This is a genomic window from Deminuibacter soli (genome assembly GCF_003412455.1).
GTDB classification, from domain to species: domain Bacteria; phylum Bacteroidota; class Bacteroidia; order Chitinophagales; family Chitinophagaceae; genus Deminuibacter; species Deminuibacter soli.
Genome location: NZ_QTJU01000005.1, coordinates 288,358 through 346,028, shown reverse-complemented (window position 1 = coordinate 346,028; position 57,671 = coordinate 288,358). Strand labels below are relative to the sequence as shown.

General features: G+C 48.2%; 48 protein-coding genes and 1 tRNA gene (2 of these 49 only partly in view). 38 read left to right on the top strand and 11 right to left on the bottom strand.

What is annotated here, in order from left to right:
• From DXN05_RS15875 to DXN05_RS15835, 9 genes are all read left to right on the top strand, one after another.
• Positions 1-490, top strand: partial view of a Gfo/Idh/MocA family protein gene (locus tag DXN05_RS15875; protein ID WP_116848284.1) — the 3' end only. 839 nt of this gene lie to the left of the window's left edge; the window shows 490 of its 1,329 coding nt (coding positions 840-1,329); the start codon falls outside the window, past its left edge; its stop codon occupies positions 488-490.
• Between the two features lie 160 nt (positions 491-650).
• Positions 651-1,490 (top strand): sugar phosphate isomerase/epimerase family protein, encoded by an 840-nt coding sequence (locus DXN05_RS15870; RefSeq protein WP_116848248.1) that lies wholly within the window; start codon positions 651-653, stop codon positions 1,488-1,490.
• Positions 1,491-1,702: 212 nt separating this feature from the next.
• Positions 1,703-2,113 (top strand): HYC_CC_PP family protein, encoded by a 411-nt coding sequence (locus DXN05_RS15865; protein ID WP_116848247.1) that lies wholly within the window; start codon positions 1,703-1,705, stop codon positions 2,111-2,113.
• A 288-nt stretch (positions 2,114-2,401) separates the two neighbouring features.
• Positions 2,402-2,743 carry a heavy-metal-associated domain-containing protein gene (locus DXN05_RS15860; protein WP_116848246.1) on the top strand — a complete coding sequence of 114 codons (342 nt, stop codon included), beginning with the start codon at positions 2,402-2,404 and terminating at the stop codon, positions 2,741-2,743.
• A gap of 90 nt (positions 2,744-2,833) precedes the next feature.
• On the top strand, positions 2,834-3,370 hold the full coding sequence (locus tag DXN05_RS15855; RefSeq protein ID WP_116848245.1) for a heavy-metal-associated domain-containing protein: 537 nt from the start codon (positions 2,834-2,836) through the stop codon (positions 3,368-3,370).
• A 3-nt stretch (positions 3,371-3,373) separates the two neighbouring features.
• Positions 3,374-4,192: a hypothetical protein gene (locus DXN05_RS15850; protein ID WP_211330072.1), complete on the top strand. Its 819-nt coding sequence runs from the start codon at positions 3,374-3,376 to the stop codon at positions 4,190-4,192.
• An 8-nt stretch (positions 4,193-4,200) separates the two neighbouring features.
• The gene (locus DXN05_RS15845) at positions 4,201-5,553 is read left to right on the top strand and encodes a TonB-dependent receptor (protein WP_116848244.1); all 1,353 of its coding nucleotides are present in this window, start codon (positions 4,201-4,203) and stop codon (positions 5,551-5,553) included.
• A gap of 71 nt (positions 5,554-5,624) precedes the next feature.
• The gene (locus DXN05_RS15840) at positions 5,625-6,374 is read left to right on the top strand and encodes an SDR family NAD(P)-dependent oxidoreductase (RefSeq protein WP_116848243.1); all 750 of its coding nucleotides are present in this window, start codon (positions 5,625-5,627) and stop codon (positions 6,372-6,374) included.
• Between the two features lie 45 nt (positions 6,375-6,419).
• Positions 6,420-6,492: transfer RNA gene (locus DXN05_RS15835), tRNA-Lys, on the top strand.
• Positions 6,493-6,984: 492 nt separating this feature from the next.
• Here DXN05_RS15835 and DXN05_RS15830 read toward each other — a convergent pair.
• Positions 6,985-7,191, bottom strand: coding sequence for a hypothetical protein (locus tag DXN05_RS15830; protein WP_116848242.1), 207 nt, complete (start codon positions 7,189-7,191; stop codon positions 6,985-6,987).
• Positions 7,192-7,388: 197 nt separating this feature from the next.
• On the opposite strand from DXN05_RS15830, the gene DXN05_RS15825 reads away from it, so the two are divergent.
• Both DXN05_RS15825 and DXN05_RS15820 read left to right on the top strand, forming a co-directional pair.
• Positions 7,389-8,018 (top strand): hypothetical protein, encoded by a 630-nt coding sequence (locus DXN05_RS15825; RefSeq protein ID WP_116848241.1) that lies wholly within the window; start codon positions 7,389-7,391, stop codon positions 8,016-8,018.
• A 210-nt stretch (positions 8,019-8,228) separates the two neighbouring features.
• Positions 8,229-8,735: a hypothetical protein gene (locus DXN05_RS15820; protein WP_116848240.1), complete on the top strand. Its 507-nt coding sequence runs from the start codon at positions 8,229-8,231 to the stop codon at positions 8,733-8,735.
• 76 nt (positions 8,736-8,811) lie between these two features.
• On the opposite strand, the gene DXN05_RS15815 is transcribed toward DXN05_RS15820, so the two are convergent.
• Complete coding sequence (locus DXN05_RS15815; RefSeq protein WP_116848239.1) at positions 8,812-9,342, bottom strand: cysteine hydrolase family protein; 531 nt, start codon at positions 9,340-9,342, stop codon at positions 8,812-8,814.
• 55 nt (positions 9,343-9,397) lie between these two features.
• A complete protein-coding gene (locus tag DXN05_RS15810; RefSeq protein ID WP_116848238.1) occupies positions 9,398-10,240 on the bottom strand; it encodes a methylated-DNA--[protein]-cysteine S-methyltransferase in 843 nt (280 codons plus the stop codon).
• Positions 10,241-10,532: 292 nt separating this feature from the next.
• Here DXN05_RS15810 and DXN05_RS15805 point away from each other — a divergent pair, with 292 nt between their 5' ends.
• From DXN05_RS15805 to DXN05_RS15765, 9 genes are all read left to right on the top strand, one after another.
• Complete coding sequence (locus DXN05_RS15805; protein WP_116848237.1) at positions 10,533-11,225, top strand: FadR/GntR family transcriptional regulator; 693 nt, start codon at positions 10,533-10,535, stop codon at positions 11,223-11,225.
• A 296-nt stretch (positions 11,226-11,521) separates the two neighbouring features.
• Complete coding sequence (locus DXN05_RS15800) at positions 11,522-12,787, top strand: sialidase family protein (RefSeq protein WP_211330071.1); 1,266 nt, start codon at positions 11,522-11,524, stop codon at positions 12,785-12,787.
• Between the two features lie 64 nt (positions 12,788-12,851).
• The gene (locus DXN05_RS15795) at positions 12,852-16,211 is read left to right on the top strand and encodes a SusC/RagA family TonB-linked outer membrane protein (protein ID WP_211330070.1); all 3,360 of its coding nucleotides are present in this window, start codon (positions 12,852-12,854) and stop codon (positions 16,209-16,211) included.
• A gap of 19 nt (positions 16,212-16,230) precedes the next feature.
• Complete coding sequence (locus DXN05_RS15790) at positions 16,231-17,700, top strand: RagB/SusD family nutrient uptake outer membrane protein (RefSeq protein WP_116848235.1); 1,470 nt, start codon at positions 16,231-16,233, stop codon at positions 17,698-17,700.
• A 29-nt stretch (positions 17,701-17,729) separates the two neighbouring features.
• Entirely contained in the window at positions 17,730-18,659 is a 930-nt protein-coding gene (locus DXN05_RS15785) for a dihydrodipicolinate synthase family protein (protein WP_116848234.1), read from the top strand.
• Between the two features lie 41 nt (positions 18,660-18,700).
• Positions 18,701-21,301, top strand: coding sequence for a sodium:solute symporter family transporter (locus DXN05_RS15780; RefSeq protein WP_116848233.1), 2,601 nt, complete (start codon positions 18,701-18,703; stop codon positions 21,299-21,301).
• Positions 21,302-21,331: 30 nt separating this feature from the next.
• The gene (locus tag DXN05_RS15775) at positions 21,332-22,486 is read left to right on the top strand and encodes a sialidase family protein (protein WP_116848232.1); all 1,155 of its coding nucleotides are present in this window, start codon (positions 21,332-21,334) and stop codon (positions 22,484-22,486) included.
• The gene (locus DXN05_RS15770) at positions 22,473-23,423 is read left to right on the top strand and encodes a dihydrodipicolinate synthase family protein (protein WP_116848231.1); all 951 of its coding nucleotides are present in this window, start codon (positions 22,473-22,475) and stop codon (positions 23,421-23,423) included. The genes DXN05_RS15775 and DXN05_RS15770 overlap by 14 nt, the downstream gene beginning before the upstream one ends.
• A 184-nt stretch (positions 23,424-23,607) precedes the next feature.
• Positions 23,608-24,795 carry a DUF3179 domain-containing (seleno)protein gene (locus tag DXN05_RS15765; RefSeq protein WP_116848230.1) on the top strand — a complete coding sequence of 396 codons (1,188 nt, stop codon included), beginning with the start codon at positions 23,608-23,610 and terminating at the stop codon, positions 24,793-24,795.
• 203 nt (positions 24,796-24,998) lie between these two features.
• Here DXN05_RS15765 and DXN05_RS15760 read toward each other — a convergent pair whose 3' ends face one another.
• On the bottom strand, positions 24,999-26,006 hold the full coding sequence (locus DXN05_RS15760; protein ID WP_116848229.1) for a transglutaminase domain-containing protein: 1,008 nt from the start codon (positions 26,004-26,006) through the stop codon (positions 24,999-25,001).
• A gap of 229 nt (positions 26,007-26,235) precedes the next feature.
• Between DXN05_RS15760 and DXN05_RS15755 the strand changes: the two genes are divergently transcribed.
• Together DXN05_RS15755 and DXN05_RS15750 are read left to right on the top strand one after the other, a co-directional pair.
• Positions 26,236-27,189 (top strand): heme-binding domain-containing protein, encoded by a 954-nt coding sequence (locus tag DXN05_RS15755; protein WP_116848228.1) that lies wholly within the window; start codon positions 26,236-26,238, stop codon positions 27,187-27,189.
• Between the two features lie 3 nt (positions 27,190-27,192).
• Positions 27,193-27,666, top strand: a complete 474-nt coding sequence (locus tag DXN05_RS15750; RefSeq protein WP_116848227.1) for a hypothetical protein — start codon at positions 27,193-27,195, stop codon at positions 27,664-27,666.
• A gap of 586 nt (positions 27,667-28,252) precedes the next feature.
• Here DXN05_RS15750 and DXN05_RS24720 read toward each other — a convergent pair.
• On the bottom strand, positions 28,253-28,411 hold the full coding sequence (locus DXN05_RS24720) for a hypothetical protein (RefSeq protein WP_158559274.1): 159 nt from the start codon (positions 28,409-28,411) through the stop codon (positions 28,253-28,255).
• 424 nt (positions 28,412-28,835) lie between these two features.
• Between DXN05_RS24720 and DXN05_RS15745 the strand changes: the two genes are divergently transcribed.
• Positions 28,836-29,753: a hypothetical protein gene (locus DXN05_RS15745; protein ID WP_116848226.1), complete on the top strand. Its 918-nt coding sequence runs from the start codon at positions 28,836-28,838 to the stop codon at positions 29,751-29,753.
• A 598-nt stretch (positions 29,754-30,351) separates the two neighbouring features.
• Positions 30,352-31,851 (top strand): sensor histidine kinase, encoded by a 1,500-nt coding sequence (locus tag DXN05_RS15740; RefSeq protein ID WP_116848225.1) that lies wholly within the window; start codon positions 30,352-30,354, stop codon positions 31,849-31,851.
• A gap of 248 nt (positions 31,852-32,099) precedes the next feature.
• Here the strand turns inward: DXN05_RS15740 and DXN05_RS15735 are convergent, their stop codons facing one another.
• Positions 32,100-33,080 carry a glycosyltransferase family 9 protein gene (locus DXN05_RS15735; protein WP_116848224.1) on the bottom strand — a complete coding sequence of 327 codons (981 nt, stop codon included), beginning with the start codon at positions 33,078-33,080 and terminating at the stop codon, positions 32,100-32,102.
• Positions 33,081-33,471: 391 nt separating this feature from the next.
• Between DXN05_RS15735 and DXN05_RS15725 the strand changes: the two genes are divergently transcribed.
• Positions 33,472-33,897, top strand: a complete 426-nt coding sequence (locus DXN05_RS15725) for a hypothetical protein (protein WP_116848222.1) — start codon at positions 33,472-33,474, stop codon at positions 33,895-33,897.
• Between the two features lie 65 nt (positions 33,898-33,962).
• Here the strand turns inward: DXN05_RS15725 and DXN05_RS15720 are convergent, their stop codons facing one another.
• A complete protein-coding gene (locus tag DXN05_RS15720) occupies positions 33,963-34,811 on the bottom strand; it encodes an aldo/keto reductase (RefSeq protein WP_116848221.1) in 849 nt (282 codons plus the stop codon).
• Positions 34,812-35,134: 323 nt separating this feature from the next.
• On the opposite strand from DXN05_RS15720, the gene DXN05_RS15715 reads away from it, so the two are divergent.
• From DXN05_RS15715 to DXN05_RS15700, 4 genes are all read left to right on the top strand, one after another.
• Positions 35,135-38,197, top strand: coding sequence for a SusC/RagA family TonB-linked outer membrane protein (locus DXN05_RS15715; protein ID WP_116848220.1), 3,063 nt, complete (start codon positions 35,135-35,137; stop codon positions 38,195-38,197).
• 17 nt (positions 38,198-38,214) lie between these two features.
• Positions 38,215-39,735, top strand: coding sequence for a RagB/SusD family nutrient uptake outer membrane protein (locus tag DXN05_RS15710; RefSeq protein ID WP_211330069.1), 1,521 nt, complete (start codon positions 38,215-38,217; stop codon positions 39,733-39,735).
• An 85-nt stretch (positions 39,736-39,820) separates the two neighbouring features.
• The gene (locus DXN05_RS15705) at positions 39,821-41,251 is read left to right on the top strand and encodes an aryl-sulfate sulfotransferase (protein WP_116848218.1); all 1,431 of its coding nucleotides are present in this window, start codon (positions 39,821-39,823) and stop codon (positions 41,249-41,251) included.
• Positions 41,252-41,278: 27 nt separating this feature from the next.
• Positions 41,279-42,289 carry a c-type cytochrome gene (locus DXN05_RS15700; RefSeq protein WP_211330068.1) on the top strand — a complete coding sequence of 337 codons (1,011 nt, stop codon included), beginning with the start codon at positions 41,279-41,281 and terminating at the stop codon, positions 42,287-42,289.
• 24 nt (positions 42,290-42,313) lie between these two features.
• Here the strand turns inward: DXN05_RS15700 and DXN05_RS15695 are convergent, their stop codons facing one another.
• Complete coding sequence (locus DXN05_RS15695) at positions 42,314-42,727, bottom strand: ribosomal maturation YjgA family protein (protein ID WP_158559273.1); 414 nt, start codon at positions 42,725-42,727, stop codon at positions 42,314-42,316.
• 227 nt (positions 42,728-42,954) lie between these two features.
• Positions 42,955-44,355, bottom strand: coding sequence for an aminopeptidase P family protein (locus DXN05_RS15690; RefSeq protein ID WP_116848280.1), 1,401 nt, complete (start codon positions 44,353-44,355; stop codon positions 42,955-42,957).
• A gap of 293 nt (positions 44,356-44,648) precedes the next feature.
• On the opposite strand from DXN05_RS15690, the gene DXN05_RS15680 reads away from it, so the two are divergent.
• The 3 genes from DXN05_RS15680 to DXN05_RS15670 all read left to right on the top strand — a co-directional run bounded on the left by DXN05_RS15680 (position 44,649) and on the right by DXN05_RS15670 (position 47,280).
• The gene (locus tag DXN05_RS15680; protein WP_116848215.1) at positions 44,649-45,215 is read left to right on the top strand and encodes a hypothetical protein; all 567 of its coding nucleotides are present in this window, start codon (positions 44,649-44,651) and stop codon (positions 45,213-45,215) included.
• A 350-nt stretch (positions 45,216-45,565) separates the two neighbouring features.
• Positions 45,566-46,153: an HD domain-containing protein gene (locus DXN05_RS15675; RefSeq protein WP_116848214.1), complete on the top strand. Its 588-nt coding sequence runs from the start codon at positions 45,566-45,568 to the stop codon at positions 46,151-46,153.
• A gap of 170 nt (positions 46,154-46,323) precedes the next feature.
• Positions 46,324-47,280 (top strand): VOC family protein, encoded by a 957-nt coding sequence (locus DXN05_RS15670; protein WP_116848213.1) that lies wholly within the window; start codon positions 46,324-46,326, stop codon positions 47,278-47,280.
• A 101-nt stretch (positions 47,281-47,381) separates the two neighbouring features.
• Here the strand turns inward: DXN05_RS15670 and DXN05_RS15665 are convergent, their stop codons facing one another.
• Positions 47,382-51,143 carry a gliding motility-associated C-terminal domain-containing protein gene (locus DXN05_RS15665; protein WP_147313940.1) on the bottom strand — a complete coding sequence of 1,254 codons (3,762 nt, stop codon included), beginning with the start codon at positions 51,141-51,143 and terminating at the stop codon, positions 47,382-47,384.
• 237 nt (positions 51,144-51,380) lie between these two features.
• Between DXN05_RS15665 and DXN05_RS15660 the strand changes: the two genes are divergently transcribed.
• From DXN05_RS15660 to DXN05_RS15650, 3 genes are all read left to right on the top strand, one after another.
• Positions 51,381-51,755, top strand: a complete 375-nt coding sequence (locus tag DXN05_RS15660) for a hypothetical protein (RefSeq protein ID WP_116848211.1) — start codon at positions 51,381-51,383, stop codon at positions 51,753-51,755.
• Positions 51,756-51,918: 163 nt separating this feature from the next.
• Positions 51,919-52,413 (top strand): glucosaminidase domain-containing protein, encoded by a 495-nt coding sequence (locus DXN05_RS15655; RefSeq protein WP_147313939.1) that lies wholly within the window; start codon positions 51,919-51,921, stop codon positions 52,411-52,413.
• Positions 52,414-52,461: 48 nt separating this feature from the next.
• Positions 52,462-53,070, top strand: coding sequence for a pseudouridine synthase (locus tag DXN05_RS15650; protein ID WP_116848209.1), 609 nt, complete (start codon positions 52,462-52,464; stop codon positions 53,068-53,070).
• Positions 53,071-53,322: 252 nt separating this feature from the next.
• Here DXN05_RS15650 and DXN05_RS15645 read toward each other — a convergent pair whose 3' ends face one another.
• On the bottom strand, positions 53,323-54,759 hold the full coding sequence (locus tag DXN05_RS15645; RefSeq protein ID WP_147313938.1) for a hypothetical protein: 1,437 nt from the start codon (positions 54,757-54,759) through the stop codon (positions 53,323-53,325).
• A 45-nt stretch (positions 54,760-54,804) separates the two neighbouring features.
• On the opposite strand from DXN05_RS15645, the gene DXN05_RS15640 reads away from it, so the two are divergent.
• The 3 genes in view from DXN05_RS15640 to proB are tightly spaced (at most 55 nt apart) and all read left to right on the top strand, a layout consistent with a single transcriptional unit that may run on beyond the window.
• Positions 54,805-56,793 (top strand): phosphatidylinositol-specific phospholipase C domain-containing protein, encoded by a 1,989-nt coding sequence (locus tag DXN05_RS15640; RefSeq protein WP_116848207.1) that lies wholly within the window; start codon positions 54,805-54,807, stop codon positions 56,791-56,793.
• 55 nt (positions 56,794-56,848) lie between these two features.
• A complete protein-coding gene (locus DXN05_RS15635) occupies positions 56,849-57,583 on the top strand; it encodes a TlpA family protein disulfide reductase (RefSeq protein WP_158559272.1) in 735 nt (244 codons plus the stop codon).
• Positions 57,584-57,636: 53 nt separating this feature from the next.
• Positions 57,637-57,671: the start of a glutamate 5-kinase gene (proB, locus tag DXN05_RS15630; RefSeq protein ID WP_116848205.1), read on the top strand. The gene runs 1,048 nt beyond the window's last position; 35 of the gene's 1,083 nt are visible here — the first part of the coding sequence; its start codon is at positions 57,637-57,639; its stop codon lies off the right edge, out of view.

Below are 57,671 nucleotides of genomic sequence, written 5' to 3'. Positions count from 1 at the left end.
GCAAACACCCGATACGCAGGTGGTGACGTATGAGTTTGGTCCGGGTAAAAGCTTTACCTGGGAAAGCCGCAGCTGCAACAACTACCCGGTTGAAGGCAGTGGCCGTGGCTTTATCATCTATGGTGAAAAAGGAACGCTCGTAAACAACGGTGGTGACGATTACACGATTTATGATGAAAAGAACAAAATGGTAAAGCAGGGTAAAGATGCCGCCGTAACAGACACCATCAATCCCTTAGGCCCAGGCGAAAACCTGGATGGTTATCATTTCCGCAATTTCATTGATGCGGTTCGTAAAGACACCCCGCTGAACGCAGAAATAGCAGAGGGGCATAAAAGTGTGCTGCTCTGTCACCTGGGTAACATATCCCAACGCACAGGCCGCGCCCTTAACTGCGACACGGCCAACGGCGGCAAAATCCTGCACGATAAAGACGCGCAGCATTTATGGTCAAGGGCCTATCAATCAGGCTGGGAACCCAAAGTCTAGTTGCCTGCGGCTGTGTCCCCACAGCCGCACTATATTGGCGTCTTTGTGGTCTTTGCGGGCTTTTTCTTTGTGCCCTCCGTGGTAAAAATCCGGCTTATGCTTAATGAGCGCGCCGGAAAAAAATAACCAAAATAATCAGCAAATAAATCAATAAATTGTGATGAGCTCCAGAAGAAACTTCCTACAAATAACAACACTTGGCATAGCAGGCTCTGCCGCACTTCCACTGGCAGGATGGGCTGCGCAGCCGCAAGTGAATGCGACTGCAGGTGAAAACCCTTTACCGGTGGGTATTGCGGGTTTCACCTTCGCCAAGTTTGATTTAGATGCCTCCATCGCCATGATGAAAAGGCTCGATCTGCACTATCTCTCCGTTAAAGACTTTCACCTCCCGTTAAACAGCGACGCCGCCAAAATAGCCGCCGTACGCGCCAAACTCGATGCGGCAGGCATCCAGCCTTATACAGTGGGTGTTATTTACATGAAAACAAAGCAGGCCGTAGACGATACGTTTGCCTACGCCAAAAGGGTAGGTGTACCGCTGATTATCGGCGTGCCCGATTATGACCTCATCGATTACACTGAGCAGCAGGTGAAAGCGTATGATATAAAAATCGCTATTCACAACCACGGCCCGGAAGACAAGTTGTACCCGGGCCCCAAAGATGTGTACGACCGCATTAAAAACCGCGACCCGCGCATGGGCCTTTGCCTTGATATAGGCCATGCAGAACGCGCAGGCACCCATCTTACCCAGGCCATTCACGACTACCGCGACCGCCTCTTCGATCTGCACATCAAAGATGTTACCGCAGCAGAGAAAGACGGCAAAGCCATAGAAATAGGCCGCGGCGTAATTGACTTCGCCGCAGTGATCAAAGCCCTGGAGAAAATTAACTACAAAGGCGTTTGCAGCATCGAATTTGAAAAAGACATGACCGACCCCCTTCCCGGCATCGCCGAATCAGTAGGATACTTCAAAGGCGTTATGAAAGGTTAGTATTATTGTTTTTTCTTTATAAACTGCCCGGCCCCAAAATCGTCCTCCGAAGAACTCCTTCGGAGGACAATTAACCAATGAAACCTCTTGAACCAATGAAACCCTTTGAACCCTTCTCCCCCCAACTTTAAACTTCAAACGTCAAACCTTCAACAATTCTTTACAAAATCTTAGCTACTTCGCATCTGTAAAAAGTCTTACTTTTGATTCGCATGAAAAAACTCATCGTCGCCATCATTGCTATGCTTTACCTGGGCTCCAGCTCAGGGGCTACGCTGCACCTGCATTATTGCATGGGCGAGCTGGCGCAGGCAACGATTGAGCTGGGCGAAAAAGACGGTCGTGCATGCGAATTCTGCGGTATGCCCAAAAGCAGCAAACAAGCCGGTAAAAAAGGCTGCTGCAAAGATGAACACAAAAGCATACAGCTCTCAAAAGATCAGAAAGCTGCAGGTGCTTACATCAGTTTTCTGCATGCAGCTGCTGCAATAGAACCCGTACAGTACGCCGTTGCGAACATGGTTGCACTGCCTTCCATCGCCCGCAGCTTTCCCGTGGCCAACGCGCCGCCCAGTAGCAGTCAGCCACCAATTTACCTGCGTAACCGCGTTTTCCTGATCTGATTTTTTCCCCGTTATCATGCAATGCCGCAACAAGCCGGCCGCATTTCAACTATTACCGTTATCCGTTATATCTTTTATAACACCGAAATGTGCCCAATTTGTATGATTGTTTAACCGGATTGCCCGGTTTGATTGTTCCACTTATCATTAAATTTATCTTACACAACATTTATAGCCGCAAATCCCCATGCAATGTCGCTTAGTTAATGGCCTATTTGTGAGCTTTGTCCATAGGACTTGTAGCTGTAAACCGTGTATGCATTTCATCAAATAGTAATAATACACTATATGCAATTCATTAAAATCTTCCTCTTAGCCGCCTGCACCCTGTTTTCTGTAAGCATCTTTGCCCAGGGTGTAAAAACCGAAACCTTTAAAGTACAGGGCAACTGCGGCAGCTGCAAAAAGCACATTGAAACAGCCGCAAAAGGCCCCGGTGTAACCAAAGCCGAATGGAACAAAGACACCAAAGTATTCACGCTGGTATACGACCCCGCTAAAACAAACAGCGATGCCGTACAGAAGAAGATCGCAGCGGTAGGTTACGATACAGAAAAATACAAGGGCGATGATAAAGCATACGCAGCACTGGATGAATGCTGCCAGTATGAGCGCAAGGCCAGTCACTAGTTTTTATACCCATAACACAAACCGGTAAGCCGCAAAGCATGTCGCTTTCGTGGATAGGGGAATGCTTTGCCTTATCGCAACAATACTGATATGAAATATATCCTTTTTTCACTGATGCTGTTCATAAGCGTAGCAGCCGGTGCCCAGATACAATCGGTTACTTTAAAAGCCAGCGGACTTACCTGCAGCATGTGCAGCCGCGCCATTTACAAAGCCCTCACTAAAATTGATGCAGTGAGCGAGGTAAAGGCCGATATAGAAACATCCAGCTACGACATACATTTTAAACCCGGCGCAGCCGTTGTACTCGATGATTTAAAAAATGCTGTAAAAGATGCCGGTTTCTCTGTTGCAGCTATGGATGTAAAAGCGCTGTTTAACAATACCGCGGTTCAAAACGACGCCCACATTACGTTAAACAATACGCTCTTTCATTTTATCAGTGTAGCGCCAAAAACGCTGAATGGTGAAGTGGTGCTGCATTTGCTGGACAAGGATTACCTGCCCGAGAAAGAACGCCGCAAATATGCCGCGCAAACCAAACAGGCCTGTTACGAAACTGGCACCATGCAAAGCGCAGCCAATACACCGGAGCGTGTTTATCATGTTACCCTGCAACAATCGTAACATATGGCAGCAACATATAGGCGCCGGCTGCTCACGCTGCTATTGGTATGCAGCGCAGTGGCCGGTAAAACACAGGAGCTGTTTGTATATACCGAGCCTGCAAGCAATATGCCCGCCCATTCACTGGGCGCGCGCTTAACCAACGGTTTTGCAGGCAACAATGCCGCGGGCGGTTCACTCAACTACAGCCTGATACCCGAGCTGATGATAGGCGTTAATAAAAACCTGATGGTACATGCCGAAGGTTTTTTCAACAACAACAATGGCGCCTTTCGTGCGCAGGGAGCAGGGTTGTATGCCAAGTACCGTTTCTTTACCCATGATGCCGTGTACCGCCATTTCAGGATGGCCGCCTATGGCAGGCTGAGTTTTAACAACGGCGCGGTAGTACAGGAAACCATCGATACCTATGGGCAGAACAAGGGCTATGAGCTTGGGTTAATTGCCACGCAGCTGCTGCACAAACAGGCCATCTCCGCATCGGCAGGGTATACGCAGGTATTTGAGCCGGGTAAACAGGGCATTACCAATGATAAGGCCATTAACTACAGTTTGTCAACAGGGCGACTGATATTACCCCATAACTACCATGACTACAAACAGGTGAACTTTAATATCATGGCCGACTTGCTGGGACAGCACCTGCTAAACAGCAATAAAAGTTACCTCGATATAGCGCCTGCCGTACAGTTTATATTCAACAGCCAAACCCGCATTGATCTTGGTTACCGGCAGCAGTTGTACAACAACGGTTTGCTGCGCATGAACACCAATGGGTTTTTGCTGCGTTTTGAACACACATTCTTTAACGCCTGGAAATAACACAACAGATGAAAAAGTTACTGTTACTGGCCGCGCCGCTGCTGTGGCAGGCCACCGCATGGGCACAGGATACGTCCATGATGCACATGCACCACATGGATACAGACACTGGCATGCACATGGATATGCATGGTGAACACAAGGGCAAACCCATGCACCACAGCATGGCCATGAATCATTCCTACTCATTGAACCTGCCCATGTCACGCAACGGCTCCGGTACAGGCTGGCTGCCCGATGCATCGCCCATGTACGGTGCAATGGTGCACACAGGCAAATGGATGCTGATGTTTCATGGCAATGTGTTTTTACGATATACCAGCCAGGATGTATTCAACAAAGGCAGCCGCGGCGGCTCAAAATGGGATGCGCCCAACTGGTTTATGGGCATGGCGCAACGCAGGGTAGGTAAAAACGGGCTGCTGCACATAAGTGCCATGCTTTCGCTCGACAGGTTAACGGAAGGCGGCGCAGGCTATCCATTGTTATACCAGAGCGGCGAAAGCTGGAAAGGCATGCCGCTGGTTGACAAACAGCACCCGCACGATTTGTTTTCTGAACTAAGTGTGGGGTATACGCAGGCCTTGTCAAAGAAATCAGATGTGTTTGTATACCTCGGTTACCCCGGGGAGCCGTCGTTGGGTTCGGTGGCTTTTATGCACCGCCCTTCTGCCATGTATAATCCCGATGCGCCGATCAGTCATCACTGGAATGATGGAACACACATCACCTTCGGCGTAGCCACTATCGGTTACCGGTATGATAAATGGAAGATAGAAGCATCTTCCTTCACCGGTCGCGAGCCAGATGAGAACCGCTACAATTTTGATGAAGCGCGTTTTGATTCATGGTCAGGCAGGTTATCGTACAATCCCACTGCCAACTGGGCTTTCCAGGCATCGCATGGATATGTGAAAAGTCCTGAATTGCTGCATCCCGGTGAAAATGTGCATCGTACCACAGCCGCTGCCATTGCCAGTTACCCGCTGGGGAAAGAACAATCCATTAACGCCACCGCTATCTGGGGGCTCAACAAGAGCAAAGGCCATGATGGTGAAAATGCAGTTTTGCTCGAAGCTGCATTGCGCAGCCGTAAAACAGCCATCTATACCCGGTATGAATGGGTGCAGAAATCAAGCGAGGAGCTGAATCTTGACGAAGCCTTGTACGGCGAAACACTATTCCCCGTGCATGCATTAACTGCGGGCATTAACCACGACCTGCTGCACCTGAGCCCGGTAAACGTGGCCATTGGCGCACAGGTTACCTTTAACCACAGCAGCAAGGCCCTGCAAACGCTATATGGTACCAACCCTATGGCTGGTGAGGTTTTCATGCGCATATACCCGGTTAAAATGTAATGCATACAACCGTTACACGGGCAACAATCCGGAACCCTGCATTGTATTACAGGTAACTAATTCCATATACAATGAAAGATCTTGAAAACAAAGTAGCGATTGTTACCGGTGCCGCATCGGGCATTGGCCGTGAAGTGGCATTTGCCTATGCAACAGAAGGTGCCTCCGTTGTGGTAAGTGATATTTCGGAAAAAGGCGGCAATGAAACGGTTGACCAGATTAAAAAGGAAGGCGGTGAAGCCATTTTTATAAAAGCCGATACTTCCAAAGCCGCAGACAATGAAGCGCTGGTAAAACAAACGGTTGAACATTACGGCGCTTTGCATATTGCCTGCAACAATGCGGGTATTGGCGGCGAATCTTTACCTGCCGGTGAATACAGCATTGAAGGCTGGGACAAAGTGATTGCCATTAACCTGAGCGGTGTGTTTTACGGCATGCGCTACCAGATACCTGCCATGTTGAGTGCAGGTGGCGGCGCTATTGTAAACATGGCATCTATACTGGGTGCAGTAGGTTTCAGGCATGCCTGCGCCTATGTTGCCGCCAAACATGGGGTAGTGGGTGTTACACAAACAGCCGCGCTGGAATATGCCCCGCAGAAGATACGCATCAACGCAGTGGGCCCTGCCTTTATCAGCACACCATTGCTGCAGCACATGGATGAAGAAGCGCTGAATGGCCTGGTGGCATTGCATCCCATGGGCCGCCTGGGTAAACCCGAAGAAGTGGCAGAGCTGGTATTGTGGCTGAGCAGTGACAAGGCTTCCTTTGTCACAGGAGGGTATTACCCGGTAGATGGCGGTTATCTGGCACAATAAAATGTTGGCGTATTTGCGTGCGATCATTAAATTTGCCGGATACCAGTCTCCGTAGCTCAGTTGGTAGAGCAACAGACTCTTAATCTGTGGGTCCACGGTTCGAGGCCGTGCGGGGACACAGGGTAAAAAGCCTCTCAATTTTGAGAGGCTTTTGTTTTATAATGTAATCGTGTAATGTTTCGGTAGACCACCATATTCGAAGGCGGAAGCATCGTGAGAGTTTACGCGATAGCCTGCTGCGATGGTGGCATTGAGGTTATAAAACCGGTATTGCAATTTTACCTTCTGCGGCATTTGTCCGGAATTTCCGGGCAACTGAATCTTTTACGAAGTGCGTTTATCTAGCTTGGCTCCGAATTTTTAGGTCTCATCAATGATGCTATTACATACAACAGGCCAGTGCAAGGGCTAAGAAGGAGCGATACAAAAAGAGCTTCCCAGTAGTTTAATCCTTTTTGACTGGCAATGTTCGCGGCTATATGGCAAAGCACGAAATAAACGAGAAGAATAGAAATGTAGACAAAATAGATAGGTTCCATAGTTTGAGTTTTTAAACAGGTTGATTTAATCGAGATAAAGCCTTCTCATCAGAAGAGAAGAGGATTGTCCTCTAATGACGAATCCATTTAACGGCAGCATGTTCCCCTTTCAATGCATACACAATAACAAAGCCAATGATGGCAAAAGCCAGGCAAATAAAGAAGGCAATCAGCCGGTGTTCCTGCTGTTCTTCCGGTGGGGTGTTTTGGTTATACTGTTCGCGGAGTTTTCTACGTCCGTAGGCCGTATTAGGATTGTAAGGTTTTCTTTGAGCCATATGGCAATTTGCCCAAAAAGTAAAAATCTCCTTTAGTAAATGCAATTTTTTCTCTGTTCGTTTTGTTCAGCGTTGTTTGATCTTACCTGATGGGGGGAGTAATAATCTTATTTATCATTTGCGATATATCGTGTAAATACTGATTTACAGGTATTTTCAGGGGAAGGTAATGGTGTAATTTCAGAAAAATTACCATGATGAGTATCAAAATAACTGCTGTTTGCTGCCTGCTATTATTAGCCGTGGCCTGCAAAAAAGATCTGAATAAGAACAACCTTAATGGAGCCGATATACCAACCACACCGCGTGAGCCTGGCCCCAATCCTGATGATACCCTTATTTGTGGTCCCGGGCCATTGGCTTTCCCCGGCGATACGCTGAGCCATACTCCGTATCCTGAAGAAACTTTATGTTGGCCCGGAAGCAAATCTACGTATTACGGACGCGGGTATTATGTTGGTTACAATGATGGTGTTATGGTGTACAACCTCATCGGGCAGGGGCTTCCGGAACCTTTTTATTTATTTGAATATGATTTAACCTTATCGAAAGACAATACCACTATTACTTTAAAAGCAGATGGAACAGTAGACTATAACTCGGCTGGTTATGCCGGTTGGAAAATAGAATCAGTCAAGTTTACAGTCAAAGATAAATGGACAGAGATACACGCTATTCTGCAGCACTATGTAGATTACCAATGTGAGAAAAGATGGCTGCTGGCCCTGGCTCTTTGGCCTAACCTTACGCCTGAACTGCGTGATTTTCAGCAGGGGCAATATGATGGCTACAGGGCAGCAACAGACAGAGCCCCATACACGCCCTAAACCACTACCTGAAACTGGGTAGTTTTTCCTTTTTCCGCAAAACAGCCGGTCAACTTTTCGGCTATTTATTAAACTGTTTTTATATTCATCAGCAAAGCAGTGAAGGTTATCCGCTTTGATCTTCGATCCGTTAAAAGGGTCGCCCAGATCATTCAGTATTCACTATTGACTATTCACTGAACTAAACCACCTTAACCCAAACACAACGATATGCTACAAAATGTTGCCGAAAACATCATCGACTGGAGCACTAAAACCGGGAGCTCACAAGCCTATTACGCAGACATTGCCGGGAAATTGCGTGTATTCAGTGGGATTGCCAACGTTAGACACTACATCAACGACGATGCTGAAAATTACTGCGATATAACTGCTTATGAAAGCCTGCTGAAGGAAATGGCGGGTATCGCTGCGCCGGATGTTGTTATCAGCAACGTATCATCAGCAAATGATGGTGAAAACTGGCAGTTTTATTTTTCCGTAAACGGCAATGAGTTGCATTGTTCCATCCCCGATCCCGAAACTGACTGGCTGCAACCCGGTTTCCTGGAAAATGTGAATGCATTGCTTGCACCATATACCAACAAACAGTTTAGCATAGTGATGGCAACCAGCATGTCTAACAGCGATCAGTGTTTTGATATGGTGTTTATTACCGCTGATGTGCTGCAAGATTTGATCAATCATCCCGATCAATATGCGCTGGCGCAACCTTAGCGTTGCGTATATCTGTCAAATTATGAAGCCTGCATGCGGTTGTAAACTGCTGCAGGCTTCGTGCTATTAGTCAGTTTTATAGTATAGTTGCGCCCATGTTCATTAACTGTAACAATGCTGAGCGGCGAAGTTCATCTGCCGTAAAGGTGCCCAGTACAGGGTGGCTTATAGCACAGGTGCCGGTTGCTTCAGGATCAAGCAGTACGGTGTAGCCCGCCATAATGGCTTCGCGGCTGGTGGTAGATACACAGCCATGCGTATAAAATCCCATAATCAATACTTCAGTAACGTGTAAGCTTTGCAGCCATTCACCTATGTTGGTTCCGGTAAAAGCTCCGTATACATTTTTCCGGAACGCTTTCTCCTGTGCAGCGCCGGGCTGCACACCAATGCCGGGTGAAAATTCTGCGCCCCAGCTGCCCGGTACAAATGCGGCAGATTCATTGGGTTTATTGTGGTGTCTTACCCATGCAATGGGCTGTTGTTGTTTGCGGGCTTGTGCCACATGCTGCAGAATGGCTGCGAGTGCCTGGGCATGGCCGGGTACCGGTCTTTGTCCTTCAGGGGAAAATTCGTTTTGAACATCAATCACTATTAACGCTTGCATACTTCGGTTATTTATAGCTGCAAGCTAGCAGTACGTGTGCGGCGCTGCAATCCGATTATTGCTGTAGTTGACTTATTTCCCAGCCAATCATAGTGAGCTTGCGTGCCTTGCCGTAATGATAGTTGCCCATACTGCCATCAGCAGCAATAATACGGTGGCAGGGAATAAGGTACAGGATATGATTGGCGCCTATGGCTGCACCAACAGACCGTGCTGCACCGGGTTTACCGATCAAACGTGCAATTTGCTGAAAGGAGCTTACAGATCCGAAAGGAATATTGAGCAATGCTTCCCATACTTTTACCTGGAAATCCGTTCCCTGTACCAGCAACTGGAGATTGGCGGCATCCTTACCGCTGTGCTGGAATATGTTGCGGATATAGGTTTGCGTAAACTCCGGTTTATGTGTTAACCTGGCAAAGGGCCATCGTGCAGAGAACTGCGCAAATTCATTCCTGCTTTTTTCTTCATCAATAAACTTCAGCGTACAAATGCCTTTTTCTGCAACGGCAATAAAACACAAACCGAATGGTGTGGCATGGTAGCCATAACATATCTCCAGCCCTTTACCGGCAGACTTGAATTGCTGCGGGCTCATGCCTTCTATTTTTACAAACAGTTCGTTTACGCGCGACTGGCTGGATAGCCCGGCTTCATCCGCCGCATCCATCATGTTTTCGGTATCGCGTATTTTATGGCGCAGGTAATCGAGTGTGAGGTACTGGGTAAACTTCTTTGGACTGATTCCCACCCAGTCAGTAAAAATGCGTTGAAAATGATAAGGGCTCATGTGCACCTGCGCGGCAATAGCATCCAGGTCTGGCTGCTCCCTGAAATGAGTGGTTAAAAAGCCGATGGCTTTTTCAATCCGGTAATAATTGGCCAGTTTATCGGGCATAGCAGGTATGAGCTTGATTCAAAACTACACCAATCCTGCTATTGCATCAATCCGGATCTTGCGATTTTCCCTGTACTGGATGGTGTAAACAGGGTACATACCGGCGGGCATTTCCCGCAACAGGCCCAGGGTGCGAAGAAGATATTCCAGCGATCTATGCAGCATTACAAAAGTTTATCCGGAACAAGGCTGTCTGTATAAGCACCCGGCTGGCAGCAGGAGACAGAATTGGGTCTGTTTAGCTGCGGATAACATAATGTAGTACATTTAAACAAAATTTACCTGCCGCCGCATGACCAAGAAATTGCCGAATAACGAGCTGGAACGCATTGCTAATACCACTATGGCCGATGTTGTAGAGATCCGTTTGCGTGAATACCTTAAAACAAGCGCCTTTAAACCCGGGGATGCCCTGCCTAAGGAAATAGAGCTGGCCAATTCGCTGGGAGTAAGCCGCAATGTGGTACGCGAAGCGTTGAGCCGGTTGCGGATGCTGGGCATGGTAGAAACAAAAAAGAAACGCGGCATGGTGCTGGCCAGGCCGGATATACTCGGCTCTTTTGAACGCGTGCTCGATCCTGCTATTATAGATGAACATACCCTGCGTGATTTATTTGAACTGCGTTTAACGCTGGAGGTGGGGCTGGCCGATTTACTTTATCTCCGCAAAACAGCAAAGGATATTGCCGAGCTGGAGCAGATTGCCAAATCGCAGAAAGTAACAGGGGATAAACAAACCTTCCGCATACAACACGAGATTGCTTTTCATGGCAAATTATACCAGATGACCGGCAACGATACCATGAGCAGGTTTCAAAGCATGCTGCTGCCGGTATTCGGTTACCTGGTTACCCTGGAGAAAAAGCCCATCATCGGCAAAGTGTCCCATCTTGACCTCGTGAAAATCCTGAAAGAAGGTACCAAAGAAGAATTCAGGCAAGGCATGCTGCAACACCTGGAACATCATTTCAAGAAAATACAATAGCGGTTTAAGTTTCTTGCAATACATCCTGAACAGTTGCTGCGCAGCATACTATTGTTTGCGTAGCATGCGTGTGCACTGGTGTGCGTAATTCCTGTAATGCTTGCTGTTATTGCATTTGCAACTTACCATTGCTAAAAACTGTGTTGCATTTTCAACAGTAAGGCACATGCTTTCGCGTCAGCATCTTCCACTATAAAAAGTAATAAATAACATATCCCGAAAAAAAATATTTGCCTGTAATGGAATTTATCAGCACATTTGATATGTAGTACATAACTACTTATTAACTGCTCCATATGAAACCTCTATACATTATGCTCCGGACAGCAGGCTGCTCCGGGTGCAAGGCAATGCTTTGTGTGCTCGCGATTGCGCTGCTGCATGGTTGCGCCAGCAAAATGAACAACCTTCAAACACCCGCTATAACCAAAACACCGGAGAATGAAGCTGCTGCCAGGGCTGCATTGGCAGCACCCATTCACAACAGTGCACTGTTATTTGATGGTGGCACAGGCATCTATCATTCTTTCCGTATTCCTTCCATCATTAAAACAAACAATGGTACGCTCATTGCTTTCGCAGAAGGACGCAGATGGAGCCCGGCTGATTTTGGTGATATCAATGTTGTGTTTAAACGCTCACTCGACAATGGCAACACCTGGTCTGACCTGGGTGAAGTAGCTGCATCCGGCGCAGGCACCTGGGGTAACCCTACGGCTGTGTACGATTGGCAGGCAGGCCCCAATGGCAGGGTGTGGCTGTTTATGTCGTGGAATGATGAAAACAAAACATCGTTTTCTTCCATCAAAGCCTGGGGCGACAGAAGGGTGTTCTCCTCTTACAGTGATGATCATGGGGAACATTGGTCTGTACCGCAGGATATGACAAGCGCGCTGCTGCCGCCCGGCTATACCTGGGATGCAATGGGGCCTGGCATTGGCATACAAACAGTGGCAAGCCATGCAGGCCGTTTAATCATTCCTGCCTTTGGCCGCAACATTTACAGCGATGATCATGGCGCCAGCTGGCACTACCAGTTATTGCCCGGTGGCACTGATGAAAGCACCATTGTAGAATTGCTCGATGGCAGCCTGCTGCGCAATGACAGGCCAGGTACAACGGAATGGAACACTGCAAAACGCCGCCGCAAATCTGTAGGCTCTATTGAAAATGGTTTTGCCGCATGGGCTGTTGACAATGCTTTGATCGATCCCAAATGTGAGGCATCGGTTATACGCTACAACACCGACGCACCTGCCCGCCTTATTTTTCTGAACCCCAACAACGAAAGCAAGCGTTGCAACATGACAGTGCGCATTAGCTATGATGAAGGCAATACCTGGGCAAGAAGCAGGAGCATTTACGACTGGAACACCTGTGACTATACACCCATCACCATTGCCAAAGGCGGTTATTCCAGCATGATTAAAACTGCTGATTATGCAGTAGCTGCATTGATAGAGATCAATGAAGATGTACACAACAGCAGCACCAGCAACAAGTCTGTCGAGTTTCACAAATTCAATCTCGCCTGGATACTCAACGGCGCAGGGGAACCTTGATTACCAAACAACCACATTCATTATTTCACCGGTTATGTTAGCCGTACCGGTTCAATGATTGCTTATGAAAAAAAATATGCTCTCTAGTTACTGTCAGCAAACAGCCATAGCCCTTGTGCTGCTGTTGCTGTGTCAGGTTTCGTTCGGGCAGCGCTTTACCGTAAAGGGAAAGATCACTGACAGCAGTGGCGCTGCGCTGGAAAAAGTAAGTGTGCAGATCAAAGGTGTGCGGGGCGGTACAGCCACAGCACCGGATGGCAGTTTCACAATCGGATTACCTTCAGAAAACAGTATACTGCTGGTGTCAAGCATAGGCTTTGCACAGCAACAGGTGGCCGTAAATGGCCGCAGCAGTATACAGGTTGTATTGCAGCGTGTAACCGATACCATGGCAGATATTATCGTGGTGGGCTATACGCAGCAAACCAGGGCAAAAACAACGGCTGCTGTAGCCAAGCTCGGTAGCGAAGAACTGAAAAATACCTCCAACCCCAATCCCATACAAGCCTTGCAGGGCAAACTGGCCGGTGTATCGGTACCTGTTACAACCGGCCAGCCCGGCAGTGGCGCCAACAACATTATTATACGCGGCGGTACCAAACTGAATGTGTATGGCTCGGGCGTGGGTAATGGCAATGGCAGCGCTGTGGGCAGTTCTGACGCCAGTGGTCCGCTGGTGATTGTAGACGGTGTATTCCGTTCGCTGGATGATATTAACCCCGACAACATTGAATCGCTCCAGGTAATGAAAGATGCGGCTGCCACTGCTATCTATGGTGCGCGCGGCGCCAACGGCGTAATTGTGGTGAAAACAAAGGGCGGCAAGTTTAACAGCAAAATGAACCTGAGCCTCAATCACCGCACCACCTGGGAAACCAAGGCCCGCGATTATAAATACCTGGATGCAACACAGTATCTTACCCTGGCACGTACTACGGTGAAAAACACCACAGACAAGCTGGATAAGGATAACCTGCTGAACAATGGCGGCTTTTCTGCCGGTACAAAAGTATATACTGCCAAAGGGCAGTATGGCATCAATATCAACCTGACTGCATTGTACGATAACATTGTGTCAGTAGAAGGGCAGGACTATGTGAACAAGCTGCTTGCCAAAGGATGGCAAACCATGGATGATCCTATTAACCCGGGCACCAAACTGTTGTATGCAGATAACCATTACCAGGATATGCTGTGGGTAACCGGTTTAACCAACAACGATAATATCGCCGTAAGTGGCGGTGGCGACAAAGCCAACTATAATGTATCACTCGGTTATACAGACCAGGCTGGCATATTTACCGGCACCAATTACAAGCGCTATGATGCGTTGGGTAATTTCGGGTTCAAGGCAGCAGAAAACTTCCGTATAGATGCCATGATCAATTACCAGTACATACAACCCAATTATGTAGATGCTTACCAGAATGAGCTGGTGCGTGGTACACGCATTACGCCGCTGATCCGCATTTTTAAAGACGATGGTAACCCCATGCCCGGTGAGCTATACACCGTACGCAACCGCTTTCATACGCTGAAGTATGATGATACAAGGGTGTCTACCGAAAGACTGGTATCGAGACTGGCAGGTGATCTCACCATTACCAAAGGGTTGCACTGGAAACCTGCGGTATCATATGTAATGCAGGATTACCGTTACCTGTTTATGCGCAAAGCCACACCTTCCAACGAAATTCAACCGTCTACGCAGCGGCAGAAAAATGAGAACACGAACAACTTCAGGCAGCTGATGGTTGACCAGATCCTGCAGTATGATTTCAACGTACGCAACGATCATCATTTCACATTGCTGGGCGGGTTTAACTACACCCGTTCTACCAACAGCATTATCAATATCGGATCGCAGCGGGGTACCAATGATTATATCTACACCATTAACGAACCTACCACTACGGTAGTGAACGGCGTGGTAATGACGAATGTGACTGATTTTGGTACCAGTTTAACTGAATCACGTTCAGCCAGCTTTTTTGGTCAGCTCAACTACGATTACCAGGGCCGTTACCTGTTAAGCGGTGCATTGCGTGATGATGGCTTTTCTAATTTTGCACCGGAAAACAAATACGCCTTGTTTCCTTCCGCATCTGCCGGCTGGAACATACAACGGGAAAAATTCTGGATACTGAAACCCGTGAGCACGCTGAAACTGCGTGGCAGCTGGGGACAGGCAGGCTCAAGCGACCTGAGCATTACCGATACCTATGGTGGCTATTCCGCAGTGACCTATGCACAGGGATCGGGCATATTGCGCAGCAACTTATCCAATCCCAACCTGCGCTGGGAATTAACACAAACAACCGATCTCGCTGTGGATGCGGGCTTCTTAAAAGACCGTATTACCTTATCGGTTGACTGGTACAACAAACTCACCAAAAACAGGCTGGCTTCCAAACCGCTGCCTTCTGAAGCGCCATTTACTTCTATCACGTACAACAACGGTGTACTGCAAAACAAAGGGGTAGAAATTGAGCTGGGTGCAACACCTGTAAAAACAAAGACATTCACCTGGCGCAGCAATTTCTCTTTTGCATATAACAAAACCCTGATCAAGCAACTGCCTGCCAACGGCCGTGCGAAGAACAGGCAGGGTGGTGACCTGGTATGGGATGCATCCTCCAAACAGCTGGTTGAGGCAGGTGGCTTTGCAGAAGGAGAGCGGCCGTATGGCTTATGGGCCTACCATGCACTCGGCGTATTTGCAACCGATGCGCAGGCCAGTGCCTGGAATGCTACAACAAAAGATAACCTCGCCTCGCCCTCCGGCATCAGCGTAGGCAAACATGCAGGCGATTACATTTTTGAAGATGTAAACAAGGATGGGGTAATTGATACCAAAGACCAGGTGTTTATGGGCTACCGCACACCCAATATTATCGGCGGTATGCAGAATATGTTTACCTATAAAGGTTTTACACTGCGTGTGGCGGTTGACTTTGCCATGGGACATTTAATCAGCAACGGTGCACTGGCGCGTTCGCTGGGACAGGGCCGCGCGTTTAATGAAGGTGCACCCTCACAGGCACTTGGTAATGATATCTGGCAGAAAGAGGGCGATGAAGGAAAGAAATATGCACGCTTTTCTTTTGCTGACTACGATTTTGGTCAGCGCAATTACCTGCGTGGTGCAACGCTGGGTGTTAACCAGTCTTATTCTTCCGATGTATCCACCATGATTGAAAAAGGCGATTTCCTGGCATTCCGCGAAATATCCATCAGTTATAACCTGCCGCAAAGTGTGTTGAAGAAAATCCATTCTACCGGCATGAATGTATTTGCCAGCGTGTACAACCTGGGTTATATCACTGGTTACAAGGGCCTGAACCCGGAGAGCTATACCGGCTTCGATCCCGGTGGTTATCCGCGCCCCAGGCAGTTTTCACTGGGTGCAACATTACAGTTCTAATCATTTTAAAACAGGGTATATGAATAAACGATTTCCCGTGCTGTTGCCGGTTTTGCTGTTGCTGCTGGCAACAGGCTGTAAAAAAATACTAGAGGTTAAACCCTTGTCGAGCATAACAGAGGCGACCTATTTTCAAACCGAAGGTGACTTTGATCCTTACCTTACAGGCATCTATACTTCCATGCGCAGTTTCGCCAACAATGTTACCTATGGCACAGAGCGCAGTGAAGAACTGGTGGCAGCGTCCAACTCGCGTTTCGGGGTGGCGTGGACACAGCTGATTACACCCTCTTCAGGTGCTATCAATTACAACGACTGGTATGCAGCCATCGGCAACTGCAACCTGCTGCTGAGTAAAATACAGGGTTTCGGTTTTGCTGCAAGCCCGGATACCAAAAAACGCATACTGGCTGAAACCTATAGCCTGCGTGCCTTTTTCTATTTTCACCTTACGCGCATTATTGGCGATGCGCCGCTGATGCTGCAGGCAGTAACAGATGAAAATGTGCCGTTGCTGCCACGTTCAAAAGCGGTGGATGTAATGAAACAGATTCAGTCGGATATTGATACGGCGATTGGTTATTTCACTTCCATGACCACCTTTTCTGCCAAAACCTATCCATCCAAATACCGCTTTTCTTACGGTGCCGTGCAGGCTTTAAAAGCAGACAGCCGGTTGTGGAGCGCAAAAGTATTGGGTGGCGGCGAGACTGATTTTACGGCAGCAGTGAACGCGATCAACGAAGTAGAAGCATCCGGTGTAAGCTTAAACGCGGACTATAAAAATGTAACCGGTGTGCGTGCGGCTACCAACCCTGAAGTGATACTCGCAGCCTACTACAACCGTGATGAAACCAGCGCCAACTATGTATTGAACGCACTGCCGTTTTTCACCATTGTACAGGGCGCATTAAACATCGATAGCATTCCCTATGCCCAATCATCCGGTAATGGCCAGGGGGCATACCAGATCAGCCCGTTGTCGCGGTCACTGTTTGCAGCCAATCCATCAGACAAACGCATTCCCTATACCTGGATTACCGAACGGCAGGCCAGTGGTCCGCGCATCAGCTGGATTACCAAATACACAGGTACCAAATACGCGGATGACCGTATTGCAGACAATGACCTGGTACTGTACCGGCTGTCAGACATTTACCTGCTGAAGGCCGAAGCCTATGCCGGTTTAAACGATGTGCCCAATGCCATTGTGTATCTCAACAAAGTACGTGCAAGGGCAGGCAATGGTGCTTACAGTGGAGCAGCAGACAAGGCATCACTGGAAAAAGAAATACTGGATGAACGCGGCAGGGAACTGTTTTTTGAAAACAAGCGCTGGTACGACCTGGTGCGTTTTCACAAAGGCGGCACCATTGACGTGTATGCCTATGTACCCAACCTCAAAGGCAAAACAACACCACTATTCTGGCCGCTGAACACAACTGTGCTGGCCAATAACAAAATGCTGGTACAAACCGAAGGATACTGATAACGGATTTTCTTATATAAAGTAGCATTATGAAAAAAATTGAAGGACTGATAGCAGCTGTATTCACGCCGTTTCATGCGGATGGCAGTTTAAACAAAGACATGATTCCCTCACTGGTAAACAAGCTGGTAAATGATGGTGTAAAGGGCATATTTGTCTGCGGCAGCAATGGTGAAGGCCCCAACATGACCACCGCAGAACGCATGGAAGTAACCGAAGCCTTTATCAGCGCAGTAAACAAACGCATGTTGGTAATAGTGCACGTGGGGCACAGCAGTATAGCTGAATCAAAACAGCTGGCTGCACATGCCGCTGCACAGGGTGCGGATGCATTTGCTTCTGTTGCGGCATTTTATTTTAAACCGCTGCATGTGCAAAACCTGGTTGACTGCATGGCAGCGATCGCATCTGCTGCACCTGCGCTGCCCTTTTATTACTACCATATTCCGCACTTAACGGGTGTGGGTATGGATATGATTGAGTTTCTTACACTGGCAGGTTCGCGCATTCCCAACCTCGCAGGGTTGAAATATACGGCTGCCACTATTTACGAATACCAGTCGTGCCTGAATGCTTTTGAAGGCAAGTTTGATATACTGTACGGTCTTGACGAATTATTGCTGCCTGCCTTGTCGGTAGGGGCACGTGCAGCCATCGGCAGTACCTATACTTTTGCTGCGCCGCTGTACTACAAAGTGATCGCGGCTTTTGACAACGGAGATCTTGTTGCTGCAAGAAAACACCAGGCCTATATGGTAGAAGTGATCCGCGTAATGCTGCGCTTCCCGCCCATACCTGCGCAGAAAGCGATCATGAAAATGCTGGGTTGGGATTTAGGCCCTGCAAGGCTGCCGCTGGTTACCTTAACCGACGCACAGTACAAGGAGTTGTATGATGCATTAAACCGGTTGTCATTTTTTGAGCAACTGCCTGCTGCAAATAAACTACATTCAGTGTAGCGCCTTACAGCGGCTGCATTCCACAATTTAAAAAGCGAATCATGCGCTTATTCAAACGATTGCTGATTCTTATCTCATTTGTAACAGCTATGAAAACACAGGCTCAGGATACTGCTGTAAATACCTGGTTCAACTGGCAGCAAACCACACCACTGCCCGACAGTGACGGCTTTGCGGGCGTTTGTGCCGGGGTAAGCAATGGCGCGCTGCTGGTGGCAGGCGGTTCTAATTTTCCCGGTAATGGCCGGCCATGGAACAACGGGGTTAAAAGCTGGCATAAGACCATTTATGCATTGGACAAGCCGGGTGGCGTATGGAAAGCAGCCGGTGAACTCCCGGTAAGCACGGGATATGGTGTGGCACTTACCTGCAATGAGGGCGTACTGTATATCGGTGGTGCAGATGCAACACAACATTATGCAAGTGCCCTGTTATTGCAATACCGCAATGGTAAGGTGCAGATTGCACACCTGCCAGATATGCCTTCTTCACTGGCGTATGCATGCGGTGCAATTGTGCATAATACGGTATACATAGCAGGTGGTGCGGCTGCGCCCGGTAGTGCAACCGTGAATACTTTGTACAGTATTGATTTATCGCTACCTGCTGCTGAAAGAAAATGGCAGGTGCTGCCTGCATTACCTGCAAGCTCCCGTATGCTGGCCATGGCCGGTACCAGCGAACAGGATTTTTATGTGATGGGCGGTGTGCATCTCAATGCTGCGGGTACACGTGAATACCTGCAGGATGTTTGGCGGTATACACCAGGCAAGGGCTGGCTGCGTATGGCTGATTTGCCGCAGGTGCTGGCTGCCGCACCTTCACCTGCATTTAATGCCGGGCAATCGCACCTGTTACTGTTTGGCGGCGATGATGGGGCCAATGCAGCGAAGGTGGCTGATTTAAAAGACAATCACCCCGGTTTCAGCAACAAAGTAGTTGCTTACAATACACTTACCAATACCTGGTCTGTCACAGGCAACATGCCTGTGCATATACAGGCAGACGCTGCGGTAAACCCGCATGCAAGTACGTATGCGCCGGTAACCACACCATTGGTGGTATGGAACGGCAATGCAGTGATTGCCGGTGGCGAAGCGCGGCCTGCTGTACGTTCGAACAGAGTGCTGGTGGCTGCACCTGCACAACCGCCGGGTAAATTCGGCTGGGCAGACTGGCTGGTGATTGCACTGTATTTTGTGGCAGTGGCGGGCATCAGCTTTTATGTAACAAAGAACACGGGTGGTACAACAGGCGACTTCTTCCTGGGCGGACAAAAAATTCCCTGGTGGGCTGCGGGTCTCAGCATATTCGGATCGAAGCTCAGCGCGCTCACCTTTATCGCCATACCGGCAAAGGCTTACGCAACAGATTGGGTTTACCTGATGAACAATGTAATGATTGTGGCAGTGGCGCCGATTGTTACGTTATTCTATCTGCCGTATTTCCGCAAGCTGAAAATCACCAGCGTGTACCAATACCTGCAGATACGGTTTAACCCAACGGTAAAGCTGCTGGGCAGTTTTACTTTTGTGATCTTCCAGCTGAGCAGGCTGGGGGTGGTGATATACCTGCCTGCACTGGTATTAAGCACGGTAACAGGCGTGCCTATTTTTGCCTGCATACTGGTGACCACGCTCATCACCACAGCCTACAGCATGGCCGGCGGTATTGAAGCCGTGGTGTGGACAGAAGTAATGCAGGTATTCGTACTGCTGGGTGGTGCACTGGTCAGTATCCTGTTTATACACCAGCATACACATGGCGGCCTGCAGGCCATGCTGAAAGAAGCAGGCGAACAGGATAAGTTCCGGGTGGCGAACCTGGGCTGGAGCATGTCGCAACCGGTGCTGTGGGTAGTGATCATCGGTTCGTTCCTTACCAATCTTGTTACCTATACATCAGACCAGGTAGTGGTGCAACGTTATCTTACTACAGCCACCGAGAAAGAAGCACGCCGTTCCATTTATACCAATGCCATCATGGTAATTCCTGCTACCATACTATTCTTTGGTGTGGGCACGGCCCTGTGGTTTTACTTCCGTCACCACCCTGCGCAGCTAAACCCGCATGGGCGAACAGATGATGTATTCCCCTGGTTTATTTCGCAGGAACTGCCGGCCGGCTTATCAGGACTGGTGATTGCGGGATTGTTTGCAGCTACCATGTCAACCATCAGCTCCAGCATGAATGCCATTGCTACCGTGGTAACCACAGACTTTTACAAGCCATTCCGCAAGCAGGCAACAGACAGGCAGTGCCTCTTGTTTGCTAAAAAGCTAACGATGTTCCTGGGTATTATCGGGTGCGGTATTGCCGTGTATCTTGTATACCTGCAGAACACTTCTATCTGGGATCAATACCTGAAGATCATCGGGCTGTTTGGCGGTTGCCTGGCAGGCATGTTTGCTGCGGGTATCTTTTTCCCGCGTATCAACAGCAAGGGTATATTACTGGGCTTTATCACCGGTTGTGCAGGCTTGTATTTTGTACAGCGATCTTCTTCCATTCATTTCTTCCTGTATCCCTTGTTTGCGGTGGCGGGCTGTTTGTTCTGGGGCTATCTGTTCAGCCTGTTGTTCCCGGAGAAAAACAAACAATCGCCAGCAGCAGCTACTGCCGCAACACTGGTTAACCCATAATGATTTAATGTATAGCTATAATTGAAATTTATGCAAATCAGCAAATACACCTATTTTATTTATACCGCATTACTGGTGTTCAGCCTGTCAACGGGGTTGAATGCAACGGCGCAGGATAGCTCAACCGCTGCGTTGCACTACCTGTATCCCAATGGGGAAGCGGGTTATGCATGTTTTCGTATCCCGGCATTGTTAACCACCAATAAGGGTACGCTGCTTGCATTTGCTGAAGCACGCAGAAATGGTTGCGGCGATACAGGCGATATAGACCTGGTGGTAAAGCGCTCACATGATAGTGGTAAAACCTGGAGCGCCCTGCAGGTGGTATGGAGCGATTCTGCCAATACCTGCGGTAATCCTGTTCCCATTATGGATGAACAAACAGGCCGCATCATCCTGCTTGCTACCTGGAACCTCGGCACTGATCATGAAAAGGAAATCATCAATCAAACCAGCCGTGATTCAAGACGGGCCTTTGTGTTGTCTTCTGCCGATGACGGCAACAGCTGGTCTGCAGCAAAGGAAATTACTGCTTCGGTAAAACATGCAGACTGGACCTGGTTTGCCACTGGTCCATGTGCAGGCATACAGTTGCAGCAGCATAAATACAAGGGGCGCCTGGTGGTACCGGGTAATTTCCTGGAAGCGGTGAGCAGGAAGAATTATTCACTGGTTATTTATTCCGATGATCATGGCGATACCTGGCATACGGGCGGCATTACTCCGCAGGATGGGGTAAACGAAAGCACGGTTGCCGAATTAAAGAACGGCAGCCTGCTGCTGAATATGCGCAATACACAACACAAAGGTTACCGGCAGGTAGCGTACAGCCATGACGGCGGTATGAGCTGGGGCAATGTGCAGGGAGATACGGTGCTGAAAGAGCCGATGTGCCAGGGTAGTTTGATTACCCTGAAAGCGGGCAGCAGTAAGGGATCGCTGCTTTTTGCCAACCCGGCCAATGCAACAGAGCGAAAAGGGCTTACCGTGCGTTTGGGTAACAACAAAGGCAACAGCTGGGTGCATCAGCAATTGTTGTATCCTGGCCCTTCTGCTTATTCTGCTTTATCTGTAATACCCGGCGGTGATATTGCCTGTTTGTTTGAAGCGGGCTACAAAAAGCCATATGAGGGCATTGTGTACCAGGCATTGCCGTTGAAACAACTGGAACATGCGCAACAGTGAAACAACACAGCTGCCATTAACTGCACATAACCTGAAAGGCAATTGGGCTACGCTATTGCTACCGGTGAATGCGGATGAAAGTATAGACTATAACAGGCTGGCGGCTGAGATCGATTACCTTATTGCTGTACAGCCCGATGGCATTTACTCCAACGGTACGGCGGGAGAGTGGCATAACCAGACAGAAGAGGAGTTTGATAAAATACAGCAGCTGCTGGCGCACCGGTGCAGGAAAGCAGGCGTGCGCTTCCAGGTTGGGGCAGCACATGCATCATCCATTGTTGCGTTGCAAAGAATACAACGTTCGGTACCGTTGTTGCCGGATGCCTTCCAGGTAATATTGCCCGATTGGGTGGTTACTACAACAGAAGAAAGCATTGTTTACCTGCAGCGGCTTGCAGTGGCGGCAGGTAATATACCGCTGGTGTTGTATAACCCGCCGCACGCCAAGCAAGTGTTATCTCCTGCTGCGTTGCGGCAGTTGCAGCAGGCTGTGCCGCAGCTGATCGGTATAAAAACAGCCGGTGGTAACAGTGAATGGTATGATGTTATGCGGCCTTATGCAAATGACCTGTCGGTATTTGTTCCCGGGCATTTGCTGGCGAGTGGTGTGCGGCAACAGGTGGCGTCAGGGTCTTATTCCAATGTGGCGTGCTTAAGTCCGGCAGGGGCACAATACTGGTGGCAGCTGATGCAAACCGATTTGCCGGCAGCACTGCATATAGAGCAACGCTTGCACCTGTGGATGGATTTATTTATACGCCCGTTGCAGGCTGCAGGTTACAGCAACCCTGCGCTGGATAAGTTTATGGCTGCTGTTGGCGGATGGAGTGTGGTGGGTACACGCCTGCGCTGGCCCTACAGGTGGGTGCCTGCAGATGTTATTCCCGAAGCTGCGTTAATGGCCAGGCAGCTGCTGCCGGAGCTGTTTTCCTGAAGCCCGTAAAAAATCCCGGGCAAGACTGCCCGGGATTAACCAATCTATGTATGATGCATAGGAGAACGTTATTGCATGTTGCTTTTCCTGGCTGCGGGCTTCAGTTATCCGGTACCGGGATGGCGGATTGTGCGAAAAATCCTATATTTAAATCATTCTAACATTATTGCCATATACTACTGCTATGAAAGTATTCCTGTTATTTGCCAGTCTTATACTGCTGCTTGCGTTTGAGATATTGCGCGTGTATTTTATTATGCCATTTCCCGGCAGCCAGCAACACCAAACCATTGGCTTCGCCTATTGGCTGGGGCGCAATATTTTCTGGGTAAGGGGTGTGCTGCTTGCTGTGGCCGCTTACGCATTGCTTACCATATCGTATGGTGTTGCTATGTGGAAGAAACTGGTGCTGGGTGTTATCGTGGCGTTTTACGCGGTGGTATTTTATTTCTTCAATTTCCGCTTTGAAGCAGATAAGATGTTCTATCAGCCCACGCATGCTTTTTTTGCACCTGCTGCTGCAAATACTATTGCTCCGGAAAAACTGGTGATTGGTGTGAGTATTAACGGTGAAGCAAAAGCCTATCCCATTCAGCTGATCGGTTATCACCACCAGGTGCGTGATACGGTTGGACATACACCTGTAATGATCACTTATTGTACAGTATGCAGAACAGGCAGGGTGTACAGTCCTGTTGTAAATGGCAAGGCAGAAGATTTCAGGCTGGTGGGTATGGATCATTTTAACGCGATGTTTGAAGACCATACTACCAAAAGCTGGTGGCAGCAGGCTACGGGTGTGGCCGTTGCAGGTCCGCTGAAAGGTGTATCGTTACAGGAATTGCCTGCGCAGCAATTAACCTTGTCTGCCTGGCTGCGCGAACATCCCAACAGCACCATATTGCAGCCCGATACGGTATTCAATGCCAAATACAAACAGCTGAAAGATTATGATCTCGGCACCATCGACGGGCATCTCGAAAAAAGGGATTCCGGCTCATGGAAAATGAAATCGTGGGTGGTGGGTGTAATACAAGGCACAACAGCCAAAGCATATGATTGGAATACACTGGTGCAGCAACAAATAATACAGGATTCATTGCCGGGCCTGCCGGTATTGCTGCTGCTGGAAAAAGACGGCAGTTCTTTCCACGTATATAACCGCCGGGTAAACGGGCAGTCATTGCAATTCACTGCGCCTGATAATACCGGTATGTTTACTGATGTTAACACGCACTCAACCTGGAACAGCAATGGCGTTTGCACTGCAGGAACATTGCAGGGGCAGCAACTGCAACCCGTGCAGAGTTACCAGGAGTTCTGGCATTCCTGGCAGAATTTTCATCCTGCTACTATGCGTTACCCGGGGTAGGGAACAGTTGCGAGCTTGTTGGGTGTAATACTAAGTTTCAAAGATCGCAAGGGCGCAAAGTCGCAAAGGCTACGATCACTCACGACTGACGATTCAATGTCATTTAGTTAAGGGCTTCTTTGTGAACTTTGTGGGTGTTCCCTTTGTGTTCTTTGCGGTAAAAATATAAAGCACGCTTAACTAAACGACTTTGATTCGCGATGCTACTGCCGGACGGCTGATTGATCAGCCAGGGTGGCTGCCGGTTTTATGCGCAGCCTGTAACGCAATACAACCGCGTCTCTGAATATAAGGTTCAGCCATTGTGCATCACCGCTGGTAGGTACTACATAACTGGTGTGTAAAATATTGGTGCCTGTTGCAAGGGTAGTAGTATGAATACTGCTGTCGGTGTTGGCAATACTGTCAGGCAGCAGCAATACACGGTCTGTTGCATACAAACTGCCATGCAGGGTATCCAGTGTATGAATATTGAAATAGAGGGTATCGCCCGGCCTGGCATACAAAGTGCCTGTTGAAGGAAAAACAGATTGCACGTGCATTTGCACAAAAGCAGTGGTGCAAAACGGGCTCCGGTCAAATTCCTTTAAGGCAGGCGGTTCTGCAAGCAGTGTCCAGCGCAGGTCTTCAGGGTAATGATCCATTAAAAACGCACGTGGTGAGGCAAGGAAATACGTATCGTCAAAATGCGGCTCAAATTCATTGCGGTAATTGATATAACCACTTGCCCAGGTAGGATCCAGCAGGTACCAGCTGCTGTCTATCAGCACAGCATTCCAGGTATGGTTGGAGCGGAAGAAGCGGTTGCGGCCTGTTTTGGCATAACCGCGCACCAGTTCACTCTGCACACCTGCATAGTTGCAGAGGGAAGCAAACAGGCGTGCATAACCTTCACACACTGCCATGCCGCGCTGCAGCACCATTTCAGCCACACGGTCGTTCAATGGTTTCAGGCTGCCGGTATCTGCTGGTGTTTCCTTGTTATCTGTATAAGTGGCGCGTAAGTTGGTGCGCAGGTTATAGGCAATATTGGCTGCAATCCACTGCATAATTGAATTTACCTTCTGCCTGTCTGTAGAATCGCCCGCGGTAACTTCTGCAGCCAGCAGGGCCGGGGTAAGTGCCACGGCAGCATCGTGTTTATGCGTATGCCGCTGCGCATGCACAGTAAGGCAGGTTAAGCAAAGCAATACAGGCAAACTCCATTTCATACACACAGTTTCTGAATGATACACCGGTTGAGCGGGTATTATACCCGCCCGGCAGCAGCCGGCTTGTTACCAGTAATGTAAGCATTTTTTGCCGAAACAGGCAATCCGTTCGATCACCACTCACGGGAAGTACTCCATTTATGTATAAAAGTGCTTAGAAAAGCCGGTACTGCTGAGTAACTTTATTGCTGCTTACACGCATTGTTTTCCATCACGTAAACCTAAGTATATGCCCCAACCAACCAAAAGGCGGTACAGCAAAAAAACGATAGTTGCAGTGCTGATTGCGGCGGGTGCGCTGGCCATGCAATTTGTGCGGCCCGGTATTGAAGCGCCGCCTGCCAATGGCGAGCTGGAGGTGCCGCCCGAAGTAAAAGTCATTATTGTAAAAGGCTGTTACGATTGCCATTCAAACAAGGCCAACCTGCGCTGGTACGATCAGGTAGCGCCTGCTTACTGGCTGGTAGCCGGGCATATTAAAGACGGCCGCAAAGCATTGAATTTTTCACAGTGGCAAAACCTTACTGTGCCTGAGCAAAATGCCAAACTGTGGGAATGCGTGAACCAGGTAATCAGTGGTGATATGCCGCTGCCCGGCTATACTGCTGTACATGGCAGTGCGAAAATTTCACCCAGGGAATTGCAGGTGCTGAAAAGTTATGTAACCTCACTTGCACCGCATATACATGTTGATTCAGCTAAAACGCACGATGCAGATACGCAGCTGCAGCAATGGTATAAAGATTCAGCAGGCGTGCAGCAGGCACCGGTTGCTGCCAATGGGGTCGCTTTTATACCTGACTATAAAAACTGGCAGGCAGTAAGCACCACCGAGCGTTTTGATAATGGCACCATGCGCGTAATACTCGGCAATGATGTGGCCATACAAGCACTGCACAGCAATGTGCGCCCCTGGCCTGATGGTACCGTGTTTGCCAAAGTGGCCTGGGATCAGCTGAACGATAGGGACAGCAGCATACACACCGGTGCTTTTAAGCAGGTAGAGTTTATGATAAAGGATGCAAAGAAATACGCCGGTACGAAGGGGTGGGGCTGGGCGCGTTTCAGAACCATGAAGCTGGTGCCTTACGGTAAAGATGCCCTGTTTACCACCGAATGTGTGAATTGCCACCGCCCGGTAAAGGACAATGATTTTGTATTTACACTTCCCGTTAAACACTGATGTATGAAAGCAAAAATACTCACCGCTGCCGTGTTGCTGTTGCTGGCATCGTGCAGGGGCCACAACAATACGGTAGATGGCTTTAATGAAAAAGCATCGCTTGCACCGGAGCTGAATATAAATGCCATGCACCTGAAAGTGCTCACGACTTCTGTTGATAAAATAAAAGGCACCATGAGTACGTTATATGGTAACGATACTGCGGTAAACAATGCACGGCGCGGCAGGCCACATATTGCCGGTGAAACACTGGCTTTGGTTACCTGGCAGCAAACGGATGATCCCAACTGGTTTGGCGGTCGTATACCAGACAGTGTGCGGCAGGTGGAAATAATTCATGTGGCAGCAGGCAATGCAGGAATTGCATACAATTATGCCAGTTATGCAGGAAAAAGCCTGACGCCGGAAAAAGATACGGCATCCCGTCAGGTAAGGATTGAACGCATTTTGTCAATGCGCCCGGCCGTAATGCCATGATAACAGCCGTATTCGCTTGTTCTTTGCTGAAACAGATCTGAATAAGAATGAATTGCAAAAGAAAGTATAACGAATGCGTTTGCGGAGCCAGTTGGCCTGGTCTTTGCAAACAATGAAACGTTTTTTAAGGGTTTAGGGTTGAAAAAAGCCTTTCCATTCCTGGAAGGGCTTATTTTTTTGCACCAGGTGAGGCGTGAGTGAGAAGGCAGCGAGAATCGAGAATCGACAGTCGAGACTGTCTTAGCGAGCGTTATTCGTGAATCGTCAGTCGTCAGTCGTGAGGGAACTAAGCGCGTATTATAACTGTCGCCTTCGGGGACTTAAACCCAACAGGCCAGCAGCTTGGATGCTTGCAGCTGTTTTAGGGCTTGCAGTGCGTGACCATCTTCAAATTGTAGAAATGTGGAATATGTGGGATACGTTGATCCCCATTTACGCATGTTGAGAAGCTCATGAGATGCGCATGAATAACCCGCGGGAGTTTTGGGAATAGAAGTGGCTTGTCAATATAAATACGCGTATTGACAGTTCAATAAACCAATCTCAGGCAGTAAACAGCCTGGCGTTAGAATAATGCGATCAGCGCCTAGTTATAGTTTTCGTCCGGGAAAACATCAAACTCAGCGGTTTGGGAGAAAGATTTCAGTTTCTTGTTCATCTTCCAGGTGCGAAAAGCATAGGAAGCTACCAGGTAATACGTGAAAATGATCACGGCAATAGCAAGTGATTGCAGAATAAAAGACATGTTTAAAAGTTTAGGTATATCTAATATAGTAAATTTATCAAAGTGCGAACACTAAGTCTTGTTCATTTTGTTCCCTGGCAGTGTTTTTAGGGCAAAGAATCGGTCATTGGGTGGTTTATTTAGGTGATTGACAGGTAAATGGGGTGTTAATTACGTTACATGATGGATGTTTGAAGTTCAATGTTTAAAGTTTGAAGTTTGAAGTTTGAGGTGAAACCTGGCGGAGACCGGTGCGGAGGTTTATTTCAGGGAGCGGTAGGCTTTTTTGCAGGGAGGAGGGCTGGCAGCTGTGCTATTGATGGCGGGTGCAAAATTTAGGTTGATTGTGCGGGAGATATATGCTTGTCTTTTTTTAGATTTGCCCGTGCTGGTTTTGCAATCGTTGCCATTGCGTACGAACAATCCAAATCTTTAAAAAAATCAAATGAAACTGTTTCTGCAGAGAATCCTCCTGTTTTCGGTGATTGTGTGTGTAGTTGCTGTTGCCTGCAGCAAAGAACATAGTGTAGATACCGGGAAACGCCCGCCTGCCCACGGCACCCTGAAAGATGCGAATGGCAATTGCCTCAACCAGGCAGTATACGGCACTTTTTACAACGGGGTTAAGGCAAAAGATTCCAACTATGTTGAAATTGCGGTGAATGTTACGGTGGCGGGTTCCTATACGGTTGCCACGGATGTGAACAATGGCGTATCCTTCAGCGCCAGCGGTATTTTCTCTGATACAGGTATTCATATTATCCGCTTAATTCCTACCGGTGTTTTCAGCACCCACGAATCAACTTTGTTTAATGTGAGCTTTGATACAGCCGCGCCCTGTGTATTTGATATTGATGTACAGGACAGTACGGGTAAAAACCTGGGCGGGGATAATGGTACTACCAACCCTGTTGGCGCCAACCAGTACCAGTTTACGCTGAATAACAAGGTGTATAGCGGCAGTATTAATGTGGCCACTATAGAAGATGTAACTTACCCGGGTGCAACAGCGCAGAAGGGACTGGTGATTACGGGCATCAACGCTGCAATGGATTCTGCTTTTATTATCACTATCGCTACTCCGGGCAGTAAAATTACCAGCGGCACCTATACAACAGCAGATGCCAGTAAAATAAACCTGTTTAGCATTGGCAAGGGCGATGCGTCTAACCCGACCAATGGCTCAGGATATATAGCTGCCTTTTCAACCAAAGGTGTTATCAGTACCATACTTACCTACAACAGTACAACCAGGATAGTGAGCGGAACATTTTCCGGAACGGCAGTGCCGGTTAACGGGGGAACAGCGGGTTCAACAACAGTAGCTGTAACCAATGGGTCGTTCAGTGCAACGGTGCAATAGGAGATTATTTTCAGGGGTATATAAAAAAGAAAAGCCTTTCCAGGAATGGACAGGCTTTTTTTCAACCCTAAACCCTTAAAAAACAGTTTTAATGTTGCAACAATCATACCAGACTGTTGGAACATTGAAGTTATTTGGGTGAATAGTTGAAGGTTTAATGTTGGATGTTCAAAGTTGGAAAAACAAGGTTCAAATGAGTTTTATTGTTTCAGTGTTCAAGCTGGCCAGGACAAAATAATACCGGATGGTGGGGAAGATATGGCTGTAAGTGCCGGGTGGGGGTGAAGAAATATTGGGACTTATATAAAAAAGAAAAGCCTTTCCAGGAATGGATAGGCTTTTTTTCAACCCTAAACCCTTAAAAAACATTTTATATGTTGCAATTACTGTGCCGGATTACCTGGAATGATTGATTTTTTACAAAATAGTTCAAGCCATAGCAATATTCACCAGTCCCAGCTGCTGTCAACAAAATGCGCCGGCGGCTGTTGCTGTAACCGGTACATTTGACAAACGGTGTTTGAACAGGCAATGCAATGAATTATATTTGCTAAGGTGCCCGCCACCTTGCTGCGCCTGATTGCCCAAAAGACTAACGATGAATGATGATTTTCTCTTCCGGAATAACCCGAATCCAATGTGGATTTATGATTACCAATCGCTACGTTTTCTTGCGGTAAACAATGCTGCCATTGAAAAATACAAATACACGGAAGCGCAGTTCCTGCAAATGTCACTGTACGATATACGTCCCACAGATACGTATGATCAGCTCAACGAAAAAATAAAAGAGATTAAATATTCCGGCACCACAAAGCCTTCGTTGTGGCTGCACCGCGATGCCACAGGCAATGTGTTTCATGTTAAAATAAGTTCTACCCGGCTTGACTATGAAGGCACAGATGCACGTTTGGTGGTAATTACCGATGTGGAAGACCTGATTGAGCAGCAAAAACAGATTGATGCACTGAATGCACAACTGCGCGAGCATGCCATGTACACAGAAGAAACCTTTCGCAGCGCATTGAAACATTCAGCCATCGGTATGGCATTGGTGCTGCCCAATGGCCGGTTTTTGCTGGTGAACGATTCGCTCTGCGATATGCTCGGGTATACGCGCGAAGAGCTGTCTGATATGAGTTTCCAGCAGATCAGCTATCCTGAAGACCTGCCACGCGATCTCGCGATGTTTGAAACCCTGCAGCTGGGAAAAATTGATACCTACCAGATAGAAAAAAGATATATCCATAAAAACGGCAGCCTGGTATGGGCTATTTTAACCGTTTCCCTGTCGCAAACCATCAGGCCGCACCCCGACTGCTATGTATCGCAGGTGATTGACATTACACGCACCAAGGAAAAGAAACAGCAGCTGCAGGATAGCCTGGATATCATCAGCAAACAGAACAAACGCCTGTACAATTTTGCGAACATTGTATCGCATAACCTGCGTGCGCATTCCAACCATTTAAACATGCTGCTGGAACTCATCGGGCAAACCAATAAAGAGGAAAAGAAAGAAGCATTGCTGCTGCGGTTGAAACGTATTTCTGCACAGCTCACCGAAACCATTAACAATCTCGCAGATATTGTAGCCATTCAAAACCAGGAAGACAAGCTGCGTTACATGCTGCCGCTGCGCGCCTATGCGCAAAAGACCATCGAGCTGCTGCAACCGGAAATAGACAGCGATCACGCGCAGGTGATATTGCGCATTGCACCGGATGTGGAGATTTATTACAACCCCGCGTACCTCGAGAGTATTCTGCTGAACCTGTTGTCTAACGCGCTGAAGTACCGCCGGCTGCAGGTGCCGCTGGTCATTGATGTATCCGCGCGCCGTTTCGGCGGTGAGGTGCTGCTTGATGTTAGTGACAACGGGCAGGGCTTTGATATGAACGCGGTGGGTGACCGCATTTTCGGCATGTACCAGACGTTTCATGGCAATGCTGATGCAAAGGGCCTGGGCCTCTTTATTACCAAGAGCCAGGTGGAAGCGATGGGTGGCAGCATTAGTGTTACCAGCAAACCCAACCAGGGCAGCACTTTCAGCATCCGTTTTGCGGCAGAGGTGCCGGCGCCGGTGTTGGTGAATTGAATTGTGAATCGTCAGTCGGAGGGAGTGTTATTCGAGAATCGAGAATCGACAGTCGAGACTATCTTAGCGAATCCGTGATCGGAGCAAAGAACGATAGTGGAGAACTGAGCGAAGATCTAAGCGGAGATTAAAGAGACCACTTTTTTCGCCCGCGGCTGTGGGGACACAGCCACGGGCAGGGGCATTCAACCAGCAGGCTATTGTATTCCCATTTTCAAATCAGCACACTTTCAAATTTTCAAATTGTATTATCCTGTTTTTCTCAGCAACGATTGCTGTTGTTGCATAAGGCTTACTGCCAGGGTGAATACGGTTTCTATGTGTGTGTCGTTATTCCAGTCGATGGTTTTGTGCAGCTTACGGTTAAGCGGTGCCCATTTATAAGTATCGTGGCGCAGGGAAATGGTGAGCGATGGGGTGGCTGTTGCTGCGGCCAATTGTGTGATGTCGGTACTGTTGGTTATGAAGAGAAAGGCATTGCGTATCAGCCAGCCCAGTGCGCCAGTGCTTAGCTGTCCGGTAAGGTCAATCACGGGGTGATGAATACATTTGCGTATTTCACGTATCAGCGGCTGATCGTCTTTGGCACCGGTAATAATCAGCGTGTAACCCTGTTCAATACAGTAATCGGCCAGCATCCCGAAATAGGCGGGCGGCCATTGATCGGCAGACGGGTGTATCACTACATAGCTTTTTTCATACACAGGTAACAGCAACCGGTTTACTTCCTGTTTATCGCCGGGTAGTACGGGGAATTCCATGCTGCTGCCTTGTGTATCTATACCAAGCGCGTTTACCAATGCCAGTTGCCGCAGTATTTCCGGGGCATGATCGGGGTAGTTGATGAACATGCCGGAATCAACCAGGCCCTCGTCGTGCGAAAAACCGGCTACATGCCTGGCACCCAGCTGAAACATGAGGGTATTGATGATAGCGCTGTTGTCCTGCAATTGCAGTAACAGGTCGAAGTTTTCGAACCGCATGTGTGCAGCAAAATCTTCAAAATTTTCTTTGTTCATGGGAATGCCGGGCAAGGCAATAAAATCGTCAAAATATTCGGGGAAGCGCTGTAATAAAGTGGCAGCCCAGGGCATGGATACCAGGGTAATGTGCGCCTGCGGGTAAGTATTGCGTAACGCACGCACGGCAGGTATGCTGCAAAGCATGGCGCCAGGCTGCACTGCCCTGAAAACCGCAATCTTCCGGATATCTGGTAACACGGGTTTCATAAGTTACTACTTTAAGCTTTGTGTGTTGGCAATTGCATTATTGCAACAGCCCTGTGTTTCTATCAATTGGCATAGTTCAAATACTGTGCAGGGCGCCGTTACAGGCGTACCGGGCATTAAAGCCAGTTGTACTGGGGAAAACTTACACTGCTGCGCAGTAAAAAAATCAACACTACGGCTTGTAACCCTTCCAGGCTTTTTAACACAGCCTTCTTGCGCTGCCGGTAAACTTTTAAACAATCAACGTAATTTTTTGTACATTTAGGATGCAGAGAATGTTCATCGATTGCAGCAACAATAATAGTTCTTTACGGAATTGATTTTTAGCCTGGTTTACAAGGTATTTGCCTGCATAGGTATTTCAACCGATTCAATTGTAAATCTAGCTCATATGAAATACGAATATGTTCAAAGCGATTTGTCGAGAAGCCTGCTCGGCGGTTTGTTTGCGGGAATTATAGCCGCATTTTCCAATCTTATCTTTGTATTTATTTACCGCGCCATTACCAAGTTCTATAATTTTAATGTGATAGATGCAACTGTTATCTCATTCGGTTCCATACTATTGTGTATTGCCTGCGGTATAGTGTTTTACTGGCTGGCGCACAACATGAAAAGCGGCATCACCCTGTACCGGATACTGGTGCTTATTGTAACCATTGTTATTATATACTTTGGCATTGCGCTGCGCCGTTCAGTAGAAGCCGATATTCCCGCTGAATTCAGGGTACTGGTTATTGGCACACAAACCATTATCGGCGGGTTGGCGATGTTCCTTATTCCATACCTGTTCAGGCACGACAAACTGATTAGTTAGTCAATCAAGTGTTGTATAAAAAAGGCCGTCCAAAAGACGGCCTTTTACTATTTCTTGCAGCTTAACTACTGCGATAACGCATCAAACTCTTCGTCAGTTAATTCAATTCCCGCGGCGTCCATATTTTCCTGCAGGTGTTTTACCGAGCTGGTGCCGGGTATCAGCAGGATATTGGCAGACCGTTTCAGCAGCCAGGCCAGTGCAATTTGTGCTGTTGTTGCATTGTGGGCTTTGGCAATAGCGCCTATTTTACCGGCCATGCTCTCTGGCCCGGACGCCAGCGGAAACCAGGGAATAAAGGCCATACCTTTTGAAGCGGTGTAGTCTACAATGTTTTCCCATTGCCTATTGCCCAGGTTATACAGGTTTTGCACGGAAACAATGGGGACTATTTTAGCTGCCTGCTCAATTTGTTCAATGGTTACTTCAGACAGGCCTACGTAACGTATTTTGCCTGCTTTTACAGCCGCTGTTACGGGGGCCAGTGTTTCTTCCACAGGTACATTGGGGTCGAACCGGTGCAGTTGCCACAGGTCAATGCGGTCTGTTTTCAGTCTTTGCAAACTGCCTTCAATGTTTTCGGTAATGAAGGCGGGGTTTCCGTTGGGTGTCCATTTATTGGGACCTGATCTGCCAAAGCCGCCCTTTGTGGCAATGACCAGGTCTTCTTTATACGGGTACAATGCTTCGGCAATCAGTGCTTCATTAAATTTCGGTCCGTATGCTTCTGCCGTATCAATAAAATTTACGCCCGCTGCCACGGCTGCCTGCAACACTTTTTTCGCATTGTCGCGGTCAGCCACATCACCCCATACACCCGGACCAGTCAATTGCATGCCACCGTACCCGAGCCGGTTAACGGCGAGGTCACCGTTGATTTTGTAAATATGCTGCTGTTGAATAGTTGCTGCCATATCATTTGTTTTGTTGAAATAACAACGTGCGGGAGAGGATGGTTCGGCGATGGTTCAATAGTTCAAGCCATCAAATCATCGAACCATCCGGCAAGTTTTCCTGCTCCCAGGTATTCTTCATGAAAATTTACACAAACGTTTGCCTTGTTCTACGCAAACGTTTGTGTAATGGCTTTCTGTTATAGGTAAGCCTGGCGCGAAATTTTATCTCGGCAAAGCCCTCTATTTTTATAGCACACACAACACAGATAAGAAAACCTGCTTCCTTGCTATGAACCCGGGTTGCTGCTGTGGCGTGTTTTCTACCAGCCAAAACTAGTACGATGAAAAAAGCCAACCTTGCTGTTCTGTTGTTCACTTGCGTGCTGTTGCTGCTGCATATAGTAGTACAGGCCCAGACAAATGCTGCGCAAATAAGCGGTACCGTTAAAGATGCAAAGGGTGCAGGTGTACCCAACGCTTCCGTTCATGTAAAAGGTTCACGTGCAGTAGCCGTGACCGATGCGGAAGGTCATTTCGTAATTAAATCCATTAACCAGAAAAAGGCTGTGCTGCAGATCAGCTCCGTTGGTTTTGCAGACCAGGAAGTGAGCGCCACAGCCGGTGAAGATGTTGCTGTTACCCTGCAGGACAATGCGAAAAAACTTGATGAAGTAGTGGTGGTGGGTTATGGTACGGCCAAAAAGAAAGACCTCTCCAGCTCCATCAGTTCCATCTCGAGCGACCAGATGAATCTTGGCGGTGTTACCTCCAACGCCGCACAGGCCATACAGGGCCGCGCTGCAGGTGTACAGGTAAGTCAAACCAATTCAGCACCGGGTGGCGAAACCGTTATCCGCATCAGGGGAGGTAACTCCATTAAATCAACCAACGAACCGCTGTACGTGGTAGATGGTTTCATCTCTTCTTCAGGAAAAGACATCAACCCCAACGATATTGATGATATCCAGATTCTGAAAGATGCGTCTGCCACCGCTATTTATGGTGCAAGAGGCGCCAATGGTGTTGTGCTGATTACCACCAAACGCGGTAAAACAGGCAAGCCCGTAGTGCAGTACGATGGTTACTATGGTGTACAGAAAGTGTACAACAAACCGACGCTGATGAATGCGCAGGATTACATGAAAACCACCAATGCCAAAGCAGTGGAGAATGGCAACCCGCCCGAGTTTTCTGCTACAGAGCTGGCAAGCAATACCAATACGGACTGGTTTGCACTGGCCACGCGCGATGCAAAAGTGCAGGATCACAACATCAGCTTAAGCGGCGGCAGTGAAGACAGTCATATCGCTTTATCCGGCAACTACTTTTCGCAGGATGGTGCATTGAAAAAAACAGACTTCACGCGTTACTCGGGCCGTTTGAACTTTGATAAATCGTACGGTAAAAAATTCAAGATCGGCGGCAACGTATATGGCGCACATACTTACTCACAGTATAAAACCTACGATGGCAACATTGTTCCGAGCAACGCGCTGTATGGCATTTACTTTACCTCGCCTTCTATACCGGTATACAATGCAGATGGCACCTATGCTACCCGCAAAGGCCGCGACAACCCGATTGCCTGGTTGCTGGCGCCTACCAACGACCGTTTTATCAACAGGATTACCGCAAGCTTTTTTGCAGACTATGAAGTGTTACCCGGTTTAAACCTGCACCTCAATGCAGGCGCTGAAAACACGGCTACCAAAGAAGGCACGTATTTGCCTACCACACTTATCTCGGGTTCAAAAGTAAAAGGCCAGGCAAGTGTAAACGATGTATCGGGCACCACTACGCTGTGGGAAGCTTACGCAAACTATAAAGCAAAATTCGCCGGCAAACATTCACTGAGCATACTGGCCGGTGTATCGCGTCAGAAAGATATTACACAGATACACTATACACAGGTACAGAAATTTCCTACGGATGAATACCTGTACAACAGGCTGGATGCTGCTGCAGAACGCATTGGCGCCAGCAGCTCAAGGGTAGAAGTGCCGGTAGCTTCTTTCTACGGGCGTTTGAACTATTCGTTTGCAGATAAATACCTGGCCACCTTCTCACTGCGTGCTGACGGCTCTTCTAAATTCGGTGCCAATAACCGCTATGGTTATTTTCCCGCGGGTTCACTGGCATGGCGTATGAGTGATGAGGACTTTATCAAGCACCTGAACCTGTTCTCTACCCTTAAAGTAAGAGGCAGTTATGGCATTACCGGTAACGACCGCATTCCTACGTATATCTACATGGCCACCTTTGGTCCGTCGAACGTATCGCTGGGCCAGGGATCAGATGCGTACAACGGAACGGTAATTACCCGTGCAGCCAATCCTGATCTGCAGTGGGAAAGCACTTCACAGCTCGACCTTGGTGTAGACATGGGTTTTGCGAAAAACAAGATCAACGTAACGGTTGACTACTACCGCAAGAAAACATCGAAGCTGCTGATGGATCTGCCGATTGGTCAATGGTGGGGTTTCAGCACACAAACAGCCAATGCAGGCGCTATCGAGAACAAGGGCCTGGAGCTGTATGTGAACAGCGAAAACATCAGCAACAAAAACTTCCGCTGGAATACCACATTCAACATTGCGTGGAACAAACAGCGTGCGTTAAACCTCGCAGCCAGCAAAAGCATCATCACCCAAACAGCCAACCCGGATGGTTCTGTACCCGCAGCCGATTTCACCAAGCTGGAAGTGGGACAGGAGCTGAGCATGCTGTATGGTTATGTGTATGATGGTGTAATAAAATCAGGTGAAAAGTATACGGCGCAGCCTGATTCAAAACCAGGTGATCCCAAATACCGCGACCTGGATGGTGACGGTTTAATTACCGCGAAAGACCGCCAGTACCTGGGTAATGCCAACCCGCATTATGTGTATGGCCTCAGCAACGATTTCAGTTACAAAGGCATTGAGCTGAGCATCTTCTTCCAGGGGGCGTTGGATTATAACCTGTACAACATGAACCGCCTGCTGCTGGAAACCTATACCGGTACAGATGCGCTGAAACGCTGGACACCACAAAATGAAAATACAGATGTGCCCAGGAACGGTTATTTCACTACCAAGTATGGCGGTTATATCAACTCCCGTTTTGTAGAGAATGCCAGCTACCTGCGTTGCAAAACCATTACGCTTGGTTATAACCTGCCTTTGCAGAACACCTGGTTGGGTGGCAAAATCAAGAACATAAAAGTATATGCCACCGTACAAAACCTGTTTACGGTAACCAAATATACAGGCACCGATCCTGAAGTAAACACCAATGTGAAGTATTCTTACAACGATCCGCAGGGTACATCAGGCAGCGGTACGGGTAACCTGTCATCAGGTCTTGATTTCAATGCCTACCCGCCTTTCCGTTCTTACACATTCGGAGCCAAAATCAATTTCTAACGCATTAAATGACTATCATGAAACTGATCAATTATATACTGCCGGTGGCCTTGCTTACAACAGGTGTATCGTGCAAAAAATGGGTAGAGCCTACTTTATACAGTTCCCTTTCAGATACGGATGCTTTTCAAAAAAAGGATGATGCAGTTGCTGCCGTAAACGGTGTGTATTCACGTTTGAAACAACCGAGCGGTATAGGCGATTCTTATCAATACTACGCGGGTTTCCAGATGACTATTTCCGATTTTACCACTGATATTGGACATTCCAGCCAGTCTGGCGACATCTCCCTGTTGTCAGACTGCCAGTGGTCTACCAATAACAAGTACCTCAACTTTGCGTGGCAGCACCAATACAAACTGGTATCCGACGCCAATACGGCCATGTATTACCTCGGTAAAATGACTACCATTACCGATGCGGAGAAAGACCAGTTTATGAGTGAGCTGCGTTTCCTGCGTGCCATTGGTTACATGGATCTCACTGATGCCTTTGGCCCGGTCATACTGATGACCGAACAAAACATCGGCAGCCCTTCGTACAGCTCACAGCCCAAAACATCTACAATAGAAGAGATCGAGAAATTTATTACCGAAGACCTGCAGTTTGCCGCAGCCCATTTGCCGGTAAACTATGTAAACAACGCTATATATCCTACCAACGATGTGGGCCGCGCCACCAAAGGCGCAGCGCTGTCGCTGTTAACCAAACTGTACATGCGCCAGCATAACTGGCAGGGTGTGGTTGATTTAACCAAACAGATCGCTGATCTCAATCAGTATGAATTGTTCCCTACCTATGCCGGTTTGTTTGCAGAAAGCAACAAGTGGTGTAAGGAATTTATCTTCAGCGCGCTGGCCGATGCATTAAACGACGGTACAGAGCTGATGAACCATTTCGGTCCGCTGAACAACCCCGTGGTAACCGACCGCTGGCAGTATTACGCGGTATCCTGGTACTTCTGGAACAGCTATGCTAAAAATGATGACCGCCGCGAAATGTTCTTTTACGATTACCAGGGATCAGACGGACTGCATTACATGCAGGCGCCTGCCGGTGTAATCAATCCGCCTGAAGGTGCGTATTACCTGCCCGATGTTGCCACCAAAAAATATGCAGATCCCGCCGGTTCAAAAACCTACTATGATGGCCACGGTATTCCCATTCTGCGTTATGCCGACATACTGCTGTGCAGGGCCGAAGCATTAAACGAATTGAATGGCCCCAATGATGAAAGCATCGGCCTTATCAACAGCGTTAAAAACCGCTCACATGCCACACCGCTTACTGCAGCCGGCACCTACACCAAAGAAACCCTGCGTGATGCTATTTTACAGGAACGCAGCTGGGAGCTGTTCTTTGAATGTAAACGCAGGCAGGACCTTATCCGCATGAACAAGTACCAGGATGTGGTAAACACCTACCTCAATGCAGTAGGCAAACAACCCGTGATCAGCATGCCCAAGCACAAATACTTTCCATACCCGCAAACCCAGGTTGATTTGAACCCCAACCTTGACAATAGCGGACGTTTGTAAAATAGGTTTTATGATGATGAATGATGCAGCGTTGCCGTTATAGCAGTTATACGGCAGCGCGCTTCATTTTTTAAGCAGGTATTGCATGAAGAGAAAAATGAGCACAGTAATGCGCAGATGGATAGCAGGGTTAACCCTGCTGGCGGTGGTGGCCGCAGCCGCAGGCTGCGGTAATGACTGTGCACACCTGGTAACCGGTATCCGTATAGATGAGGCAGGCAACAATGCATTGAAAGTGCAGGTAAAAGTAACCACCAGCGCAGCTGCCGATGTGCACATTGAATACCGCCTGCAGAACAGTACCGGTGACTGGTTTGCAACACCGGTATCCAAACAGGGCACTGCGCATAAACTGGTATTAACCAACCTGCAGTTCAGGCAGCCTTATGTTTTTCGTATTGTAACTGCTAAGGATGGCTGCAGTGCTGTGAGTAAGGAGTACACTTTTACTTCACCGGGTGCACCATTATGGCTGAAGGATATGTATTCAGTGGTTTGCCCGGATACCAGTGTGTTGCCGGCCGCGTTTAAAAACGGCTACATGCTATTGTACAAACGCGATGCGCCGGGCATTTTATCTATCATCGACTACAACGGTGATCTGCACTGGTACCACCAGGTAAACGGCACCGGTTTTAAAACAGCCACATTCACCCAAAACAATACCATACTTGCGATATTGGGTACAGCAGCTTATCAAACCAGTTATGGCAATGAAATACTGGAACTCTCGCTGGCGGGTGATACGGTGTTTCATTTAAAGAAAGGAGAGGCAGGTTTGCAGCAAACCATTCACCACGAAATTCTGCTCAACAACCATAACCAGGTAGTCACCATTTGTGCGGATGAACGCATCCTGGATTTATCTGCACGCGGTGGCAGCAAGGCAGATACCGTGAAAAGCGATGGCATTATTGTACTGGATAAAAAGGGTAATGCGGTGTGGAAATGGTCTGTATTCGATGCCCTGAACCCGCTGGATGATGCGTCGATTGTAAAAGACCGCAATGACTGGATGCATGCCAACAGTCTTTGCCTGGATACAGATGGCAACTACCTGCTTTCGTTTTATAACAACGGGCAGATCTGGAAAATTGATGCCCATACCGGCAAGGTCATCTGGAAATTCGGGAAAGGCGGTGAGTTTGCCATGCCTGAAGGCAGTGTATTTGATAACAGCCATGCCATTCACCTGAACAGCCATGGTGCATTAATGCTGTTTGACAATGGTACCAGCAAACAACGTTCGCGCACGCTGGCCTTTACCCTCGATGCACAGAACAAAAAGGCAACGCTTGCCATGCAGGTATTGCTGCCGCCGGATATGTACAGCGAACGCATGGGCAGCGCTTACCTGGTAAACGATACTGCGGTGCTGCAATGTTGCTCAAAACGCAATGTGGCGGCGCTTACCAATTTGCAGGGCCGCTTTTTATGGGCTTTGAAAGCAGGCGGTTCACCGTACCGGGTTAACTTTTTACACCCGGAGCAGGTGCGCCCGTATATTGGCCGTTAATTTTTTTGACTACTTAAGCAATCGCGTATGAAATGGAAACAGTATGCAGTGATAACAGGGATGGCGGCTGTAACAGCAGCAGCGATTATGGCATCCTGCCTTTCGGGGGCTGCGGAAAAAAATGCGGGCACTGTTGTAAAAGAAGCGCCTGCAGAAGAGCAGCCGGTACTGGTAGACACACTGGCCATACCCCATGATAAGTTTGGCGAATCGGTACGTTATGGCCGTGAGCTGATGCTGCGCACCGCGTATTATATTGGTCCGAACGGGATAAACGGTCAATACCTCGGCAACAAGATGAACTGTACCAACTGCCACCAGGATGCAGGCACCAAGCCCTATGCATTTAACCTGGTTGCCTCACACGAAAACTACCCGCAGTACCGTGCGCGGGAGGGCAAGGTATTAACCCTGGCTGAGCGCGTGAACAACTGCGTAATGCGCCCGCACAACGGTAAACCGCTGCCGCTGGATAGTAAGGAGATGATTGCCTTTCTGAGTTACCTGAAATGGATCAATAGCTTTGCACCAAAGGGCAGTCATTTTAAAGGAGAGAAAAACCTGGATGTGCATTTCCCCGACACCGCGGCCAACCCTGTTAACGGCAAAGCCTTGTACAGCACGTACTGCAGCCGTTGCCACGGCACAGAGGGACAGGGGCAGCTGACGGCAGACAATGGTACGTATACTTATCCGCCGTTATGGGGTGCCAATGCATACCAGCCCGGCTCCAGCATGCACCGCGTTATTAAACAGGCGCAATGGTTGAAAGCGAATATGCCGTATGATAAAGCTACACACGATAAACCCTTCCTGACGGATGCAGAAGCCCTCGATATTGCTGCCTTTGTAAATGATGACAAGCAGCATACCCGCCCGGGTGTGAAAAGTTTTGATTACCCGGTGGCAGCAGAAAAGCCGGTGGATTATGACCACCCGCCATTTGTGGACAGCTTTTCTGTAGAACAGCACAAATTCGGTCCGTACAAGCCGGTAGTTGATTCATGGAAAGCCAAAGGCATGAAGGCGGTCTATTAAGATGGTTTGATAGCTGGATGGGCTTTATGGTTGAACACCGGTGGCTTTGTTGCGGAACAGTTGTTCACACAGCCAGGCAATGGGCAGGGCGATAACAACACCTACTGCATAACATACACAGTCGCTCCATTTAAAGCCGAAGCCGAGAATGATGCCAAAGGGAAATGTATGGCGCAGTTTTACGATCCAGGCTGCCTGGTATAATTGCTGCAGTTCAATACAAATGCAAACGATATAGCTGATTAGGGCAATACGCAGCAGGGGTTTCAGCGGATACAGGAAACGGATGCCAAAGAAAATACAGGTTGCGGAAAATACATCACCGCCATATTCCTGCACCAGCGGGGAAAAGTATTGGGGAGCCCAGCGGGTGGCCAGGCCAAGCGGGATATTAAGTAATATCAATACGGTGTATAACCAGCGTCTTTTTTGCTTCATAACAGGGATCGGGCGTTTAAATATAAAGGTTAGATACATAATAATTAACTGGCTATTTATCATGCAGGCCAGCTGATATTGGCTGAAATAGCGTGAGGTCTATTTGGGTGAATAGTGAATAGTCAATAGTGAATAAAACAGCTGTTTACTTGCCTATGGCTGTGTCCCCACAGCCGCAGGCGACGTATACACATTCATTGCCTATTCACCATTCACTATTCACTGTTTTACCAGGCTCTCAATGCCTCTATCTCTGCCAGTGTTTTGGGCAGGTACTTGCCCAGTTTGTGTGCGCCGGTATCAGTAACCAGGAAGTTATCTTCAATACGGATGCCGCTGAAATCACGGTAGCTTTCCAGCGTGCTGTAGTTGATAAACGCATCCAGTTTATTTTCGGCCTTCCAGGTATCAATCTGCTCGGGAATAATGTATACGCCGGGCTCAATGGTAAATACAAAACCGGGTTCCAGTGCGCGTGCAAGGCGTAACGATTTCCAGCCAAATTCCTTACTCTTCACCATGCCGTCGCCATAACCCACATGCTGTTCGCCCAGGTCTTCCATATCGTGCACATCCATGCCCATCATGTGTCCCAGCCCGCATTGGAAAAACAGGGTATGTGCGCCTGCTGCCACAGCTTCCTGCGGGTTGCCTTTCATCAGGTTTACGCCCACAAGCCCCTCTACCAGTTTTTCACAGGCCTGGGTATGTACTTCTTTATAGGTAATGCCGGGTTTCAGTAAGCTGATGGCATGGTTCATCGCGTTGAGCACTACTTCATAAATTTCCCGTTGCCTGGCAGTAAACTGTTTGCCTACCGGGAATGTGCGTGTTAAATCACCGGCATAGTGCATATTGTTTTCTGCGCCGGCATCTACCAGCAACATCTGTCCTTCCCGGATGGTATTGTGGTGTGCATGGTTGTGCAGCACCCCGCCGTTAATGGTAAGGATAATGGGGTACGATAAAGTGGCGCCTGCTGCCTGTGCTGCTTCGTGCACTTTGGCGGCAATTTCATATTCCTTCATGCCCGGGCGGGTGTATTGCAGGGCTGCCAGGTGCATATCGGCACTGATGGAAACTGCTTTCTCCAGTTCAGCCACTTCACAGGCTTCCTTGTGTGCACGCTGGGCAATAACGGCTTTGATAAAGGGGAGAGAAGCTTTTTGCTGTAACTGCTCCGGTGGCCATTGCAGCCAGGCGCTTAGTTTTAGCTGGTTTTCGGGCCGGTAAGGCGGCAAAATATGAACGGTGCGGCCGGCGGTTTGAGCTTTCTGCAATGCCTGCTGTACCTGTGCATAGGGCTGTGTTTGATCGATGCCTACCATGGCGGCCATATCTTTTACAGATGGCAGCGGGCCTGTCCAGATAATTTCGTCGAGCGTAAGCTCGTTGCCAAAAATGGTTTCGGTATTATTGTCAATATCGATAATGGCGGCCAGCATGGGCACATCCAGACCGAAATAATATAAAAAGCTGCTGTCTTGCCTGAAGGGATAGCAATTGTCTTTGTAGTTCATGCTGCTTTCTTCATTGCCCATCAGTAACAATACGCCAGATCCCATTGCCTTTTTCAGTGCAGCGCGGCGGCTGGTGTAAACCTGTTTTTCGAAAAGATGTAAATGCATGTGTTTACTTTTTAGGAAGGCTACAAAATAACGCATAAAAAATGAGCTGTATACATTACAAAAAGCAGGTTGGCAGGCACTTGCTGTTGAATATGGGTTTGATTAATATCAAAAGAGCCTGGTTAAGGGGATTGAATTGTATAACTGCCGAATTGCTGCCTCCGGAATTTAACAAATTGTATAAGTGCTTATATATCACCCGGCAAGTGCGTATAAGCCTGTTGTAACGTATACAAACGTATTAACCGCACGGTTTATGTGTTTAACTTTGCGGCGATTAAAGAGGAGGAATTATGAAACTGATACAAGGTATCACTGTGCTGGCTGCTGTTTGCTTTATGCTGCCGGCAGCAAACGCTAAAGACAATACGGGTTTATATATGTCAGCCGGCGATTTCGAAACCCAGGCCCTGAAGTACACAGATAACTATGTTATCCGAACCAGCCCGTTGTTTAGTCCGTACAAAATAAAAGTGCTGAAAGCAGGAGATGTAACCGTTTTGTTTAAAGATGATGTGTATGGTTACCGCGACAGTAAAAAGCAGGATTACCGTTTTTTTAATGAAGCAGAATACAAAATCATCAACACGAAAGGTTTATACCTGTACAGCCGCCGTACTACTACTGTAAAAGGCAAAATACGTGAAACACATACCCAGTATTATTTCAGTGAAAATGCCAGCGCCCCGTTGAAAACTTTATCTATCTATCACCTGAAACAGGCATACCCCAACAATGCAGCCCTGCACGATGCACTGGATGCACAGTTCCGTTACGACCAGGACCTGGCGCAGTACGATAATTACCAGAAGCATTACAAGCTGGTTGGGCTGATGGAACGTTTCGTTAAACAATCATAGCAACTCCCCCGGTTTTTATAATACACGTGAATATAGTCCTGGCTTAGCCGGGACTTTTTTGTGCAATAAATTGCCGTTTTTAACGTTCTGAATAATCAAAACCATCAAACAATCAAACCATCAAAAAATAGAACAAGCAAACCGTTACTGATGCGCCGCAGGCGCTTCAGGATTTCTCCAGAATTGTTGCCTACTATTGATGTGACAAGTACTGTATGCTGCAGCAAACGCAAACGGAGCTTAACAAAACAGTTTAGCTGATTGGCCTGATTTTTACTATATTACCATATCAGGCATTTGCAGGCCGGCAGTTGAATACCGGTTATATGAACCCTATATAATATCGAGGAATGGAAAAGGTGTATTGGGACAATATAGAAACACACGTTAACAAACTGTTTGCAGCCAACGAGCATGCTCACCTGGTTTACCATAACCTGCAACATACCACGCAGGTAGTGTCGAGGGCCATGGAAATAGGACAGCATTATACCCTGAGCGAAGAACAATTGTTTGTATTGTTTGCGGCCGCCTGGTTTCATGATACCGGCCATTTGTTTGCCGCATGGGAGCTGCACGAGGAAAAAAGCGTGGAACTGATGCGCCAGTATTTTTCTGCTACAGATGTACCGGCTGCGCTTGTTGAGCAGATCGCCACCTGCATTATGGCTACCAAAATGCCTGCCCATCCTGCTTCCCTGCTCGAAGAAATCATCTGCGATGCAGACCTGTACCACCTGGGTACAGAGAAATTCTGGGAAACAGACGGACTGGTTAAGCAGGAAGTAGAGCTGCGCACCGGTAAATCTTTTCCGCAATGGGCCAGCAAGGCCTGTTCATTTCTTGAGAGCCATCGTTATTTCACCTCTTATTGCAACGAATTGCTGGGCAACGCCAAAACACACAATGTAGAGCGCATGCAGCAGCTGCGTGGATAAACACGTAAACAGGCAACTATTTCCCGCAATCGGCTATTGACCTGTAATGGCCGCCGCAGCTATCTTTACTTCAACAGTACATTCCTCTGTCAGTTTGGTTTTTACGGGACTGCCGGGCGCTCATAAACCGGAGAATTAATTTTAACTTACACCACCCGTAACATCTCTTTATGGAACAACAGCTCATCACCGGCATTCACCATGTAACAGCGCTGGCCGGAAGCGCACAGCAGAACCTGGAGTTTTATACAGGCATACTGGGCCTGCGTCTTGTGAAAAAGACCGTGAACTTCGATGCACCTGAAGTATACCATTTTTACTACGGCGATGAACAGGGCCACCCGGGCAGCATTCTTACCTTTTTTCCCTACGAAGGACTGGTAAAAGGCCGGCATGGCAAGGGCATGCTGAATACCACTACGTTTTCGGTACCAACGGCTTCACTCAATTACTGGTTAAACAGGCTGAAACGCTTTGGTGTAGCCTATAAGCAGCCTGCAGAACGTTTTAACAACGAGCTGGTGGTATATTTTGAAGATGCAGACGGGCTGGGGCTTGAACTGGTATTTAACGACAATGACCAGCGCAGGGGATATGAAGGCGGCCCGGTACAGGCAGAACATACCATCAAAGGTTTTTTCAACGCAGAATTATGGGAAGAAGGCTATGAGCGTACCGCGGGCTTGCTTACCGAACAACTGAACCATACGCTGATTGCTGAAAAGGGCAACCGTTTCCGCTTTGCGGCAACCGATTCGCCCGGCAACTATGTAGATATCCTGTGCATGCCCGATACCCTGCGCGGTTTACCTGGCAGCGGTACCGTGCACCACCTGGCTTTCAGCACACCCGACAGCGCCAGCCAGCTTTCTGTACGCCAGAAAATAAGCGGCCGCATGCTGAATCCCACACCGGTGCTTGACCGCAATTATTTCACTTCTATTTATTTCAGGGAACCAGGCGGCGTATTGTTTGAAGTTGCTACAGCAGCACCTGGTTTTGCAGTAGACGAAGCCCCCGAACACCTGGGCGAAGCGCTGAAGCTGCCCCGGCAATACGAAGCAGACCGCGCAAAGCTGGAAACAACGCTGGTGCCGGTAAGTGTCGATTACCAGAAATACAAATAGATGTTTTAAATGACTTAATGGTTAAATTGTTTTATAACCATCAAACCATTGAGCCATTTAACCACTGCGATAAAAAAAGCAGCCCCGCGGGGCTGCTTTTTTTATCGCAGTAGGGTGATATCCCCTTTCTTTTGATACTTGGTGCCGTCAAAAAATTCGATATCGGCAATGTACGTGTATACATCCTGCGGCTGTATGGTGCCTTTGTAGCGGCCATCCCAGCTGGGTTGTTTGGTGCTGTTGCTCTGGAACACCATTACACCCCAGCGGTTGTAAATGCGGAAGATCACCTTGCTCATACCATAACCGCGCAGGGTAATTACATCGTTTACGCCATCTCCGTTTGGTGTAAAGGCATTCGGCACATCTACCAGCGGTATTACCAGGGCTGCTACTGCATGGCAGGCCGTATCCATACAGCCATACTGGTTGGCTGCATACAAACAGGCTTTAAAGGTGTCTGTTGCCTGGTAAATATGTTTTACAGTAGTGTCGCGCATAATGGTGGGCAACCTTTCGCCATCACCAAAATCCCAGATATAGGAAGTGGCGCCGGATGAACCGTTCAGGAATACAACCGGCGTATTGGCTTCCGGTGTGATGGGTGTATAACTGAAAGCCGCTTCCGGTTTAGGGCTAACTGTAATGGTAAAAGAAGTATCTGCTGTTTTGTTACAGGTGTTATCGTCTTCTGCATGCAGTTTTACAATATAGGTGCCCGGTGTATTGTATAAATGCGTTGGGTTAATATCGGTAGAGGCAGGGCTGCCATCACCAAAATCCCAGCTAAACCGCTGACCACCCAGCGAGGTATTGGTAAACTCTGCTTCATAAGGTGCGCAGCCGGATGCAGGTGTTTCAAACTGTGCTTTTACCAATGGCGATATACGTACCTGTTTTAATACAGAATCAGGATAATTACAATACGATGTATCGGTTAGGCGCAGCACAATATTGTACGTGCCGGCAGCTGCGAAAGTATGTGTCTGGGTTTGTGTTCCCACCGAATCGGTTACCGTGCCGTCACCAAAATCCCATACAAACGACTTACTGGTAAACGGCCGCGATGGGGCAGTGGAAGTATTGGTAAAATCGTATTGCATGGAAGTACAGGGGCCTACCTTGGTAAAATCGTACGAGAGAAAAGCCCTGTCTGTTCTTATGCGGATATCGGCATAAGCTGTATCATATACATTACATGAACTGGGATCAACCGAAATCAGCCTTGCGCGGAAGTTACCGGGGTTCAGGTAGGTATGGTTTATTTTATTGTCCGTGGTGGTAACATCGGGCGTTCCGTCGCCAAAGCTCCAGATATATTGCTTGCCCATGGCCATGGTGTCTTCAAACAACACGTCAGAAGGGGCGCAGCCGCTGGTTTTGCCCACGATGCCTTCAATGGTGGTACGCAAACCTGCAGAGATACCGGCAAGGTGGAAGGCCATTTTAATGGCTGCCAGGTTACAGCCGGCTACATCGCCATTCGATTTGGTAGTGCCGTTAACAGGCGCCCATACACCGGCTGTGGTAGGGAAGTGGTTGCCCGGTACGCTGAGATCGGTGCCGCCGCCGCAGTTGGCGCAAACGGCCTGGTAAATAACCCCGTCCTTATCAAACCGGCTGGTACCGCCATCTACGTGGTCAAACAAACCGCCTATCTGTCCAAACATGCTGCCATACAATTGTGCCGCTGCATCTTTCTTCAATACAAAAAAGTAGAAATCTGCTCCATCCCTCTGGGGACTGTTGGCGATATATGCATCAGGTGTTGTGGTTAAGGCGCGGGTATTGTTGTTGCCGTAGCCGGTAGCATTTTCGCCGCCGCCCCAGCCGGATACATACACGTTTTCACAACGGTCAACCAGGAAGGCGGTAATTGAAATATCCGGTTTGCCCTGTCCTGCACCAAACACGGTGGAATAGACATAGCCGCTGAGGTCGGGTTTTATTTTCGAGATAAACTGTTTGCCTTTGTCTTGTTTGAATGCCGCATTATCTGTGGTATACCAGGTGCCGGTGGTGGTACCGGTGATATAGGGCACGCCTCCCTTGTCGAACTGGATGCCGAATATAAGATCTTCACCCGGTGTGCCGAAGTAGGATGATTTGATAATACGTGAACCGTCGTTACTGATGATGGCTACAAACCCGTCGCAGTCGCCTTTCTGGTAGGTGCCTGCAATAACATTGCCATTGCCTGTGCCCGGGAAGTTCTCGCTTTGTGTGCCGCCCGCCACGTATATATTCTGGTCGTTCGGGTTTAATGCCAGTACGAAAGATGCATCATCTTTCGAGCCGCCAAGGTAGCTGCTGAAAATAATATTGCTGAGGTCGCCTGCTGTTTTAATCACTACGCCATCCTGTGCACCGCCTGATGTGGGCTGAAACGCGCCGGGGGTAGTGGGGAAGTCGGCAGACTGTGTTTGCGCTGCGAGATAAATATTATTGGCATCGTCGGTAATCACTTCACTTCTTGCATCATCGCCATAGTTGCGGCGGGTGCTGGATGCGCCTACCTGTGCTGCGCCTGCATAGTTGGTTTTTACGTTTACGCCATCCATGCCGCTGCCGCCTATGCGCCGTGAGCCTACCAGGGCAGAGCCGGCTGCATTCAGCTTGGTAAGCACAATATCATAGTTTCCCCTGTCAGGGCCTTCAGTGCCATACAGGGGTGAGGTTTGCGGATAACTTCTGCCCGATGTGGTACGGCCTGCGATAATGAGGTTATTGTTGTTATCTACCACCATACTATGTGGCTGGTCGTTACCTGCGCCGCCGATATAGGTTGCATATACCCGTTTGCTGCCCGATGAATTGAATTTCATGATGCCCATGTCAATGGCGCTGGTACCATCGTTGGTACCGCCGCCAAAACTGGTCTGGTAAGCGCCGTTCGATACCGGGAAGCCATTGCCAAACACGATGCCGCCTGCATACAGGTTGCCCTGTTTATCGTAGGTAGCGGTAAAACCCCAGTTATCGGCCTTGCTGCCTGTAAACGTAGAAAATACCAGCGTAGGATCTATCACCAGCGTGGATGATTTATCATAGTCTTCCAGCTGGAAGCTGACAATATTTTTCCTGATTACGTATTTAGCCTTCACAGTTACCTTGCCGTTGCTGCCGGCTGTGTAGCTGTAGGGGCTTAGTTCGTTTACATCACCAACGGATGTTTGTATGCGCAGGCTGCCGTTACCCTGGATAGACACTTTATCTGCCCCGTCAAAATACATGGCAATCTGCGAGGGATCAGCTCCCGGGTGTACAATAAAGTCGTATTTGAGCGAACCGTTGTAAGTATAATAACGGATATCGATACCGGTGTAGAGATTGTTATAGGTAACAGCCTGGTAGCTTACGCAGTTGGAAGCCCATTTGGTGGGATCACTTCCGATAAAATAATTGTTGTACGAATCGAGTGGTTTATCGGGAGCTGCTGTAATGGCCGAGGTATCGTTGCTGCCCATGAATATTACCTGGTAGGCATGCGAATGAATGATGATCGGCGCACCGGTACCATCCCCGCTGTTGCCACCCGTACCGCCGCTGCCGTCGGTGGGGTTATCGATCGTTTTGGCTGATTTTGGTGGCTTTGTAACAGGTGTAACCGGGCCGCTTCCGATAGAAAGCCCGTGCATGTAATTGTGTACCCGCTTTATGTCTGCCTCGTTGTTCAGCATAATGCGGTAGCCGTTTTTTTGCAGTTGCAGCGCGCCGTTGTTGGCCAGCTCACCCCTGAAATCAGCCTGCTTGTCCCACTGTCCCTTGTTTTGTACAAATTCCAGCAGTTGGGCATTGCTGCTGGTGCAGGCAAGCAATAAAATCCCTATCGCCGGAATGAATTTGAAAATCTTCTGCAACACAACGCGTATTTATATAATAAGTATAGAAACAAAAATAGTCATTGATCAAACGAAAATTTGTTAATAAAATTTTGCATCTGATTGTCGTATAGATGCTGCCGGCATTCTAAAAGCTGCCTGCGTTACCCAGCCGGCTTAAAAAGCTAACAGCAAATTAAAACAGTTAATGGGCGGCAAGGTTGGGAAATATGTACTTTCCGTTGTAAATTATACAACCAAATCAACCAAATATTCAATATGAAGTACCTGCTTGCTGCTATGCTCAGCGTAATGCTGTATCCTGCTTTTGCCAGTCCGCGCAACCACACGCCTACTCTTGTACGCAATGATTCTGCCGATTTACGGGTTTTCGTAGGAAAATATCTTTTCCCCGATGATTCTCCCGTAAGATTGGTGGAAGTGTTCCTGAAAAACGATACGCTTTGTTTTAAATCAGATCATGATAGCGGTGCATTTAAAAGGGTAGAGCGTGACAGTTTTGAGTTCAGCACCGATCAGTACAGTGGCAAAGTGTTGTTTAAACGCAATGCCAACAGTGGCAAGGCTACCGATATCATTATTTATGTGGCCGATATGGTGCTGGAAGGCAAAAAAGAAGAAAACGGCGAATAAACCGTTCTGCCCAAGCTGCTTGGGTATTGCTGTTTTTTCATCAATGTTGTAGGGATGGGTTCCGTTGTTTTAACCCGGAGAGGCGAACATATGAGCAAAAATTGTTGTATCATTGCCGCCAACCCCGGTTTCTTTCAAAGAACCCATCCTTAAAAAAACAAAGATGAAATACCTGATTCTTGTATTTTTAGTGGTATCCGCTTTTTTTTGCCCGCCTGTGAACGCCCAGCAGCACAAATACCTGGTGCGTGACTACGTGAATGAACATACGGATAAATGCAAAGAACTGTCACAGAGTTATGGCATTCCTGCGTCTATTATTATAGGTACTGCCATTGTTGAATCGGGCGCAGGCAGCAGCCGCAATGCGCAATTGCTCAACAACCATTTCGGTATTGTTGGCAAAAACAAACTGGCCCAGCGCAATCCTCCCATCAAAACCAAGTACAAACAATTTGAATCTGTCGACGCATCTTACGAAGCCTTCTGCAAAATACTGAGCAGGCGCAAATACTATCAAACGCTGAAAGACGATCGTGATTACAGCAAATGGGTTTCTGCCATCAGTGCCGCAGGTTATTCTACCACTCCCGATGTGTGGAAGCAGAAAATGATGCATACCATCAAAAAATATCACTTAACCAACCTGGATAATTAGCCTGTATGCGTACCGGCTACAAACAGCTACATTTGCGCCTAAATTTGCATGATTTTGTCGCACAGGTATTTTGTTTTGAATAAGCCGTACAATATGTTGTCGCAGTTTGTGGGTATCCATGAAACGGCGCCAATGCTCGGGAGCCTTGATTTTGATTTCCCGGAAGGCATTCATGCAGTGGGCAGGCTCGACAGGCAATCTGAAGGGTTGCTGTTGCTCACTACCAACAAAAAAGTAACACGCCTGCTGTTCCTGGGTGAACAGCCGCACAACAGAACCTACCTGGTGCGTGTAAAAAATGTGGTGACCCCCGAAACGCTCGAGCGCCTGCGAACAGGCGTACCCATTATTATACAGGGCGGCGAAACCTATATCTCCACGCCCTGCGATGTGCAGCTGGAGCCAGAGCCGGTTGATTTATTTCCGCCTGCTGTTCCGCAAAACGTACATTACCCGCACAGCTGGCTGCGTATTACACTTACCGAAGGCCGTTTTCACCAGATCAGGAAAATGGTGGTGTCTGCCGGGCATCGCTGCCAGCGCCTCATCCGCACCTCCATCGAAGACATTACCCTCGGCGATCTGCAACCCGGCTGTATCCGCGAACTGGACGAGCAAACCTTTTTTGGCCTGCTGCATATACGCAACTGGGAATAGTGCGCCGCAGGCGCAGTTTCACGTTTAAAGTTTCACGTTTAAAGTTTCAGGGTTTAAAGTTCAATTGTTCAATTGTTTCATTGTTCAATGAGGATGGGATATGACAGGGGGGTGTACCACGTAAATGTGGTTGTGCTGCGGGTGTTCGATTATTTTGGCTACACCTTCAACAGGTGCGCCACGCTGAGACTGATAATCATGCTGAAGAGCCTGCGGATATGAAAAAACTGGTCCATTTGTTTATTGCTTTGGTTACAGGTTATGAACGTAGGATAACATGAGCCCTGTGGCGAACCTTGTGGCCTTTACCGTATGGGGATCGCCCTGCAGGAAGTTTTGCTCATTCGGGTTATCGAAATTGATGGGTTGCATAAAATTATGGGTGCTGCCATAGGTAAACAGCAAGCCCGGCCGCAGGTTGAATTTGCGCTTCCGGAAATTGGCTCCCAGCTGCAGGTGGTACTGGCTCCAGTTGCTGAGATTGGCGACCATACCATTTTCGTCTTTAAAGTGTTTATCGTCAGCATAGGTAAAATCTGTTCTGAAGCTGCAATAACCCTGTACCGCCGGTGTAAAGTTAAAGCTGATGCCTGCGGCGAGGTTAAACACCGCGCGGTGAATGTCTTTGAACTTCAGCAGGGCGGAAGTGGTTTCATCAAACCCACCGGTATCGGGCCGTATATAGGTGTCGTTGCGTGGCGTAACCACATTGTATTCCTTTACGCGGGCAAAGTATTCAGCTGCCAGGTAAATCTGCCCGCTGCTGCTGTAATCAAAAGCATAGCCCAGGCCAATACTCAGCGGGGTTTTGTACTTGTTGTGCAGGCTGGTTTGCCGGGTATTGGCCAGCAGGTTAAAGTTAATGTCAAGTTCATCGCGGATATTGTTTACCTCAAAATCACTCAGTAATGTACCCCTGCCGCCGATTTGGACCTGTGGCAGGCCAACGGTAAGTCCGAGGTGATGCCGCCCATTGTTATAGGCCAGTCCGCCTTTCAGTTGCAAACCTACATTGAGGTACGAGAGCAGGTAACTTTCTTCTGAGCTGGAAATAGGCGGGTAAATAGAATCCGGTGCATTCACGAGCGCCCTGGAAGTGATATCAAGATCGTAGGTTTGTTTGCGCAGCTGTGCTGCCAGCGAGAAACCTGCCGACAAACTGGGCGTTATTTCAAAGCCGGCGGCCATCAACGCCGTTGTATTAACGGTGCTGTTCTGGAGGGCTACCTGGCCAATATAGTATTCCGTTCCCGGGCTGTACGAATCGTTAAGCACATTCTGCTGCACATCTTTGCGCTGCGTTGCCTGGAACGACATGGAGGGCTCGCGCAGCAGGGCATAGGCAAAGCCGGCATGTTTAAACGATACCACACCCGATATCATCTGCGGTATTACGCTCGCCCCCTTTGAGTGCAGGCTGTACCCTGTGCCTACCCCGTTTTTAAGATTGATAGATTCGAACTGGTACAGGGTGGCATTAATGGTGGCCGTGCTTTTATGGCTCCAGGCCAGCAACGCGGGATTGTAGAAAAGCATCCCGCTGTCTTTGTTATAGGCTATTACCGCACCCGGGGTGGTAAAGCCGCCTGCACAGTAAGAACTGTTCCAGTAATTGGCGTCCTGCGCATGGGCGCAGCAAATGGCAGTGAGCAAAGCAACTGTTACACAGTAAATTCTATTTCTATGCATCTGGTCAGGTTTTCTTACATTTAAACATACCTATAAACAATGCTTATGAAGCGCAAGCGGCCTGTACTACTGCAATTGTTATATGCGATGGCCATGCTGTTAACAGCCTGTAATGGATTGTATGCACAGAATCTCGGCTTCAGCGAGCCCATTCATTACCTGCCCGGTGTTCGTACCGACAAAGCGCTGGATATTACCAATTTTAAAAAAGGATTTTTTGTTACCTGGAAAGGCACCGGTGCAACAGCACCTGTATATGTGGCTTATCTCGGTAAGCAGTATGATACCAGTTTTAAACAGCAGGCAGTTACCATTGCTGAAGGGAAAAGCGCATATGCGCCTGTTCTAAGAGTTTTCGGGAACCGTATGTATTTGTTCTGGATTGATATGGACGGTACTGTAAAATACATAATCAATAATACAGACACAAGTTTTAATACGGGAAATGTATACAGTTTTACGCTGAACAATGCGCCTGTTGTATCGGCGGGCATTACTGCTGCGAAGGTGGGTGGCAAACTGGTAATAGCCACACATGGCAGCGGCGACCAGTTATTGCTGGCCATTACCGAGCCGGGCGCCGATGGCGTGCTGCCCGCAACGCAGGCCGTGCCGCTGCCGCAACAAGGCACTGAATACCCCTTTGTGGTGGCCCTGGGCGATACTGCATTGCGGCTAACCTATAAAGGCAAAAAGCAGGATTTGTTTTATGCAGACTACAACCTGCAACACAACAGCTTTTCACCGCAGCAATCACTGGCAGGTGCCGCATCTGAAGTGGCACCAGCTGTATACCGTGTGTTTACTGCCAACCGGCTGTTTTACATCTGGCGTGGTGCTAAAAAAGACGACCGGTTGTACTACAGTACCGATACCATTCAAATGCAGCCGCGCGCCGGCGTGGCTTTGCCACCCTTATTTACTACGCAAAACCCGGTATCCATTTGTACAGTGGATGATAAAAAATTCATTCTCTCCTTTGTGGGTAATGACGGCAGTTTATACCTCAGCTATTTTACCAATTACCAAACCGCCAGCTGGATGGGCGACCTGTTATTGCCGCGCAACGAACACCTTACGTTGAAAGATGTGGTATTGCCCGGCTCGCACGATGCAGGCATGTCGGTGTTAAGTGGTACAGGTGGTATGCAGGCCAGTTCAGTTAACGAATGCAATACCCTTACCCAGTCACAGAATATCGCGCGCCAGCTGGAGGCGGGTATCCGTATGTTTGATTTAAGGGTGGGCAGTTTTAAGAACGACCTGTATGTTAAACACTGCTCCGCCGATTGTATGGCCGATGCCATGGGCGGCGGTTATGGTGAAAAGCTGGGTACAGTGCTGGATGCGGTACACAACTTTATGCAGCAGCACAACAGGGAAATTGTGCTGCTTACGTTCAGCCATTTCTGCGAAAGGGAAACGTCGGCGCAACAGCTGGCAGCCTATATTGCCGGTAAACTGGGCAGCAGCCTGCTCTATAAATCAGGCAGCAAAAAGCTGGATGCGCTTACCTTACAGGAGCTGGCAGGCAAGGTACTGGTGAGCTTTGAAGGAAAATATTATCCAGCGCAGGGCATCGATTCATGCGCCATACAAACGGCTTCCGGTGCATTTATTAATTTCAGGCGTGCTTATGCAGCTACCAATGATATTAAAAAACTGCTGCAATGCGAAGAACAGTTTTTTACGGAATTAAAGGATGGCACAGCAGCCAATGACCTGGTGCGGCTTGACTGGCAGCTAACGCAAAGCAGCGAAGAGGCAGCGATGGTGTGCAACGATTTCCAGAACGAGAAAACCAGTCCGCTGGTGAATGGTGCCATGCTGCTGACCAATATCCTGAAAAAGAACCAGAGCATTACCGACCTGTCGCTGAAAGGCAATAAATACCTGCCTTCCCAGCTGAACCAATGGATCAGCAGCGGTATTGTTAATCGCCGCAACAAGCCCAATATTATATATGTTGATGTGGCCGGCGCCTGGATCACCGATTACTGTATACAATTAAACCAGTTGGAGCTATATCGTTAGCAGCACAGGAGGTACATGAAAAATGATTATATTGGTGTCAGCCAAACTAACTGACATGAAAAATATAGCCATCCTGCTAGCCGTATTGTATTGCCTGCCTGCCAGTGCACAGGATTCAATAACCCGTGCTGTTGTTCCCCAGACTTCCGTAAAAAAACACGTAACGCTTGATGAAAACAGTATTGTTCGGGACAGTGCAGGTAACCGGTACGATTATGATGCCTGGCATAACTTGTATATAACAGGCAAATACCGGATGATCACCAAACGCGATGTGCCGGGTGAATACTTTCTTGTAAAATTGAGCCAGGAAGAACTTGACCGCAGGGCTGAAAGTATGCCCAAACCCAGGGAGACACCTTGGTTCACCACCGGTGCACCGGTAGATGCATTTAAGATAAAAGATATCAATGGTCATACCTTTAGCCTGAAAGACATGCAGGGAAAAGTAGTGGTACTCAATTTCTTTTTTGTTGACTGCGCCCCCTGCAGGCAGGAAATACCCGATCTCAACACACTGGTAAGCAGCTACAGTAACAATAGCGACGTAGTATTTCTTGCCGTAGCACTCGATGATAAATACCGGTTGAAAGATTTTCTGAAAGAGAACCCCTTCAGCTATCCCGTGGCAGCGGATGGCCGCTGGCTTACCGAAAAAACAGGAATTACTTCATTTCCTACGCATGTGGTGATAGGCAAAGACGGCAATGTGCTGTTTCATACGGCAGGCGGCGGGCCGGGTGTATTTCACTGGCTCAAAAAGAGCATTATACAGGCAACAGGCAGTTAGCTGCGTAAATGTTTGTATCTTGACGGTCTTTTCTATAGTAATTCGGTAGAGTAATGGCTGCTTATAAAAAACTGGTAATTAAAATAGG

Bases quoted from the DNA above. Each gene is read 5' to 3' on its own strand.
- DXN05_RS15660 (WP_116848211.1), top strand. From the start codon at position 51,381: ATGAAGTACCTGCTTGCTGCTATGCTCAGCGTAATGCTGTATCCTGCT.
- DXN05_RS15755 (WP_116848228.1), top strand. From the start codon at position 26,236: ATGCCCCAACCAACCAAAAGGCGGTACAGCAAAAAAACGATAGTTGCA.
- DXN05_RS15865 (WP_116848247.1), top strand. From the start codon at position 1,703: ATGAAAAAACTCATCGTCGCCATCATTGCTATGCTTTACCTGGGCTCC.
- DXN05_RS15680 (WP_116848215.1), top strand. From the start codon at position 44,649: ATGAAACTGATACAAGGTATCACTGTGCTGGCTGCTGTTTGCTTTATG.
- DXN05_RS15790 (WP_116848235.1), top strand. From the start codon at position 16,231: ATGAATAAACGATTTCCCGTGCTGTTGCCGGTTTTGCTGTTGCTGCTG.
- DXN05_RS15810 (WP_116848238.1), bottom strand. From the start codon at position 10,240: ATGCCCGATAAACTGGCCAATTATTACCGGATTGAAAAAGCCATCGGC.
- DXN05_RS15850 (WP_211330072.1), top strand. From the start codon at position 3,374: ATGGCAGCAACATATAGGCGCCGGCTGCTCACGCTGCTATTGGTATGC.
- DXN05_RS15760 (WP_116848229.1), bottom strand. From the start codon at position 26,006: ATGAAATGGAGTTTGCCTGTATTGCTTTGCTTAACCTGCCTTACTGTG.
- DXN05_RS15800 (WP_211330071.1), top strand. From the start codon at position 11,522: ATGAAACCTCTATACATTATGCTCCGGACAGCAGGCTGCTCCGGGTGC.
- DXN05_RS15805 (WP_116848237.1), top strand. From the start codon at position 10,533: ATGACCAAGAAATTGCCGAATAACGAGCTGGAACGCATTGCTAATACC.
- DXN05_RS15845 (WP_116848244.1), top strand. From the start codon at position 4,201: ATGAAAAAGTTACTGTTACTGGCCGCGCCGCTGCTGTGGCAGGCCACC.
- DXN05_RS15645 (WP_147313938.1), bottom strand. From the start codon at position 54,759: ATGCATAGAAATAGAATTTACTGTGTAACAGTTGCTTTGCTCACTGCC.
- DXN05_RS15745 (WP_116848226.1), top strand. From the start codon at position 28,836: ATGAAACTGTTTCTGCAGAGAATCCTCCTGTTTTCGGTGATTGTGTGT.
- DXN05_RS15650 (WP_116848209.1), top strand. From the start codon at position 52,462: ATGATTTTGTCGCACAGGTATTTTGTTTTGAATAAGCCGTACAATATG.
- DXN05_RS15765 (WP_116848230.1), top strand. From the start codon at position 23,608: ATGAAAGTATTCCTGTTATTTGCCAGTCTTATACTGCTGCTTGCGTTT.
- DXN05_RS15830 (WP_116848242.1), bottom strand. From the start codon at position 7,191: ATGGCTCAAAGAAAACCTTACAATCCTAATACGGCCTACGGACGTAGA.
- DXN05_RS15775 (WP_116848232.1), top strand. From the start codon at position 21,332: ATGCAAATCAGCAAATACACCTATTTTATTTATACCGCATTACTGGTG.
- DXN05_RS15635 (WP_158559272.1), top strand. From the start codon at position 56,849: ATGAAAAATATAGCCATCCTGCTAGCCGTATTGTATTGCCTGCCTGCC.
- DXN05_RS15705 (WP_116848218.1), top strand. From the start codon at position 39,821: ATGAAGAGAAAAATGAGCACAGTAATGCGCAGATGGATAGCAGGGTTA.
- DXN05_RS15855 (WP_116848245.1), top strand. From the start codon at position 2,834: ATGAAATATATCCTTTTTTCACTGATGCTGTTCATAAGCGTAGCAGCC.
- DXN05_RS15750 (WP_116848227.1), top strand. From the start codon at position 27,193: ATGAAAGCAAAAATACTCACCGCTGCCGTGTTGCTGTTGCTGGCATCG.
- DXN05_RS15640 (WP_116848207.1), top strand. From the start codon at position 54,805: ATGAAGCGCAAGCGGCCTGTACTACTGCAATTGTTATATGCGATGGCC.
- DXN05_RS15870 (WP_116848248.1), top strand. From the start codon at position 651: ATGAGCTCCAGAAGAAACTTCCTACAAATAACAACACTTGGCATAGCA.
- DXN05_RS15695 (WP_158559273.1), bottom strand. From the start codon at position 42,727: ATGAAGCAAAAAAGACGCTGGTTATACACCGTATTGATATTACTTAAT.
- DXN05_RS15655 (WP_147313939.1), top strand. From the start codon at position 51,919: ATGAAATACCTGATTCTTGTATTTTTAGTGGTATCCGCTTTTTTTTGC.
- DXN05_RS15720 (WP_116848221.1), bottom strand. From the start codon at position 34,811: ATGGCAGCAACTATTCAACAGCAGCATATTTACAAAATCAACGGTGAC.
- DXN05_RS15725 (WP_116848222.1), top strand. From the start codon at position 33,472: ATGAAATACGAATATGTTCAAAGCGATTTGTCGAGAAGCCTGCTCGGC.
- DXN05_RS15815 (WP_116848239.1), bottom strand. From the start codon at position 9,342: ATGCAAGCGTTAATAGTGATTGATGTTCAAAACGAATTTTCCCCTGAA.
- DXN05_RS15700 (WP_211330068.1), top strand. From the start codon at position 41,279: ATGAAATGGAAACAGTATGCAGTGATAACAGGGATGGCGGCTGTAACA.
- DXN05_RS15675 (WP_116848214.1), top strand. From the start codon at position 45,566: ATGGAAAAGGTGTATTGGGACAATATAGAAACACACGTTAACAAACTG.
- DXN05_RS15715 (WP_116848220.1), top strand. From the start codon at position 35,135: ATGAAAAAAGCCAACCTTGCTGTTCTGTTGTTCACTTGCGTGCTGTTG.
- DXN05_RS15670 (WP_116848213.1), top strand. From the start codon at position 46,324: ATGGAACAACAGCTCATCACCGGCATTCACCATGTAACAGCGCTGGCC.
- DXN05_RS15840 (WP_116848243.1), top strand. From the start codon at position 5,625: ATGAAAGATCTTGAAAACAAAGTAGCGATTGTTACCGGTGCCGCATCG.
- DXN05_RS15780 (WP_116848233.1), top strand. From the start codon at position 18,701: ATGCGCTTATTCAAACGATTGCTGATTCTTATCTCATTTGTAACAGCT.
- DXN05_RS15710 (WP_211330069.1), top strand. From the start codon at position 38,215: ATGAAACTGATCAATTATATACTGCCGGTGGCCTTGCTTACAACAGGT.
- DXN05_RS15825 (WP_116848241.1), top strand. From the start codon at position 7,389: ATGAGTATCAAAATAACTGCTGTTTGCTGCCTGCTATTATTAGCCGTG.
- DXN05_RS15785 (WP_116848234.1), top strand. From the start codon at position 17,730: ATGAAAAAAATTGAAGGACTGATAGCAGCTGTATTCACGCCGTTTCAT.
- DXN05_RS15740 (WP_116848225.1), top strand. From the start codon at position 30,352: ATGAATGATGATTTTCTCTTCCGGAATAACCCGAATCCAATGTGGATT.
- DXN05_RS24720 (WP_158559274.1), bottom strand. From the start codon at position 28,411: ATGTCTTTTATTCTGCAATCACTTGCTATTGCCGTGATCATTTTCACG.
- DXN05_RS15735 (WP_116848224.1), bottom strand. From the start codon at position 33,080: ATGAAACCCGTGTTACCAGATATCCGGAAGATTGCGGTTTTCAGGGCA.
- DXN05_RS15770 (WP_116848231.1), top strand. From the start codon at position 22,473: ATGCGCAACAGTGAAACAACACAGCTGCCATTAACTGCACATAACCTG.
- DXN05_RS15820 (WP_116848240.1), top strand. From the start codon at position 8,229: ATGCTACAAAATGTTGCCGAAAACATCATCGACTGGAGCACTAAAACC.
- DXN05_RS15860 (WP_116848246.1), top strand. From the start codon at position 2,402: ATGCAATTCATTAAAATCTTCCTCTTAGCCGCCTGCACCCTGTTTTCT.
- DXN05_RS15690 (WP_116848280.1), bottom strand. From the start codon at position 44,355: ATGCATTTACATCTTTTCGAAAAACAGGTTTACACCAGCCGCCGCGCT.
- DXN05_RS15795 (WP_211330070.1), top strand. From the start codon at position 12,852: ATGAAAAAAAATATGCTCTCTAGTTACTGTCAGCAAACAGCCATAGCC.